Here is a 57,671-nt window from a genome sequence, read left to right as displayed (position 1 = left end):
ATGACGACAAGAAAAAAAATCGTAGTCGTCGCTCATGATGTGGGCGGCGGCGGCGGTATGGAGCGTCACCTTGAGGAAGTGATCATGCGCTTGAAGCGGGATGCGGACGTGACGGTGGTTGCCGCTTCTATGAAGCTGGCCGATCCTTCGGGCGTCCGGTTTATCCGGATTCCGGTCATGGCAAAGCCTGTACCGCTCAAGATGATCGTGTTCGCTATAATGGCTACTCTGCGTTTGTTGTTCATCAAACGCGATATTCTGCATACGACAGGAGCGATTGTGGCGAATCGGGCGGATGTCTCGACGGTGCACTTTTGCCACGCCGGCTATGTGGCGGCTACGGGGAATACCCGCTCCAAGCTGAACCGCTCCTTGCTTCGCAGGTGGAATAGCTCGTTTGCTTCATTCCTTGCCCTGAGCATGGAAAGACTGATTTACAAGCCGAAGCGCACCCGGCGGCTGATCGCGGTATCAAGCCGCGTGCGCCAAGAGCTGTTAACTTCGTTTCCTTATGACGGGGATGAGGTTGATGTAGTGCCCAATGGCGTCGATACGAATTGCTTCAGGCCGTTCGCCGAAGAAGAGAAGCGTGCGCTTCGAAGGAAGCACGGCTTGCCGGAGCAAGGCGACTTCGCATTGTTTATGGGCGGCGATTGGCCGCTGAAGGGATTGGATTTTGTCATCGATGCTTTTAACCGGACAGCGGCTGAGTTTCCCAATCTGCATCTGATCGTTGTCGGAAAGGGAGATAAGGAGGCGTACTTGCCCAAGATCGCAGAGTCGGCCCGGAAGCGTGTCGTCTTCGCCGGTAAACGGCCGAACCCCGAGGAATGGTTTGGCCTCAGCGATCTTTTTATTTTCCCTTCCAGCTACGAAACCTTCTCGCTTGTCGTGCATGAAGCGGCGGCGGCCGGGCTGGTCGTGCTGTCGACTCGCGTAGGCGGCGTTGAGGATCTGATCGAGGATGGGGTAAACGGGTATTGGATCGAACGCGATGGCGGGCTCATCGCAGAGCGAATCCGCAGCATATTGGCCGATCCGGCCAAGCAGCTCGCTATAAGGGAACAGGCGAGGCAGAGGGTATCCTCCTTAACCTGGGATCATACGTACAGCCTGATGAACGAGATTTATCGCAATATGCACGAACATCGACACGGAAGTAGGGGCTTCGAAATTGAGCGTACTCATCCATAGAATCCAAGATCACCGCGTGCTCAAATGGACGCTGGTGCTGTTGTCAGTCATCTTCGGCGGATATTTACTCGGGAAGTGGTCTCTGGAGCCCGGCAAAATCCGCTTGCTGATTTTTCTCGGGCTGCTGCTGCTTGCCCTTCCGCTTGCGGTTCGAAATCCAAGAGTGCTGATGTTTAGCTTACTGGTCTACTTGCCGTTTCTCGGATTTTTCCGCCGGATGCTGATTCCCGTATCGGGATGGAGTTCTTATGATCCGCTGGTTATTTTCGCTCCGGTCGTGATCTTGATGATGGGCTTCTTCTGGATGTACCGTACTTATATCGGTCGGCAAGGCATTCCAAAGGAAGACGATACGTACCTGTTCAAGCTCGTACGCTGGATGATCATCATCGACTTGATTCAGGTGGTCAACCCGCTGCAAGGCAGCATTCTTACCGGGTTCGGCGGCATTATGTTCTATGTGGTGCCTCTCTTCTGGATGGTGCTCAGCCGGCTGTATATGACAGAGGTTTGGCTGAAGCGCATCTATGGAACCATATGCGGGATTGCCGTCATCGCAAGCTTATACGGCTTGAAGCAGATTACATACGGGTTCGCTCAATTCGAGCGGATATGGATCGAAATTGCGGGATACGCAGCGCTAATTATCGGCGATGGATCAAGGGCGTTCTCGTTTTTCACCAATGCGGCCGAGTATACGTCGTTTCTGGTCGTTTCCGTGGTCATCCTATGGGTTTATCTGCTGCGGGGCCATGTGGTCCAGAGGCTCTGCGCGGTGCTGATCCTGCCCTTGCTCCTCTATAGCATCTTTATGCAATCCAGTCGTACGCCGGTGTTTCTGACAGCTCTGGCGCTCGCGGTCGTCACCGTTGTGCATGCCAAGACAACGGCAGGCCGGCTGCTGTCCCTGCTTATTATGGCTGGCGTGCTGATGGCTGCTTTTATGGGGATCAGCCGCATCGAAAGCAGCAACGAGCTGATTGCCCATCAGGTGAACGGTCTAGCGAATCCGCTGGATGAGGAGCATTCCACAGCCGGGATTCACGCGGCCATGTTTGTCAATGGCATGATTAAGGGGGTCATGAACCCCATCGGCCACGGTCTTGGCTCCACAACGCTGGCAGGGGCCAAGCTCTCCGACTCGGGAGACAGCTCCGAGGTAGATTTAAGCAATATGATGATCTCAACCGGCATTCTGGGCGGTTTGGTGTATGGGTTGATTTTGCTGGAGACACTGCGCAGAGCCTTCAAGATGGCACACAGCCAGACGACGGTCCTCATCATATTAGGTATTTTGATAGCAACGATCGGTGCTTGGTCGAATGGAGGGAACTATTCGGTGTGCGCTCTTATTTGGCTCAGTATCGGGTTTTTGGATAAATTGACGCTTACTCAGGGAGGAAATCGGCAGACATGAGAAAAAAACGGCAGAAACAGACGCATCTTACCCGTCATGGTATGACGGCAGTGGTCGCAGTCGGAGTCAGCTTCAGCCTGATTACGGGCTGCACGAATATGCTGGGGTCCACTGCAGCCACGGCTGTCAATGAACAACAAACGAAGGCCGTGAAGGTTGCCAAGCTGCAGAAAATCAAACTGGGCGAGCCTCCTGAGCTGACAGCGGAAATTATCTCCTCAGTACAAATCGAGCTATTCGCTAAAGCAAAGGGGGAAGTGACGGAAGTATTCAAAAAGCGCGGCGACTCGGTTCAGGAGGGCGAGGTGATTGCCAAGCTATTCTCCCAGGACGCAAGCTACGAGCGCAGCAAGGCGGCCATGAACGTCCAGAATGCGATCGAAGCGATTAACTCGGCCAAGAAGGAACGCGAGATTACCAAGACGGGCCTGCAGAACTCGATATTGAAAGCGGAGCAAGCCTTGGTTGATCTGACGCGCAATACCAATAAATTGAAAAATGACTACGATGCCGGACGCATCAATAAAACTCCTGTGCAGGAAGCCGAAGTGAAGCTGAAAAACGCCCAGCTGGATCTGGACCTGCTGAGACAGCAGTTAAAGTCCTTGAACAGTCAAGACAACTTGTCTGCGTTGAATCTCCAGCTGCAGGACGCCCAGATGGCTGTGGAAAAGCTGGATGCGGCCATGGGCAACATGGAAATCAAGGCCCCCACTTCGGGCATCTTAACCGAACAAACACTGGAGAAGGGCATGCTTGCGGATGGCAGCAAACGAATTGGCGTCATTCAAAAGATGGATCCGGTCAAAATCAAAGCCTTTATTCCGGAAGCCTACGTCAAAGCGGTAAGAGAGAAGACGGAGATGACCTTCAACGTTCCGGGAACAACGGATAAAGTGAAGGGACAAGTCACGTATCTATCTCCCGTTATCGACGCCCAATCCAAGGGGTATGAATTGAATCTGGAGGCGTCGAACGAAGCCTTGAAGCTGATGCCGGGCACGAAAACCCGGGTACAGCTGCTGGATGAACAGCAGCAAATCGCTCTTGCGATCCCGGTATCCAGCATTGTCCGGAAGGCGGAGGATACCTTCGTATTCGTGCTGAATGGAGATACGGTGGAGCGCCGCCGGGTTGAGCTGGGCCGCATGAGCCAGGATGAGCTGAACCAGGAAGTGCTCGTCGGAGTGAAGGAAGGCGAACAGCTCGTCATCTCCGGTCAAAATCATCTCAACGACAAGGATAAGGTACAACTGACCCCCTAAGCCCAGACAAACTACAAAGTGAGGTATCTATCTGTGAACAAGACTTGGAAGAGAAGCATGACTGTATGGATGTTGTCTGCCGCCCTATGTGTTCCGACTGCGACTATGGTATCCGCAGCCGAGGCTGAACCCGCTGCGCCTGCCGCACCGGTCGCTGCGCCTGTTGCTGTCTCTTATAACCTGACCGATGCGATCAAGGCCGAGATCAAGAGCGTGCTTAACGAAAACGCGGGAAGCGAGACGAGAATCGGCGTGGTGGTAAGGCTCCATAATACGTCGGACCGGATGCGGCGGGTGCCTGATTACGAACTGCGCATGCAGACGGCCGATGGCACGCACTATACGCTTCGTCCGAGTGCGGCGAATACAACCTCTATTCAGTCGCAGGAGAAAGTAGAGCTCAGCTACTTGATCACGATCGAGCGCAGCGACAATGTGGTATTGTCGTCGCTCAACTGGATCGAGATCGATGAATTCGAGTATCCGCAAAAGGAAAAGACGGTGCTGAGCATTCCGCTTGAAGGCTTGCAGTGGAAGGGAGAGGGCTCGGTTATCCCCGAAAGCGCGCTGATCAAGCCGTGGACCGAAGCCTTCACGCTGCCCGTATTCTCGTCTTCGATCGAATATACGCCGGTAAGCCTGTTCTACCAGAATCAGCCGGAGGGTCCGGTAGCGTTCGTCACGCTGCTTGCTGAAAACAAAGGCAAGAAAAAAGAAGCGATTCCGCTGCTCCAGCTGGATGGTCAAGCGGAGAGCGGCTGGTTCAAGGGTCAGAAGCAGGAGGCCTCGGCCGGCACGCTGGAGCCGGGCGCTAAGCAATATGTGTATTTCGCCATCCCGGTGGACAATGAGGTTGAGCTGAATCGGCTCGTCGTATTGACGCCGGAAAGCTTCGTCCATGCGGATAAAACAAGCATCGACTACACCATCGGCAGAATGGTCATCGACCTGCAGGACGTCAGCGGCAAGAAGCACGATATCCAGAAGGTACAGGCGTACCAGCCTGGCGCTGCGATTACGTTCGATCCGCTCAATAAACTGATCCGCCAAGGGATCGATATTTCGCTGGTCGAGCTGCACATGCACGGAGCGGAAGGCGACGGCTATCAGACTGTTGTCGCCAAGTTCAAGCTGCGCAATAAGCTGGAGGGTCCTGTCGCGCTTCCGGAATTCCAGGCGGAGCTGCGCACGAAGGACGGCTACAGCTATCTGGGAACACGCCAGGCGACGGTCGATCAGAATCTGATCTCCAACCTTGGATATGTGGTCAGCTATTCCTTCAACGTACCGAGCAAGGAGCAGGGCGATGACCTGGTCATGAATATCCTGGACAGCAAGACGGCCGCGCCTTACTATGTGCCGATCGCTTCCTTCCAGACGAAGACTCAGGAGCAGACGGACGATGATGTCATGCGCTTCTATCCGTTCAACGTGAAGCTGGCGGACTGGAGAGTCGCTCCGCTTTACAATGCGGGTACGTACAGCTACAAAATGAACATGACGCTGGATATTAGCCGCGAGGATAATATCGTAGTCAACCAGAACTTCTCCAAGATGAAGGTGGAGCTGGAGGATCAGCTCGGCCGTACGCTCGGGTCGGAGACGTTGTCCTTCACCGGAACGAAGCGTCTGGTCAGCGCGCAGCAAAGCTTTACGTTCAACGACCTGTATACCGATCAGATTGAGACCCCGCTCGTAGTCAAAATTTACGAATCGATCGACACGCCGCTGGGCGAAGCCAAACGGCTTGTGAAAACACTAAATCAAAGGTAGGCACGCATGAAGCGCTTATTTCTCTCAAGTCTTTCCATTAATGTACTGGTCATCGTGATCAATCTGGTAACGGGCATCATCAGCGCCCGTTATCTCGGTCCGGAAGGACGCGGAGAATTGGCCACCGCCACCCGCTGGAGTATGCTGCTGACGATGCTCTTTACGCTCGGTTTGCCCGGAGCCGTCATCTTTCTGGGCAAAAAGAATCCGGACCGGCAGCGCGAGTTTTTTGGAGTCTATCTCGTGCTGGGCGTCAGTATGGGGCTGATCGCCCTGGTCGTCGGTGAAACGATGCTGCCGGTGCTGCTTTCGGGGCATGCCGAGCATGTAGTCCGATTCGCCCAAATCTCGATGCTGGCTGTCCCGTTCGGCCTTCTGGCCGACGGGCTGATCGGGACTTTACAGACGCTCAATATGTTCAAGAGGGTACTGGCGCTCCGCATTTTGAATCCGGTCGGGGTGCTGCTCGTGATTACCGGGCTCCTGATCTTTGACCTTTATACGGTGCGGAATTTCATCATAGGCAGTCTGACCTGGTCTTTTCTGTTATTCCTGATGACCTTCACATGGGTATACACCAGTGTGCGGCCTAAGGTGACCCGGGTTTGGCAAACGGGCAAGGAGCTCTTTAACAAAGGCATTCAGATTTATTCGGTCGGGCTAGTCTCGGCCTTCGGGGGTAACCTGGACCAGCTGATCATCTCCCTGTTCCTAACGACCTATATGCTCGGGTTATACACGGTTTCATCGAGTATAGCCTCCATGCTGCCTTCCATCATCACCGGTGCTTTGGGCACCTTTTTATTTCCCAAGCTGATGGACCTGGCGCTGAACAACCGTCAGAAGCAGGTGGAACGCATGCATGGCACTTTGTTCTACGCCACGCTGCTGATGGCTGGAGCAGCTGCCTGCGTCATTCCGTTCGCCATTCCGCTTGTCTATGGGGCGGAGTTTAAGGAGTCCGTGCTTATGGGGCAAGTGCTTCTGATCTGCACGCCGATTAATATTGCTTACTCGGTACTGACCAACTATGTCTCTACGGAGGGCAAGTTCCATTATGTGTCATTGTCGGAAATCCTGGGCCTTGCTTCGGGGGTGGGGATGACACTGCTGCTGGTTCAGCCGCTTCAGGGCGTAGGAGCGGCGCTGGGGGTCGTGACCATGGCTCTTGTGAAATGGAGCTTCATGGTTCATAGATGCACCCGGATGGGGCTCTCCTTCCGCAGTCTCTTGTACGTGTATCCCGATTCGTTCCGGGCGTTGTTCCGTACGCTGCTCCAGGCTGGCCAGCGTATCGGCCGAAGAGCTTCCAAGCCGGTCCGCGTGGCGGGAGAGACGGAAGGAAAGGTGTAGGGGTATGAAAAAAGTACTGGTTTTGACCAAATATTATCATCCAATCCGCAACGGACTATCGGATCATACGGTTTTTATGGAGCAGCTGCTCCGAGAAGGCAGCTACAAGGTGTCCGTTATCTGCGAGGAAGCGGGAAGCGGCCGCCTGGAGGAAGAGGGCGGCGCAGACCGCGCTTCGGTGCATGTGTACCGGGGATATCCGGAGCTGTTCCGGGTATTCAACCGGGTATGCCGGGCGGAGAGGCCGGATGTCGTCTTGTTCCAGTATGTCCCGCATATGTGGGGACAAGGGGGAGTCGCTCCCGTCGCTTCGCTGCTTCCGTTATGGATAGGGCTGCGCTACCGGGTTCCCGTTATCGCCTACCTGCATGAGCTTTTCGTGGATTGGAGCCGAAAGCCCAAAGGATTCGTGCTTGCCTTATGCCACCGCTTGCAGCTCGCCATGATCGGCGCATCCAGCCGTTCCCTCATCATTACGAATAACAAGCGGGAGCGGCTTCTGAAGCGGGGGCCCTGGACGCATAAGGTGCACCGGATCCCGGCAGGCAATGTCAGCGGCCGGAAGGAAGACCATCTGCGCAAGCCTCACTATACTTACCCGTATATCACATGGTTCGGCACCATTTCGGAGCTGCAGCGGCTGGATCAGCTCGTACTGGCCTTCGCGAGGCTCGCGGCGGAACAGCCGGAGATCCGGCTCGTGCTGATCGGAGGCTTCGATACGGCTTCCCCTCGGATGGAGGCACTGCGCAAGCTCGCAGCAGCTCACGGGATCGAGGATCGGCTTGTAATCCGCGGCTTTGTAGACGATGACGAATTGAGCGATACGCTGCACGGAAGCTTGGCCAACGTGTATGTGGAAGCAAGCGGCCCGTCCGGAAGGCGGGGGATCGTAGCGGCCTATCTGCGAAGCGGCCGGCCGATTATCGCGATTAACGGCTCCGAGACGGATGCGGACTTCCGGCATCGGGAGAATGCTTATCTGGTCCCCGACCAGGATGTGTCTGCCTTATCGGAGGCCATGTCCCGCGTATGCGCGGACAACGGATTGCGCCGAAGTCTGGAGCAAGGCGCTAAACAGCTTTACATGGAGTCGTATTCCGACAAGGCTATTTTACATAAGCTTACACAGGTGATAGAAGGCGTGTAGAAATCCGGTGAGTACGGGCGCTGCGGCGACCATTTGCTGAAAATGGTCCCTCCGCGATGTATTCATCGGACTTCGAATCTCGGAAAAAGGAAGGAGAACGGTGGATCGTGAGCAACGTATGGCTAGGCTGCAGCGCCGGACTTGGCAGCGGCGGGCTCGGAGGTCATCTCGACTTTGTGTACCGGGCCGCACTGGAAGGCGGGGTTAACCCTCACGTGTATTGCCGGGAGGCGCCCGCCCGTGCAGGATTTACAAGCATTTCCTCTCCCGGGTGGCAGCGTTACATCAAGTATACGCCGCTGAGATGGAAGCCGTCGGCCCATGTGTATATGGGAGCCGTACAATTTGATAAGGCGGTCGCGGCTGCCATGCCGGGTACTCAGGCAGTCTACCATTCGTTTCCGGCGTTTGCCGAGGAAAGCTTCCAGCGCGTTCGACTCAACGGCGGAGTGAATGTGCTGGAGGCGGCTACGACGCATGTCAGTGAGTTGTATGAGTCGACGATGCAGGAGCATCGGAAATTCCGGATGAGCGGGGAGCCATTCTCCAAGCCCTGGGTGAACCGGGTATTGCGCGAATACGAGCTGGCCGACTATATCACGGTAGCCTCTAGGCTGCAGTGGGAAACCTTTGTCCGGCACGGCGTTTCGGAGAAAAAGCTGCTTTTCGCGCCCCTAGGCGTCGATACGACCCGCTTCTCGCCGGTAGAGCATCAACCGAGCAGGCGAATCCGGAAGGAGGGCGAGCCTTTCCGCATCATTGCGGTCGGGCAAGTATCGCTGCTCAAGGGCTTTCCCTATTTGCTGGAAGCGGTGAAGTCCCTGAACGATCCGGAGCTGGAGATTACCTTGTTCGGAGGCGTGGGCTGGAGAGGAATCCGCAAGCTTGTGGACGAGTACAGGCAGCGGGGGCTGAACATTAGGATCGGGGTCGGAGACCCCCTGCCTGCGCTTCGTGAGTCCCATTTGTGCGTCCATGCTTCCGTCTCCGACGGCTTCGGGCTGGCTCCGCTTGAGGCGATGGCGACCGGACTTCCCGTCATCGTGACCGAGGGCACGGGCATGAAGGATGTCATTGATAACGGGAGAAACGGATTTGTCGTGCCTAGAAGGGATGCCGTGCAGCTGGCCGGGAGGCTGGCCGAGCTGAAGGCGGATCAGTCCTTGCGTATCGCTATGGGGCAGGCAGCTCGCGAAACCGCCCTGGGCTATGAAGTAACGAATAAAGTGGCCGAGTACGCCAGCCTTCTGTCGCCTGTATGGGGACAGTCGAAATCATCATAGGGAGAGTGTCGTATATGGCGGCAGTTACTGTCGTTATGCCAACCTATAATCGGGCGCGCTACTTGCGTCTTGCGATCGAGAGCGTGCTTGCTCAGACGTATGGTGATTTTGAGCTGCTGGTGCTGGATGACGGAAGTACAGACCGCACCCAGAAGCTGGTTGAAAGGTATGAGGATCCGCGGATCCGGTATTTTCGCCACCGGGTGCGGCTAGGCATGGCATCGAACTGGAATTTCGGAGTTGAGCACAGTCGGGGGAGATATATCGCCTTTCTTCATGATGACGATGAATGGGAGCCCGGGTTTTTGAACGCAATGGTACAGGCGCTTGACTGCGAACCGGAAGCTTCCGTAGCCTTTACCGACCACTGGCTGATGGATAAGGACGGGAACGTGCTTGTCGAGGAAAGCCACGTCAACAGCAGGGTTTGGGGCAGGGAAAAACTGAAGCCCGGTTTGCATCAACCGTTCGGTGACTTGGCTCTTGTGGTCAGACCGATACATATTGTAGCGATGATGTTTCGGAAAAGCGTTCTGTCCTCGCTGCAGGGAGGCCTGGAGAGCGGCAGCGTCATCGATTATTGGATGGTGGTTCAGCTTGCTCTGGGGGGGCGGGGAGCTTATTACGTGCCTGAGCGATTAAGCCGCTACCGGATACACCCTGGCTCGGAAACGTCGACTGGGCGTCTTCGTACCTGCCCGGGCTACATCTGGATGTACCGACAGCTGCTGCAGGATCCGGCATATGCCTCGCATCGTCCGTTTTTGCACCGGAAGCTGGCCGGCAGCTATGTCAGCTACGGCTCGGCACTGCTGGAAGCGAAGCGGTACAAGGAATCCAGGAGGGCATTCGCTCAGGCCTGCTCGCTTGAGCGGACCAATAAGAAGGCAATCGGCGGCTTGCTGCTTACTTATTTTCCGGAATCCTTTTATTATATAGCCCGGCGATTGAAGCAAAGCCGGATGGGGGTTTCCTAATGCGTATTGCTCATTATTGCTACGGTTATTTCCGGGAGGGCGGCATTCAGACTTATGTCCGCACGATCTCCCGAGCACAGGCCGAGCAGGGACATGAAATCTTTTTATTCGATTATTTGACGCCGGAGATGCCGCGCAAACCCTATGAGGAGCCCTTTGGCGCCTATCATGGCTTTTCGGCTCCGCGCGACATCATCTCCTTATGCGAACGGCTGGGTATCGATGTGCTGCACCTGCATGATTATTTTCCCGTCTCGCTGTCCGACGTGCAGGCACTCGGCACCCTGGTGGTCCGAACGATTCATAATCACGGCCTGCATTGCCCAAGCGGCAGCAAGTTTTTCAAAAACGGGGAGAAGGTTTGCGAGCGCGGCTTCAGCTATATGGGCTGCCTTTGGGGCCATATGGTAAATCAATGCGGCAGCAGACGGCCCAATAAAATACTGGAAAACTTCCAGAGCTTGTTCACGGAGAAAAAAGTAATGGCGGATATTCCGATCCTGGCGGTTAGCGATTATTTGCGGAGCCAAGTGATCGACGCCGGCTTTGCCCCGGAGGCGGTCCGGACGCTGCATCTGCCGATGCAGGGCAAGAGCGATGCGCCTCCGCTGCCCTTACAGCAGGAAGGTCCGCCGCGGTTCGTATTTCTGGGACGGATTACTCGCTTAAAGGGATTGGAATGGCTGATACGCGCTATGGCGCTGACGGACACGGAGATTTGCCTCGATGTGGCAGGCGAAGGCTATGACCTTCCCCGACTTAAGACGCTGAGCGAGAGCCTGGGTTTATCAGGCCGGGTCGTTTTTCACGGCTGGCTCACCAGCGAAGAGTCGAGCCGCCTGATCCGTGGAAGCCGGGCGGTGATCGCCCCTTCCCTCTGGCCAGAGCCGGCCGGCTTTACGCCGTTTGAGGCGATGGCTCAAAGCCGAGCGGTGATCGCGAGCCGCATCGGCGGGCTGCAGGAGTCCGTCCAGCATGGAAGCAACGGGCTGCTCGTTGAAGTCAATGACACGGCTGCGCTGGCCGAAGCGATACAAGCCCTCGCGGCGGATGCGGCTTTGGCAGAGTCGATGGGGATGACGGGATATCGCTTGGTGAAGACCCGCCATAGTCTGGAGCAGCATGTCCAACAATTGCTGGAGTTTTATCAAGAGCATGCCGCCCGCCGGACTGGCATGAGAGTAAGTCGTGATAAAGGCGCTTAGCGGGCGGGACGATTAGTCGCGATAAGCCATCATATATAAGGAAGTTGAGGAGCCATGAATATCTTAGCAACGGGAATGGGTTGGATCGAGCATACGCCGGGCGGGTTGAACCGCTACTTTGCCGATTACTTGAAAGCGATGAGTGATTACGGTCATGAGGTGAAGGGCTTGATGACCGCCAGCGGAGAGAGCACGACGGCTCCGGGTTATATGGAGGATGTGATCCGCGAGCAAGCTCCGGTCGGCACACTCACCAGATCACGTGCCTTCAGACAGGCGTTTGCCGCAGAGATGAGGCGCAAGCGCCCCGATGTTTATAATCCGCATTTTGCTCTGTACGCCTCGCTGATCACCCGCAATCTGGTGCCGGACGGGGTCCCGATCGTGACGCATTTTCACGGTCCCTGGGCGCAGGAGGGCATGGTCGAGGATCGGGGCCAGAAGCTGGCTCAGAAGATCCGGTACCAGCTCAAGAAAAATGTCGAGCTGCTCTCTTACCGGCGCTCTGATCATTTCATCGTGCTGAGCCGCTATTTCCGCGATATTCTGGCTCATGATTACGGCATGGATGCCAGGCGTATCCACGTCATACCCGGAGCCGTGGACACAGGACGGTTTAAACCTGCAGCCGATCGTCGTCTGATCCGCGAGGAGCTCGGTCTGAGAGAGGACCAGCCGGTGCTGTTCTGCGCCCGGCGCCTGGTCCCGAGGATGGGGATCGACCATTTGATCCGGGCGATGGTACGAGTGAAGCGGGAAGTGCCCGATGCCGTGCTCTATATTGCAGGCAGCGGCGCGATGGGCAAGCAGCTGGAGCAGCTCGCTTCCGAGCTTCAACTGGAAGGGACGGTTCACTTTCTTGGGCGCGTCTCCAATGAAGACCTCGTACGCTGGTATCAAGCGGCCGATCTCAGTATCGTGCCCACTCTTACGCTGGAAGGATTCGGTCTCGTAACCGTGGAGGCCATGGCCTGCGGGACGCCGGTCATCGGCACCCCGTATGGCGGGACGAAGGAGATCCTGGACGGACTGTCTAAGGAGCTGCTGTTCGCCGACAGTACGCCGGAGGCTATGGCCGAGAAGCTCTGCTCCGTCCTGCAAGGACGCACCGCCATTCCTTCCCGGCTGGAATGCCTGGATTATGTTCAGCGTCATTATACATGGGACCGTGTGGCCAGTGCCGTAACGCAAGTGTTTGAGCAGGCAAGCGAATTAGGGAAGGGGCAAGCGATTCGATGAATATAGCGTTCTATAACCATACGAGCGTGGTCAGCGGAGCAGAGATCAGCTTGCTGTTGACGGCTGCGCATCTGAAGGACTCCCATGCGATTCTGTTCGCGCCCGAGGGAGAGCTGACCGAGCGTGCCGAGACGATGGGGATTCAGGTTGTCCGGATTCCCGGCTATCGGGCACGCTTGTCCAAGAACCCGCTGAGGCTGTTTAAGGATATGATCGGCATGCTGTGGGCCGGTCATGCCTTTGCAAGGGCGCTGAAGGCTCATCGGATCGATCTCGTCCACGCTAATTCGCTGCGTGCGGGCCTTATGGCGGCACTGTTCGTCTGGCTGCACCGGAAGCCTCTCGTCTGGCATGTCCGGGACAATCCGCCCCAAGGGATGTTCGGCCGGGCTATCGGGCTTGTGGCAAGGCGAACGACCGCAGCCTTGATCTGCATCTCCGAGGCGGTGAAGCAGGGCTTCCAGGGGAGCCGGCTGGCGGACCGTCTGCATCTCATTCATAACGGCGTAGCGTTGAAGGAGTTCGATGAAGCTGCCAAGAAAGAGCACCGCCGGCGTATCCGCGAAGAGCTGAACACGCCGCAGGAAGCTCCGGTACTGGCCATTATCGGGCAAATTGCTCCATGGAAGCGTCAGGAGGACGCGATCCATGCGCTGAAGCATTTGCGTAAAAGCGGACATCAGGCCCAGCTCTGGATTGTTGGCGAAGCGAAATTCCGCCAGGAGAACAAGGATTACTGGGACTACCTGCACAAGCTGGCAGACGAATTCGAGCTGGCGCCCTATATCAAGTTCACAGGCTTCCGCGAGGATGTCATGGAGATCTGCAGTGCGGCCGATCTGCTGCTGCTGTGCTCGGATCAAGAGCCCTTCGGCCGCGTGCTGATCGAAGCGATGTCCCAGTCGATCCCCGTGGTCGGAACGAATGCGGGAGGCGTGCCCGAGATCGTGGTGCATGATTCCTGCGGCCTGCTCTATCCGGTCGGTGACGTCAACGCCTTGACGCTGCATGTGAATAAGCTGCTGCAGTCGCCTGCTTTGCGGATTTCGATGGGGCGTCGCGCTGCGGCAAGGGTGAGGGAGAATTTCACGATACAGGATACGGCGCGGAAGGTAGAGGCGCTGTACGAGAAAATCGTTCCCGGCCGCCAAGGTCAAACCGCCGGCAGCGCCGAAGCCGCCTACGTTCTCGAGACAGGCGGGGGGAAGGAGTTTTCTCGATGAAGCCTTTGAAGGTAGCGATCGTACATGATTACTTGAATCAGATGGGGGGAGCGGAGCGGGTTGTGGCGGTCTTCCACAAGATGTTCCCCGATGCCCCTATCTATACGACCATTGCGGACCGGGGCATCCTGCTCAAAGAGCTGCAGGACGCGGATATCCGGACCACCTGGATGCAGCGCATCCCTGGTGTGCTGCAGAGGTTTAAACAGTTTTTCTGGCTATACCCCTTCGCTGTCCAATCGATGGATCTGAGGGAGTATGATCTGGTGCTCAGCTCAAGCAGCGCGTATGCCAAAGGCGTCCCCATCTCGGGAAAAACCGTACATATCTGCTACTGCCATACGCCGATGCGCTTTGCGTGGGATTTCGCCACTTACATGGAAGGCATGAAGGTGCCCGCTCCGGTCAAATGGCTGGCAAGCCATACCGTCAAGCTGCTGAAGCAATGGGACATTCGCTCGACCCGCCGCGTCCATCACCTGATTGCCAATTCCTCGGTCGTGCAGCAGCGGATCGAATCCTGCTACGACAGACAGGCGGTCAAAATTTATCCGCCGGTCGATATAGAGCGGTATGAGATGAACCCTGAGCCGGCGGGCGATTACTTCCTGGTCGTATCCCGGCTCGTTTCCTATAAAAAAATCGATCTCGCGGTTCAAGCCTGCAGCCGACTCGGCAAGAAGCTGGTAGTGATCGGAGGCGGACCCGATCTGGAACGGCTTCGGTCGCTGGCCGGCGACAGCGTTCAATTCACCGGACGTCTTCCCGACGAAGAGGTCGTCCGGTATATGAGAAACTGCCGGGCCTTTCTGTTCCCGGGGCTGGAGGATTTCGGCATTACGCCGCTTGAAGCCAATGCCTGCGGCCGTCCGGTTATCGCTTACCGCGGAGGCGGCGCGCTGGATACCGTTATACCAGGCGTCAATGGCTGCTATTTTGCAGAGCAGACCGTCGATTCGCTGGCAGCCGCTTTAGAAGAGTTCGAGCTGATGAGCTGGAATCCGCTGCGAATTCGGCAGCACGCCGAGAAGTTCAGCGAGCAGCGCTTCAAGGAAGAACTGCTGGCGCTGGTTGAACGACATATGCAAAGAGACTCCGATGCGTATCCTTACGTCGCTGTAACTAAAACCTAATTCTTAAATCCTATAGAGAGCGGAGTGTGAGCTTGGTATGAAATTGATCCTTTTGTCTGGCGGTTCAGGAAAAAGACTATGGCCCTTGTCCAACGATTCCCGTTCGAAGCAATTTCTCAAGGTGCTGAAAAACGACGAGCAGCAGCTTGAATCGATGGTGCAGCGGGTGTGGAGACAGCTGGATCGCGAAGGGCTGGCCGGGGATTCCTATATCGCTTCCGGCAAGTCCCAGATCGACATGATCCAGAGCCAGGTCGGCATCGAAGCTCCAGTCATTATCGAGCCGGAACGCCGTGATACTTTCCCGGCCATCGCCTTGGCGGCGACCTATCTTTACTCCATGGTTGGCGTCAGTCTGAATGAGGTCGTGGCTGTACTGCCTGTCGATCCCTTTGTGGAGGACCGTTTCTTCGCCAAGGTGAAGGAGCTGGAGCAGGTCATCGCCGAATCCGGGGCAGATCTGGCCTTGATGGGGGTCAAGCCGACCTATCCTTCGGAGAAATACGGATATATCGTACCTAAGGAAGGGGAGGGCGGGTCCTATGCAACCGTCAGCCACTTCACCGAAAAACCCCGTGAGGACAAAGCGAAAGAGCTGATCGAGCAGCAGGCGCTTTGGAACTGCGGGGTTTTTGCATTCCGACTGAATTACATCATTCAGCTTCTGATCGCCCAAGGGCTCCCCATCCAGTATGAGGAGATGCTGAAGCAGTACGGGAAGATGAAGAAGATCAGCTTCGATTACGAGGTCGTAGAGAAGGCCGAGCATATCGCGGTAGTCCCTTACGACGGGTACTGGAAGGACCTGGGGACCTGGAATACGCTGACCGAGGAAATCGAGACGACTATTATCGGTCGCGGCAGCGTATGCCCGGATTCGAAAAACACGCATCTGATCAATGAGCTGGATATACCGGTAGCCGTGCTCGGCTTGTCGAATATTATCGTATCCACAAGTCCGGACGGGATATTGGTAGCGGAGAAAGAAGCGAGTCCGCGAGTCAAGGATCTGATCCAGGCATTCGAGCAGCGGCCGATGTACGAAGAGCGCCGCTGGGGATCCTACCGGGTGCTGGACTATAAGAAGCAATCCGACGGCAGCGAAGTGCTGACCAAGCGGATTTTTGTAGCCGCCGGTAAAAATCTGAGCTATCAGATCCATTACAAGCGCAGTGAGGTATGGACGATTATAGCAGGAGAAGGCGAAGTGGTCGTGAATGGCGCGTTTGTTCCGGTCCAGGCTGGAGACGTGCTAAAAATACCGGCGGAAACGAAGCACAGCATCCGTGCGACAACCGATCTGGAGATCATCGAAGTACAACGGGGAAGCGAACTGGTAGAAGAGGATATTATCCGGCTTTGCATGTCCTGGGAAGAAATATGCGGTTATTGCGCTGTCGTAGGCTAATGCTCTCGGTCAGCAGACACAATGAAGCCCCCGACCTTGGGTCGGGGGCGTTTTGCCGTTAGAAGGAGCGTTCTGCCCGTACAAAGGCGATAAAACGTTTGGCTTCCTCGGGCGTTAATTCCTTGCCGTCAATCGTTAGCGCAAAGTTCTGCATTATACGTTCATCGGAAAGCTCCAGGCTGTCCACGAACAAGCGGACCTCTGAATCCAGCACCATATCCGGATCTTCCGTGCGGCCAAGTAAAAAATCAATGGAAACTTTGAAGAAATTCGCAATCTTTACCAGCGTGTCATAGTCTGGTTCTCTTCGATTCTTCTCGTAATGCGACAAGGATGCTCTGGAAATATCAAGCTTAATCGATAGTTCTTCTTGGGTCATGGCTTGTTTCTCGCGCAGAGCAGCGATTCTATTTCCTATTTGCCCCAACAGTGATCACCCCAATCGGTTGTTAAAATATACCTGATCGTAAGATAGAGGTTATGAGTTCCGTAGCACCTTTCCTATGCCTTTCGGATCATACGTCATGATTCAAGTGAGGCGCCGGGGGGGAATATACCTCGACAAACACCCCGAACGCCGAACCGCTGGCGTGATGTAAATGCTTTCTGAAATAATGACGTCAAAACGTTAGCCATTAAGAACAGGGGGGGATCTACAGATCATTATTGCTTGCGAATAAGTAAATTATACATTACGTATCGGCGTTTGTGAAGAATAGATCCACATTCCTACAAAGGAAATTTTAGAGTATAAAATTTCCATTAAGTGATACAATATGTATCTTATCTATGTTACAATAAGTATTGTATGCGGGCCTTCTTCTTTCTATACATCTTTTCCAGCTATCTTTACCTGATGGCCCGTTCTGCTCTTACAAAGGCAATAAAGCGTTTGGCTTCTTCGAAGGATAACTTGGTGCCGTCCACCATCAAAGCAAATTTATCCACCAAGAGTTCATCCGACAATTCGAGCTGATCGACAAACGACCGAATATTTGGGTCTAAAGTTTGGTGGGGGTCATTCGTCCTGCCCATGAGATAGTCGGCTGAAACTCTAAAGAGATCCGCAATCTTCATGAGGGTCTCATAGTCCGGTTCCCTGCGGCTTTTCTCGTAATGGCATAGTGAAGCACGGGAAATATCGATCTTCTTGGAAAGTTCCTCTTGCGTCATACCCATTTTCTCCCGAAGAAGAGCGATCCTTTCCCCGATCATATTCATTTTGTCTGTCCCTCCAAACTGCTATTGTACCTAAATATTGAAATTGTCGAATTGTGTTGGAGTCATTTACGTTTTGATTATACATTACGTAGCAAGGTTTGTGAAGAACTAGAAATGGAAATCAATAGGGACTTTGGTATTATTTTTGTTAAAATTTTTATGAATGATACAAATAGTATCTTTTTTATGATACAATGAGTATATGATTGTGAGGAAGACGTCTTGCCATTCCATATCTATTTAGGAGGAATCCTCGAATGATCGGTACACGTATTCAAAATCTTCGTCATCAGAAGCGTATGTCCATAACGGAACTTGCTGCGCGGGCAGGCGTCGCCAAATCGTACCTTAGCTCCATCGAGCGGGATCTTCAATCCAATCCATCCATCCAATTTTTGCGCAAGCTGGCGCCGGTGCTGGGCGTTACGGTGCAATCCCTCATACTGCATGAAACTTCGGATAATAAAACGGAGCCTATCGATCAGGAATGGGTTCAGATTATACAGGAGCTGAACGAGCTAGGCCTGAGCAAGGATACCCTTCGCCGGATGGTCAGACAGCTCAAATCCCGGGAAGCTCTCACTTACGAGCAAGCCCAGTAATGGCTTGCTGCTTTTTTGTGTGACAATACGTGACAAATGCTGAGGCTATCCAGGGAATTTTGATATTCTAAAAAAATCTTTATAACCAAGAAAATAGCTATTTTAGACTATCAAAAAAATGCGGATTACCCGATAAAATACGTAACAGGGATAAGGAGTATATTCAGTTTTGTGAATATGAACAGAGAGAGAGGTATATATGGAAACAGCCATATCTTTGGACATTAAGCACGCATTGCGGCAAATGGGAATAAATCCGATCAAAGCCATGGAATTATTAGCCTTTGAAACAGCGGTCCATGCGACTGCCGGAATGGAGTCCCCCCCTAAGACCGCTCTCCCTGAAAGTAACCATGCGTATCACGCAAGCGAGATGGAGCGCTAGTCCGCTACCTCACCATTCCCTCTACGTTTTTATTCTCTAGCGACCGGTCCCCCAAGACAAGTGGAAGCAAGTTCAGTCTATTAAAGAAACTAATACTTGAATCGACGCCTCAACCTTTGCTATCATAGCGATATCCTATGAAAAGCAAAGGTGTGAAGCTAGTGACAAAGCGCGCTTATAATTTCAACGCAGGCCCGGCAGCGCTGCCCCTGGAAGTTCTCCAGAAGGCGCAGGAACAATTTGTAGAATATCAGGGCATCGGCATGTCCATCATGGAAATTTCGCACCGCAGCTCCCAGTACGAACAGCTGAATGAAGAAACACAAAGCCTCTTGAAGGAACTGTACGCCATTCCTGATGGCTATAAAGTCATGTTCCTTCAAGGCGGCGCCAGCACCCAGTTCGCTATGATTCCGATGAATTTTTTGAGTGCCGGCCAAACCGCGTACTACGTACAGACCGGAGCTTGGGCCAACAAGGCGATCAAGGAAGCGAAGCTTTATGGAGAGACTGCGATCGCGGCTAGCTCCGAAGGCGACAAATTCTCAAAAATTCCGGATGTTAGCCAGCTTCGTCTCGGTGATAATGCGGCTTATTTGCACATCACCTCCAATGAGACGATCGAAGGCACACAGTATGCACAATACCCGGATACCGGAAACGTACCGCTGATCGGAGATATGTCCAGCGATATTTTGTGTCGGCCGGTCGATGTGTCGAAGTTTGGGATGATTTATGCCGGTGCACAGAAGAACCTGGGACCATCGGGCGTAACCGTAGTTATCGTACGCGACGAGCTCGTGCAGGAATCGCCGAAGAACATCGCAACGATGCTTCGCTATGATACCCATGCCAAAGGGAACTCTCTGTACAATACACCGCCGGTATATTCCGTTTATATGGTCAATCTGGTTCTGAAGTGGATCCGGGACAATGGCGGGGTTGCCGTTATGGAGAAGCGCAACAAGGAGAAAACAAGCCTGATCTATGAAACCATTGACCGCAGCGGCGGCTTCTACCGCGGCGTCGTCCAGCCGGACTATCGTTCGCTTATGAACATTACTTTCCGTATGGAGAGCGAAGAGCTGGAGAAGAAGTTCGTCAAAGAATCGGAACAGAACGGATTCGTCGGACTGAAGGGTCACCGCGATGTAGGGGGACTGCGCGCTTCGACTTACAATGCGGTTCCGCTGGAGGCTTGTCAGGCGCTGGCAGCCTTCATGAACGACTTCCAGCAGCGTAACGGTTAAGATACGGCCTCAGCCGAAAGCAGCTCCGCCAGGAACGCGTACGCGTTCCTGGCGGAGCTGCTTTTTAAGGTTGTTATCCTTATTATCAATCAACTAGGCAAGCGATTCCTTCACGCTCGGCTCTGCCAGCTTATAGCCGACGTTGCGGATGGTGACAATAAATTCGGGAGTGCGGGCATTCGTTTCAATCTTATCGCGAAGATGACTGATATGCACGTCTACAATCCGGGTATCGCCCAGGAAGTGGTAGTCCCAAACGCCATGAAGCAGCTGCTGACGGCTGAGTACCTTCCCGCGATGCTTACAGAGGAAGAGGAGGAGGTCAAACTCCTTTGGAGTAAGCTCTATAGGCTCCCCTTTGACCTTAACTTCTCTCTGATCCGGTTGAATGACGATGGGCCCGATCTCGACCGGGGTGTTTTCGGTAACGGAGGGCAAGATTTGGATCCGCCGCAAAATAGCTTGAATACGGGAGATTAGCTCTTGCGGACTGAAAGGCTTGGTCATATAATCGTCCGCTCCGTTATCGAGCCCGGCGATTTTGTCGGATAAGTCCTGCATGGCCGTAAGCATGACGATCGGTACCATGTTATTCTGACTGCGAAGCTTGCGGCATACTTGAATACCGTCCATCTTCGGAAGCATGAGATCCAATACGATGACATCGGGTCTGAAGTGGCGAATCGCGTTGAACACTTCTTCTCCATCATAGACGCAGTGGACTTCGAAGCCGACTAGTTTCAAATTGAATTCTATGAGCATCGAAATCGAGGGTTCATCGTCTACGACAAGAATTTTCTTCTTCATCATTTCCAAAGCTCTCCTTTACGGGTTACTGTGCAGAGGTCCTTGCCGATTTTGGCTGATGAAAGCTTGATAATCCTCTTGAATGTAATTATGATTTTATAGTCTGGTCTATGTCGCGTTCTACTCTGTTATTATCTCAAGCGACTATCAACCTTATATTAAGATGAAGTAAAACGAGTGTAAAAATTGAAAGGAATGTTACCGTATGGCGTTTCATATCGTGCTCGTCGAGCCGGAAATCCCGGCTAATACCGGAAATATATCCCGTACATGCGCAGCAACCGGTACGTGGCTGCATCTGGTGCGGCCGCTAGGCTTCCAGACGGATGATCGAACCCTCAAACGGGCAGGTCTTGATTACTGGGATTCGGTCAAGCTGGAGTATCACGATTCGTTCCAAGAGGTGAAGGAGCTCTATCCCGAAGGCCGATTTATTTTCGCTACGACGAAGGCGGAGAAGCTTTACACCGAATGGGAATTTCGTGACGGGGACTTTCTGGTCTTCGGAAAAGAGACGAAGGGGCTTGACCCCGAGCTGCTTGCCGCGCATCCTGACGCTTGGATGAGAATGCCGATGACGGACGCTGTCCGTTCCTTGAATCTATCCAACGCGGCGGCTGTTATTCTCTACGAAGGACTCAGGCAAACCGGATTTCCAGGCTTAAAGTAGCCAATATCCAGAAGAATTTTCGTCCGCTGTTTCGGATGGCTAGGAACCGGGTATACAAAATGAGGAAGATCGGTTGCATGCAGAAAGAAAGGAACAACGGGCGGAAGGAATTTTTACACGGATGTCGAATCCTTACGAAGTGGATTCTGTTTCACAGTGTGTAAAAAGTGAGGTGAATTAATGATGAAACCTGCAGGTGTCGTACGAAAGGTCGACCAGCTTGGCCGTATTGTGCTTCCAAAATCGCTGCGCAAGCGATATCAGATGAATGAAGGAGATCCGGTCGAAATTCTCGTAAGCGGCGACCATATCATTCTGGAACGATTCCGCCCGCGATGTGTTTTTTGCGGTTCAATGGAACAAGTTAGCGATTTTAAGGAGAGACATATTTGCTCCGAATGCCTGGGTGAAATGTATCACATGAGACCAAGCAATTCGCAAGCTTAAGTATTTCGATCCTAACAAACGGGCTTGCAGTACTCATATTGGCAAGCCCGTTTCCCTTATACGGATTTATCCCTCATCCGCTTCCACTTCCGCAATTCCTTTCCGTTTCCCGTGCGTCTGTAAATCTCGATCAGCCGGTCGTAGAACTGGAGTTCGTCCCCTGTACAGTACTGAAGCCCGCTGTGCAAGAACGATACGGCTTCCGCATACAAGCCCTGTCTGCAGGTGTAGTCTGCAGCCCAGAGAGACAAGATCTCCCATAAATGTTCGATTGTTTCTTTTTGCTGCAGCGAGAAGGGATCATAGCATCCCGGCAATATATTGCCCTGGAGCTTTTCCAGCAGCAGCTGGCACATAGAATGCCTGTAAGCGTTATCTCCCATATCCATAGCAAAATGGAGCTGTTTCAACAAACCGATCAGATCGCAATCAACCTCATAGTTCAGCTTGACGGTATCTCGTTCGATCGTCACACAAGGGATATCCGATTCTGCGGATTCGAGCAGCTTGGCAAAGTGGCTCAAGTAGACGCGGAGGTTGCTCATCGCTTTAGGGGAATCCTTCTCCGAGAACAGCGCGTCGCACAGCTGCTCGCGGGTGGCGCTACGGTGGAAGGCAAGGTAGATCAACAGACTCTTCGCATGTCTGGTGTTCCAGCCTTGTTGGATCATCCGATTGCCGACGCTTACCTCGAAGGTGCCAACGCAGCGAATACGGAGATGCTGGCGCTTGGTTACCTCATGGGGCTGTCTGTCCTCCCAGTATGAGCGGAACGTTGATCTGAGCTCCAGCTCTATCGGGTTCGCTTTCCGGATAGTCTCAGATGTCTGCCTCTGAATAAAGCGGTGAATGAAATCCGCCGTGTAGAGGGGTTGATCGGCAAAAACAAGATTGGAAGCATCGGGCAGGATAAGAACCGAGGCGGCCCCGACCAGTTGAGCGATCAAATGGGCGAGAACCGGAGGAAAGAAGGGGTCCAGTTCTCCCGCTATCAGCAGCAGCGGCCGCTGGAAAGATGCCGGCATCGGCATGCCAGTATCCGAGGCGGACAGTTCGACCAGACGGCGGTACAGGTCCTTGGCAACCCGGGCAATGGCCGCTTGTACGCCGCGGTAGACATCGCCTCCCGCCTCCGGGAGTACAGCGCTGAGCGAGGGAATCAGCAGAGTCGCATATTCTTTCATGGAGGCGGCACGCTCCAACTGATTAAGTTTCGCTAGGAGCTGCTGCTGAATAGACGCAAGCGGTATCGGCCATACAGGCGCGAGCATAACGACGCATTCAAGCTCCGCCGGATACAAAGCTGCATATCTTTCCGCTATGCAGGCACCGGTATCGTGCGCGACGAGGACAACACGCTGTTGCCCCAGCGATCTCACCAGCAAGTGCAGGTCCTTTGCCATTGCTTCAAAAGACAGCGGACGGGTATCATCGCCGCTTTGTCCGTGACCGGCCAAATCATAAGCCAGGATGGAATAGAGGCTGGTTAAGTACCGAGTGACCGGCTGCCAGATGGCAGAGGATAACCCTGCTCCGTGCAGGAGTACAATCGTCTTGGCCTCGGGATTTTCGTTAACGCTCCATTCATAGTACATAGGATAGCCATGTGATGAAAAAAACATAAGCCCAAAGTCCTCCTATAGCCAGCCAGTGCAAAGAATAAAATAGGATAAAAGGCTTATATGTTAAGCAAGTATATCAGAAAATTTGTCCAACTAATAATAAAGCTAACTTTTTGAGCGTAAATAAGAGTAAACTGTAACCTTTTTGTAACGGAGAATATGGTAATATTCACAATAAAGGGAAATGGAGTAAATCAACCGCTTTAAAAAAGGATGGGACTAACGTCAATGACAACGGGAAATCGGAAACTTGTTGAGCTGGATATCTATGTGTTGATCGAGCAATTGGGCTTGGACGCTGAACGATGGAGAAGCTTGAGTTCGAATGACATTGTCAGAGACAAGCCTGAGGATGAGATTAAGGTCGATAGTTGTGGAGATGCAACGTAGAGGAAATCCTTTAAAAGCGCCGGAGTGTGATACGAAATGTATCCATTAGGAGTGAGTTAGATCTGGCCATGAAGATCAGAGACGGGTTGGACGAAACGATCAGTTACGCTGAAGATCGTTCCGTCCAACCCGTCGTTTGATGCATCGGCTTACAGGCCCTTTGTTTTGTCTTCATTGTAGGAAGCTGTAAGCATCGCAGTGATGAACAACACGAATACAGTCAAGACTAACCAAAATGTAGCGGACATGTTCAGCACCTCCCACCCCGTATTATAACCAACCCGCCCTCAAAAGAAAACGTATAATTCAAAAGAAAACGAATAAATCTGTGAACACGGAACCGTTATTTAAAAAATAAAAAATGAGTAGAAAGTTTCCGCAGCTTGCCTTTGTCTGACGGCCGGTTGATGACCTGTCCGTCGAAGATCAGACTGGAGGACCCTCCGCCATCCAGATTGTACGCATCCTTGATCCCGAGAGCGGCCAGCTTGTCCTGCAGCTCGGCAAGGGTTGCCCCCGAGTTGCCGTTTTCGTCATATCCATCCGTAACAACAAACAACAGCTGATCGTTCTTAAAGCTGCCTACGACCGTACGGGGCGCACGTGCAGGAGAGTTCACCCACTGGGAGGGAATAATTTGTTTCTTGCCGCCTTGCAGCAGGATAGGTACGAACGTAGCTCCGAAGGCCGGCTTTAACTTGTCCAAATCCTCCTGCTTGTCAAATTTTCCGCCGATCAGCTTGCGGTCGGTGCTTAGCCCAATAAAGGTCAGGTTATCGAAGGTCGGTTCAAATCCATATACGTATTTGCCGCCGAGTACGGTCGTGCTCAGCGGATACCGTTTGCCTGTACGATTGTCATCGGCGAAGCCACCTGCATTGACGCCGGCAATGGCGCCGTAGCGGCTAACGGCTTGCATCGTGGTTTCACTGCCTCCGACCTTATCTTCCCCAAGCACCATCTTCATGCCTTTGTCTGACTTCAGGTTGACTTTCAACGCATAGCCCCGATAGCGTTCCTCGGAGAAGGTATACAGCTTCAGGTCAATGTTGCCGGAGCTGGCGGAACGGGTCACCTTGCCCCCAAGCTTGGCTGCTATGCGGGAGTCGAAGACCGCGGCAGGCCGCGCAGCCGCGCTATCTGCCAGCTTCGACATGCGGGCGGCTTCCTCCGCGCTCTTGGCGTACAGCTCGTAGTACTTCTGAATCGTGGAGCGCGTCAGGGTGGCATCGCTGGCCGCGAGGTCCAGCTTGGATAGCGCCTCCCTTACGAGTTCTTGCTGCTGCAGGCTAACGGCCGGGCGATCCTGCGGCTTATCGAGCTGTACGGAGGGCTGACTCCAGAGCAGAAGCCCCAGAGCCCCCAGAAAGGGAGCGAGGGCAAGCAGCATAAGCCGGTTAATACGCTGAATAGGATTGAGAGTCATCCTTATCCCCCCTACTGAAGCGCATCGAGCTGCTTTTTCAGCTCGTCCAATTTTTTGGTCACCTCGGCGAGCTGGGTATACAGCTGGTTGCTGTTATCCGTCTTGCTGCTGGCGCTGTCCTTCGTGAAGGAAAGCAGCTCATTGACCGCATCAATCTTCGTTTGGAGCTGCTTCATCTCCGAGCTTACCTGAGTTTGCAGATCGCCGATCTGATTCTGATATTGCTGGGAGATTTGGGCAAGCTGAGCCTCGGTTTGCGCCGAGATGTCCGCCTTCATCTGCTGCTGCAAGCGGTCGGTATACACCTTGGCCCCCCAGCCGCCCAGAACGACGAGAGCTCCCCAGATCACTAGCAGCAAGATATAGGTCCGCGCGCGCGAGGCTCGCGGCTTTCCCTTGCGGACGGGAAGCTCCCGCCCTCGGTCCATCGATGGTTCAATCGGAGTATTCAAGACTCTCTCCCCTTCCTGTATTCGTTCGGAGAGACGCCTTCCATTTTCTTGAACACTTTGCTGAAATATTTCTCATCGTCGTACCCCACCATAGCAGCAATCTGAGAAATGCGCAGATGGGGGTTAAGCAGTAGCAATTTAGCTTTCTCCATGCGAATGCCGCTCAAATAGTCAGATAAGTTTTCACCGAATTCCTGTTTGAATTTGCGGGAAATATATTCACGGCTCAAGTAAAAGTGGTTAGCGATCTCCTGCAGGGTTATATCCTGGTGATAATGATTGCGGATATAGGCAGCTATTTCAAAAATGACATTGCTTTCCTGCCGCTGGGATTGGAGCAGCTGCTTGGACAGCTCGGTCAGGCTTCGTACAAGCTGCTGCTCCCACAGCTCTAGCGCGAGCCTACCTTCGTCATCGGTTGGCACATGGAAGCGGGGCTCGTCCTCAGGACGCCCGGCGGGCAGGTTATCTCCAAACCATTCGTTCAACCAACGCTTTTTGTAGCCGTTGTATTCATGCCACCACTGTTCAAGCTGCTCGCTGTCAATGGTCTGCAGTCCGCGGACGGTCTGCATCCATTCCCCGACCGCCTTGCGGACCTGCTTCTCACTCCCGCTTCGAACGGCGAGGCGGATGCCCTCGGCATGCTCGTTCATCGACAGCAAGGCGGGAGCATGCGCGACGCTGTCCTTGTATTCATGTATCCGCTTATCCTTAACAAGCAGATTACGCCGCCGAAGGGCAAGCTTGGCCTCCGTATAAGCTTCGCGAAGCGCATCGGGGAAGGCCAGCTGACCGCTCACCCCCATATCCAGCGAGCTTTGGAACGTGGTACGGATGCAGGTCTGAATATGCTGCAGCAGGGCGTTCGATTGCTCCAGCCCGTCCCACAGCAGCAGCACGATTTCCTGGTCATTGTTCCAGTATCGGAAAGCGACGCCGATCCGCTCGTCACGGCTCTCCGTAAGCACTTCGTTGCATACGTTCATCAGAGAGAAGAAAACAAGATCCCACTGGGACCAGAAGCTGTTCTTCAGCTTGCCGCTAATGGTATCGAGACTGAGCACGGCCAGACGGCACGGCCTCGTCTGAGGCCCGAGTCCGTATTCTTCAGCGATTTCCTTGGCATATTTGTCAAAGGCTTTGGGCTCCGTCACCAGGTTGGACCAGATGGTGTCCCAGTAAACGGGCTTGATCTGGTTCATTTCGATCGTTTGATCCTGCTGCTGCTGCCGTTGGGCTTCCTCTTTGCGCAGCAGCTCGACGGCTCGGGATACCGTCTCCGTCAGCTGCTCGGCGTCTATCGGCTTCAAGATGTAGTCCACGCCGCCGTACTTGATCGCATGACGCAGCAGATCGAATTCTTCATGTCCGCTGATCACGATGGTTTTGGCCGCGGGTAGATGTTCATGAAGCCAAACCATCAGCTCCTTGCCGTCCATCAGCGGCATCATCATATCGGTAAACACCAGGTTCGGGCGATGAACCTGCATCAGCCTGACGGCTTCCTCGCCGTCCTGGGCTTCGTACACCTTGTTAATATTGAATTTGGACCATGGCACGAGCAGCTTGATGGCATCCCGCACATGCTTCTCATCGTCAACGATCATCGCGATCATGCATATCCTCTTCCTTTCGCTTGCCGGGGATTACGAGCGTAACCTGAAATCCGCCGAGCGGGCCTTTCCGTTCTAGACGCATATGAGCCTCGTTGTCGTAATAAAGCTTTAACCTGGCCAGCACATTTTGCAGTCCGATGCCGTCCATCTCTCCGACGGAGTCGGTCGGCTGCTTGAGATTGAGCCGCAGCGCAGCCAATTGCTCTTCATCGATGCTTCTCCCATTGTCCGACACATCCAGGATAAGCTGTCCGGAGTCGTCGCAGCTGGCCCGGATGGCGATGCGCCCCGTCTGAGTGCGGGGGTCAAAGCCATGCTTGAAATAATTTTCAACGAGCGGCTGCACGATCATCTTGGGCACCAGGATATGGGCGGCCTCCTCCTGGATGCTATAGTCCACGTCCAGCTCGCTTGCGAACCGCTGCTGCTGCAGCTGCAAGTAAGAGCGGACATAATCCAGTTCTTTTTTTAACGGAACGATCGATTCGTTCGTATTCATCCCGTACCGCATCATTTTGGCGAGCGAGGACAACAGCGAATAGACCTTCGGCGCCTCGTGCTGAAGAGCCAGCGTTCCGATGGATTGCAGGGCATTATACAGAAAGTGCGGGTTGATCTGGGCCTGAAGAGCTTTCAGTTGATTGGTCTTATTGGCGATCTCCAGCTTGTACTCCTTGGTGATCAATTGGTTAATCGTCTGCATCATGATCCGGAACCGATGCGCGAGGATGGCGAACTCGTCATTGCCTTTGACGTCGATATCGACCTCCATGTTGCCGGTCTGGATCTTGCCGATGTAGCCGAGCAGCTTCTTGATCGGAGCGGTGAACTTGAACGAAATAAACACGGTGCCCGCTATGACGATGACCATGAACAGCACCAATATCAAGGCGTTGGCGAAGGTGAGCTGCCGGGCATGCTGATAGAGCAGTTCATAGGGGATTCGTTTGACGATCGTCCAAGTCACAGAGGGGTCTTCGATGCGTTCGTAGATCTGAATGCCCTTGAAGGCCGAGTCGCTCCATTCATAGCTGCCGCTCGTGTCTTCTCGGGCAAGCAGCTCCCTTACCCAGGGCTCGTCCAGCTTTTTCCCGCGGAAGACGGGCCTAGACCCATAGACGACCGTCCCTTGGCCGTCCAGCACGTACAGCTCCTCGCCTTGGGAATAGAGCTGATCGCCGATCGAATTGATAAAGCCGATACTGACATCGAGCGAAATCGTGCCCAGCTCCTCCATCGTCAGAGAGTTCAGGATGGAGCGATGCAAAGTGAAGACGACGGAGCTTGGCAGCACATTGACGGGCTGAATGCCGTAAGTATGGCTCGGATGCGTCGGCTCGATACTAAGATCGCCCTTCCCGATGTCGGGGATGTACTTGGTCTCCCCTTCCACGCGGGCGTTCAGATTGCCTTTCGTATATAAATAGGATTTGTCGGTCTTCTTGATATATAGATAGGCTTGATGAATTTCCTTGATCGTGTTGGTGATGCTTTGAAGACCCCGCACAATCTCGCTCCGGCTGATATAGGAGACCGCACCTTCCTCCACTACCCCGTAAAGAGAGGTGTCGTTATAGATGAGCAGGGAGGCCTGCTTGATCCCTTCCAGGTAATTGACCAGATTGGTCTTGCCCTGATAGATCAGGTTGGAGTTCGTCTGAATGGTTTCCTTGATCACCTGACGCTCGGTTACGAGATAGGTCACGATGATAGAAGTGGAGAGCGGCAGCAGCGTAGCGGCCAGCAGGAACAAGATCAGCTTGTTGCGGATACTGTTGCGGATCAAGGGAAACCTCCTCCATGCTTTCCGAAGGAAAGCGGCGTCGTAAGCGCAGGGCCGGTGCATTTCCGAAGGAAGGCTCGTCCCAGGCATCAACATTCAAGCATTAATTGTATCAACAATAATCAATAAATTCCACCTGTTACGTCACGAGATTGCGTGTTCAAGGCACTCTAGGTTTTTTATACTTAAGGTATAGTTTATTAATGGAATGCAGAGTTTAATACAGAAGAAAAGGAGGAGGTTCCCATGAAGGCAAACCAGCGGTTTTCTACAGCGCTGCAGCAGCTCGTGTTCGTCGGGCCGGCTTTCGTTTTTTTTAGCATCATTGTGCTAGTGCCCTTCCTCATGAGCATGTACTACTCGTTCACCGAATGGAATGGGGTAACCTCTCATGTGAAATGGGTCGGTTTCGATAACTTTAAGCAGATTATGGTGAACGATAAGGATTTTCATAAATCGTTCTGGTTCACGACTAGATTTACCGTGACCGAAGTGGTGATCTCCAATGTGGTCGGCTTCGGGCTGGCCCTGCTGCTGACGCAGGCGCTGAAAACCAGAAACGCGCTCCGCACGGTATTTTTTATGCCGAACGTGATCGGGGGTCTGCTGCTCGGGTTTATCTGGCAATTTATTTTTGTCAAAGGCTTCGCGAACATCGGAGAGCTGACCGGACTTGGATTTTTCCAGCTTCCCTGGCTCGGAGATGCGCCGACGGCTTTCTGGGCGCTTATTATCGTCAGCGTCTGGCAGCACGCGGGCTACCTGATGGTCATCTATATCGCGGGCTTGGCCAACGTTCCGAAGGAGCTGCAGGAAGCGGCCTACATCGACGGTGCCACTCGCTGGCAGTCCCTGCGGAACATCACACTGCCTCTGATCATGCCATCGGTCACCGTCTGCTTGTTCCTCACGATTTCGTGGGCGTTCAAGATGTATGACCTGAACGTCTCGCTGACGCAAGGCGGACCGTTCAACTCGACCCAGTCGGTCGCGCTGAATATTTATGAAGAAGCGTTCCGTAACAACAGATACGGTCTTGGAACGGCCAAAGCATTTCTCTTCTTCATCGTGGTCGCAATCATTACTATGATTCAGGTGAGAGTTACGAAGAGCAAGGAGGTGGAAGCCTGATGGAGACGACCAAGAGCTACAATTTCCGCTTGTTCTCGCTGGAAGTGCTGGCCATCATCCTCGGTCTGCTGTTCCTGGTTCCTTTCTACTTCGTTATCGTGAACTCGATGAAAACGTTCGGGGAGCTGCTTGTCAACTCGTCTAACCTGCCACAATCCTTTAACCTGGCGAACTATAGCAAGGTGTGGACGATCATGAAATTTCCAAGGGTGTTCAGCAACTCCCTGCTCATCACCCTGATCAGCAACATCGGATTGGTCGTCATCAGCTCGATGGCAGCCTACCGCCTGGTTCGCTATCCGTCGCGTTTCAATAACCTGCTGTTTCTGGCCTTTGTCGCGGCGATGGTCATTCCGTTTCAGTCGATCATGATTCCGCTGGTTAAGGTAGCCAGCCAGGTCGGACTAATGGACAGCCGCCTCGGTCTGATCATCTGTTACTTCGGCTTCGGGGTGTCGCTTAACGTATTTCTGTATCACGGCTTCATCAAGTCGATTCCCAAAGAAATCGAGGAGTCGGCCCGGGTAGACGGCTGCTCGCCGTACGGGGTGTTCTGGCGGATCGTGTTCCCGCTGCTGAAGCCGATGTCGGTTACGATCGTACTGCTTAACAGCCTGTGGATCTGGAATGACTTCCTGCTGCCGCTGCTTGTCTTGAACAGCCCGGATCTGCGGACCATTCCGCTGGCGACGTATTCCTTCTTCGGTCAATATACGAAGCAATGGGATCTGGCACTAGCCGCCCTGGTCCTGGGCGTTATTCCGATCATTATCTTCTTCCTGTCGATGCAGAAATATATTATCGAAGGCATCACGGCAGGCTCGGTAAAAGGGTAAACCCAATGTCAAGATCTTCCACTATTTCGATCAATTTAATCGGTGTAGGGAAGACTGGGCATTGTATACAATAAAGTTGTATAAGAAAAAAACGTTTTCATAGAATAAGGGAGGTTATCTGAACATGAAAGCAAAGAAAATCGTAAGCTTGGGACTGGTTGCCGCACTCGCTATGACAGCTGCTGCAGGATGTGCGCAGAAAACGGAAAAGCCTGCTGAAGGCGGAGGCGCTACTGGCGGGGCTGCCGGCGGAGCCAAAAACGTTACCTTGAAAATGTTTCAGTTCAAAGTAGAAATCGCCGAGCCGCTTGCCAAGCTGGCGGCCGAATATGAGAAGGCGAATCCTGGCGTTAAGATCCAGATCGATACGGTCGGAGGCGGTGCCGACTACGGCGCGGCGCTGATGGCTAAGTTCAACTCCGGGGACAAGCCGGATATCTTCAACAATGGCGGCTTCTCCGACCTCGACAAATGGATCGAGCATCTGGAAGACTTATCTGCAGAGCCATGGGTCAAAGACTTGGTCGAGGTGGCCAAGGAGCCTATGACGAAGGATGGCAAGCTGTATGGCCAGCCGCTTAACCTGGAAGGCTACGGCTTCCTGTACAATAAGGATTTGTTCGCGCAAGCCGGTATTACCGAATTGCCGAAGACGCTCTCGCAGCTCGAGGATGCTGCGAAGAAGCTTCAAGCCAAGGGCGTTACTCCTTTCGTCAACGGCTACGGCGAGTGGTGGGTGCTGGGCAATCACTTTGTGAATCTGCCGTTCGCCTATCAGCCTGATCCGAACAAATTCATCGCGGGACTGAACGACGGCTCTGCCAAGATTCCCGGAAACGCTACATTCGACAACTGGGTGAAGCTGTTCGATCTTCAGCTGCAATACGGCAACAAGAACCCGCTGCAGACGGACTACAAGACGCAAGTCACGGACTTCGCAACAGGCAAGGCCGCTATGACCCAGCAAGGGAACTGGACGCAGCTGCAGCTGACGCAGACGAATCCGGATCTGAAAGTCGGGTTCCTGCCAATGCCGATCAGCGATGATCCTGCAGCGAACGACAAGCTGCCAGTAGGCGTACCGAATAACTGGGCGATCAACAAAAACTCGGCCAACAAGGAAGAGGCTAAAAAGTTCCTTAACTGGCTCGTCACTTCTGATATCGGCAAAAAGTACATGGTGGAAGAGTTCAAATTCATCCCGGCGTTCACTACGATCACGGCCGATGAAAAAATCCTCGGTACGCTGGCTGCCGATCTGATGAAATATAGCAAAGAGAACAAGACGCTCAGCTGGAACTGGTTCAAATTCCCTGGAGGCGAAGCTTCCAGCAAGAAGTTTGCCGCTACGATGCAAGCTTATGTAGCGAAGCAAAAAACGAAGGATCAAATGTTCGCCGAGTTCCAGGAAACCTGGGATAGCTTGAAGAAAAAATAAGAACGGCATAAGGAACGCCGCCCGGTTGAAGAGGGCGGCGTTTTTGCTTGCCTTCCGTTAGAAAATCAAGGAGATAATCACATTCTCCGGCGGAGATCGTGCTGAATGCCCGAATTTGGTCGGATACGTGTCAAAAGCGGGTTTTTACCGTTTCCCAAGCATGAGGGGCGTTGATACAATGAACCTAACTACAAGTATACAAGCAGCTTGAGCGACGAGAGAGGCGGAATGGTGGCGGATGGGTTCGAAATTCGGGGCAGGGCTCGCGGATTGGCTGGATTCAAGAAGGACGGTGATCCCTCCGGACAAGCGATTGTCCAGGGAGGCGAGCGTGTCGCTGTTTATTCATTTTTGCTTTCAATTCGGAGCTTCGATGTCCGGTGTGTTCCTTACGCTGTATTTGTGGAGATTGACGCAAAGTATGGCTATCAATGGCATCTACTATGCTGTGAACTACGTGGCGGTGGCAGGCGCCTTTGTGTTGGGCGGATGGCTGATCAAGCGCAAGGACCGGATGGTCGTCTACCGGATCGGGATCGCGATGAACGCCATCTTTTATCTGGCTGTCGTCTTCGCTGGCGAACGAGTCGTCACGTATTATTTGCTATTCGCGGTATGCAACGGAATTGCAAGCGCCTTCTATTGGGTCGGTTATTTGACCCTGATGTATGATGTTTCCACGGACCGCAACCGCATCCGTTATCTGGCAGTAAATACGATTACTTTTACGCTCGGAGGGCTGATCGGACCGGCGCTGGCCGGCTTTCTGATCCGCTCCAACGATGGACTTCAAGGCTACACGCTTGTATTTGGGACCGCTTGCTTCATGTTTTTGATTGCAAGTATCGGAAGTCTGCGGATTAGGACGAAGAACTCCCATCACAAAACCTATTATTTAAAGTTTACGAGTCTGCTGCTGCGCAAGCACCCGAGGTGGACCAAGTCGCTGCTATCCTTTTTTACCATGGGGCTGCAGCAGGGAATCATGCTGTTTCTGCCGAACATCCTGCTTTATCGGATCGTCGGCCGCGAGGATGTTGTCGGTTATTTGGGCGTGCTGTTTGCGGGACTCAGCATCGTGGCAGGCTTCTTTATTTCCCGCTTTGGCACAGAGGAGCGCTCCAAGTCTTTTATCGCGTACACAGCCGTCGGGTTTGTCATCGGGGCCCTATGCTTGCAAGCGGACATCTCTTTGACAACCGTGCTTATCTTTATGGTTATTTACTCGCTGTGCGCGCCGGTGCAGGGCAATACCGTCAGCTCGTATTTCTACCGGCTGATCGGGGATCTCCCGCTGCGAGGAGAGCTTCGGGTCGAATCGGTCGTGTTAAGGGAAATTTTCATGAACGCAGGGCGCGTGGTGTCGATATTTTCCTTTGTGCTCATATCGGAACGGTTTGGCTTCGAGATCCTGCCTTGGATCGTACTGGTTGGAGCGCTGCTGCAGTTTCTGATGGTGCGGTTGATCGAGCGGGACGCGAGCGTAGAAGCGGGAGCGAGGGCTAGCGCCAGCGCGGAAGGATAGGGACAACGAGGTATACGTGGGGAATAAAGAAGCATGCGGGAGAAGGTGAGAGAGCTCACCTTCTCTTTTTTTCTATATACATACGCTCTTTGCGGTGATGGCGCACATAGCTTTGGTTTTGCCAAGCGCCATCTTTCTTATAGAAGCTCTTCATCATACGATGATACAAAATCAGAATACATCGGAGCATGACAGCACCTCGGATTGAAATCGTATAAGTAAAGTATAACTAATATTTGGATATAGGTCAAATTTCCTACATATCTTTCGAAAATAGTAGGCATATATTCCTGGGTTTTTATTTTTGCTGGACAGGTATCTTTCCTTCTAAAGAAGGGGGACACTGGTAATAATCGTTTTCGCTTAGCTCTAACTGCTTCAAAAGGAGGCGTGTACATGTATGATTGTCTGATCGTCGGGGGCGGCTTTGCCGGTTTGCAGGCAGCGATTCAGCTAGGGCGTTACCGGTACTCGGTGCTGGTCGTGGATAAGGGCTATGGCCGTTCGACGCTCTGCGGCAGCTATCGTAATATCATTGGGTGGCCGCAGGGGGTGTCCGGTCAGGAGCTCAGGAGACTGGGGCGCATGCAGGCGGAGAGCTACGGGGTACATTTTCGACAGGACGAGGTGGTGGCCGCTGCGCGGCACGAGGAGGGCTTTGAGCTGGCCTTGCGATCGAGTGGAGGCAGCCTCCGGGGGAGGACGCTGTTGATCGCCACCGGGATCTCGGACCGTTATCCGTCGCTTCCCGGACTGGAGGATAAGCTCGGGTACAGCGTGTTTGTTTGCCCGGATTGCGACGGATATGAAACGGTTGGCAAACGGACGGCCGTGCTCGGCTCCGGGGTCCCGGGCGCGAGGATGGCGCTTACTCTTCGGCATTGGTGCGATGATCTCGTCTACATCAACCATGAACGGCATGCTGTCGGAAGCGACGAGCTGGAGAGGCTGCACAGAGAGGGAATCGACTATATCGAAATGGAAATTGTTCAGATTCTCGAGGGCACGGACCAAGGTCCGAACAAGGAAGAAAAGGGCGCGCCGCAGGGGGACGAAGAGAGGCCGGCACCTGCACCGTTTGGAGGCGTGCTGCTGAAGGACGGAAGAAGGATTCAGGCGGATAGAGGCTTTATCGCATTCGGAGGCAATGAGGTTCACTCCGAATGGGCACGGAAGCTCGGTATTGAGCGGATGGAGAACCGGCATATCGTGACCGATCCCCGGACGAAGATGACGCATGTGCCCGGCGTCTGGGCAGCGGGGGATATCGGGGTTCATGCCGAGCAATCGGTCATCGCGATGGGAGAGGGCGCGCAGGCTGCGATCTGGATGCATAAGGAGCTATCGAAACAAAGCAGATGAGCTGCGCGATTTACTGATAAGGAGTCACCTTGCCCCTGATGTCCGGAAGGAAGCGGGGCGGGCTCTTAGGTCCCGGGTGCCGCGCGATGATCATCGAGATCTGTTGCGTCCTCCGAAGAGTCTCCCGGGAGCCGGGAGCGCTGTGCCTCCACTACATGGGCATAGGTAATCAGCGCCTCCTCGCCTTGGGGCGTCAAGCGGTATATACCGCGCTCCACCCGCTGGAACCAGAGGTATACATTTCTCTGCAGCATCCCCGCGGCCCGGCTGTTGCCGCACAGCTCACGCAGCCTGCGCGGCGATAACGGGCCATGCTGCGCAAGCATAGCGGCAAGCTGAAGCGACTTCTCCCGGTAAGCCGTCACAAGCTTGCGTCTGGAGCTTCCCCCTACATTATAATCGCCCAGCCGCTCGCGGAACTCCTGCTCCAGCTTGCCGGCCGCATACTTGCTTCGCCGCGGCGTCCGCGCCGGCGATACGCCTGCCGCCACAGAGAGGTCGGGCGGATGGCACTCGACCTCTACGCGGGGCTTGCGCGTGCGGTAGAACTGCACGGTCATCATGCCGATCCCGAGCATGCCGCACAGCCGCCGAAGCTCAGGCCAGCTCGCGCCGTGCGGGGCGCGTCCTTTATTGGGGCGCTCGAAGGCGACGTAGACGGTCCGCGACAGGCGCAGTCGGTCAATCCCCTGCAGGAGGAGCGGGATCGAGAAGCCGCGCTTCAGCTCTACGATCAGCGGCGGCTCTTCCCCCCGTATGGCGACCAGATCGCAGTGTCTGACTTCCCCCCGTACTTCATACCCCTGCTGCTCCAGATAGGCCTTGACCGGGGCGTAGAGCTCCGTCTCGCTTTTGATCGGCACCTTCGTTTCCCCCCCTTACACGATCCTGTTAAGTACCAACATTATAGGTGATTTTCATCCATTTGTCATGGCGCGCTGACCTTTTTGAACCGGCCTTAAAATATCGGGCAACTTCGTACGAGTTCCAGCATAGGTATTTAATACACTTCAGATTTCAGATGAGCGAACGAATAAGCCAGGGATAACGCCAAGACCGCCCTTAGCTAGTGCCGACATTCTTGAAAGCTGGTTTTGCCTGCTGCGCAAAGCCCGGAGGAGGTAAGAAACATGAATATATTCAAGAAAATCGCCGATTATCGCACGGAGACGGAAAGGCTGGCCTGGGCCGGAACCTTTGCCGACTATATGCAGAAGCTTCGCGACCAGCCTCGCCTTGCCATGACGGCGCATGCGCGCGTATACGAAATGATCGCCTCTCACGGCATCATCGAAGAGGGCGGGCATCGGAAGTATCAGTTTTTCGAGAAGGAGATCTTCGGTCTGAACTCTGCCGTGGAGAAGCTGGTCGAGGAATATTTTCATTCGGCGGCAAGGCGGCTTGACGTGCGCAAGCGTATCCTGCTGCTGATGGGGCCGGTAAGCGGCGGCAAGTCGACGCTCGTCACGATGCTCAAGCGGGGGCTGGAGCAATTCTCTCGTACGGATGCAGGCGCCGTGTATGCGATCAAGGGATGCCCTATGCATGAAGAGCCGCTGCATCTGATCCCCCACGAGCTGCGTCCGGAGGTGGAAAAGGAGTTCAGCGTGAAGATCGAAGGAAATCTATGCCCTTCCTGCCAGATCCGGCTTCGCGAGGAATACGCCGGACGGATCGAGGATGTCCTGATCGAGCGCGTATTTATTTCCGAGGATAGCCGGACGGGCATCGGGACCTTCAGCCCATCGGATCCGAAGTCGCAGGATATCGCCGATTTGACCGGCAGCATCGACTTTTCGACCATTACGGAATACGGTTCGGAGTCCGATCCGCGCGCTTACCGCTTCGACGGAGAGCTGAACAAGGCCAACCGGGGACTTATGGAGTTTCAGGAAATGCTTAAATGCGACGAGAAATTCCTGTGGAATCTGCTGTCGCTGACCCAGGAGGGCAATTTTAAGGCCGGGCGGTTTGCCTTGATCAGCGCGGATGAGCTGATTATCGCCCATACGAACGAATCCGAGTATAAGTCCTTTATTGCCAACAAGAAAAATGAAGCGCTGCAGTCGCGTATGATTGTGATGCCGATTCCATATAACCTCAAGGTATCGGAGGAAGAACGGATCTATACCAAGCTCATCGGTCAAAGTGACATGAAGCATGTACATATCGCTCCCCATTCGCTCCGGGCGGCGGCCATCTTCTCCATACTCACCCGGTTGAAGGAGTCGAAGAAGCAAGGGATGGATCTGGTGAAGAAGATGCGCATGTATGACGGTCAGGAAGTGGAGGGCTACAAGGAAGCGGATCTGAAGGAAATGCAGAGCGAGTTTCTGGAGGAAGGCATGACCGGCATCGACCCGCGTTATGTCATCAACCGCATATCGAGCGCGCTGATTCGCCACGACCTGGAGTTCATCAATGCGCTTGATGTGCTACGGGCGTTGAAGGACGGTCTGGACCAGCATCCGTCGATTACGAAGGATGAGAGGGAGCGTTATCTCAATTTTATATCAATCGCGCGCAAGGAATATGACGAGCTGGCCAAGAAGGAGGTGCAGAAGGCATTCGTGTATTCATTCGATGAATCGGCCAAGACGCTGTTCAACAACTATCTGGACAATATCGAGGCTTACTGCAACTGGACGAAAATCAAAGACCCGCTGACCGGCGAGGAGATGGACCCGGACGAGAGGCTGATGCGCTCCATCGAAGAGCAGATCGGCATATCCGAAAATGCGAAGAAGGCCTTCCGCGAAGAAATTCTGATCCGCATGTCGTCCTATTCCCGCAAAGGCCGACGATTCGACTATAGCAGTCATGAGCGGCTGCGGGAAGCGATCGAAAAGAAGCTGTTTACCGATCTGAAGGATATCGTTAAAATTACGACGTCCACGAAGACGCCTGATGAGAATCAGCTGAAGCGGATCAATGAGGTGATCAAGCGGCTTGTGGAGGAGCACGGGTATACGACCGCATCCGCCAATGAGCTTCTGCGGTACGTGGGCAGTCTGCTGAACAGGTAAGGCCTGTCGGGCAGGCAGCCTTAGCTTATGTCCTGCATCCTCTAGCTATCCTAGGAGGTTAGGAGGCGGGAGAGCACCCGCCAACGCGCAAAGCGAAAGCCTGCGGAACCGTTCATGCGGCTCGGCAGGCTTTTTGCGCGCTTGCAGCTATATTCCTCAGTCGGCGGCGGGAGGCTTGACGGCCGGCATATAGATTTCTACCGTCGTGCCCTTCCCTAGCTCGCTCCGTATTTTCATCTCTCCGCCATGATTCTCGATAATCTTGAACGTCACCATCAGGCCAAGCCCCGTTCCTTTTTCCTTCGTTGTATAGAACGGTTCGCCGAGGCGGGGAAGCCGGTCCTGCGGGATGCCGCAGCCCTGATCCGTAAACCGCATCAGTACCCGGCCGTCCTCATGCAGCTTGAATTCCGTCGTGATCGTACCGCCGTCCTTCATCGAATCGACCGAGTTGTTCAAAATGTTAATGAACACCTGCTTGATTTGATTTTCGTCGCAATTGATGTACGGCAGGTCGGGTTCGGCATGAGTATCGATGTGAACGTTATGAATAATCGCCTGCGAGCCTGTCAGCAGGATTGTATTTTGCAAGATCGTAACGGGGTCCTTGGGCTGGAAGACCACTGACTGGGGCTTCGCGATAACCAGGAACTCGCTGACGATGAAATTGATCCGCTCGAGCTCCTCCAGCATGATGTTGAAATAATGATCGAAACCGTCCACCCGCGACTGCATGAGCTGGACGAAACCTTTGAGCGAGGTCAGCGGATTGCGAATTTCATGAGCGACCCCGGCAGCCATCTGGCCGACGATCGACAGCTTCTCGGAGCGGAGCAGCATTTCCTCGGCGCGCTTGCGTTCGCTGATGTCCTGGCCGATCATAAACACCCCGGCGATCTGCTTGCCCACAAGAATCGGGAAGCCATGCATGCTCAACTCGATCCGGTGGCCGTCCTTGTGACGTAAGGCGATCTCGCAATGAGACGGCGAGCCGTTCAGCGTGTTCAGAAAATTAGCCGACCAGACGGCATAATGCTCGGGAAACAGCAGGGCGTCGATCGTTTTGTTCAGCAGTTCCTGCTCCATGTACCCGGTAGCCGCGTACATCACCGGATTCATGCTGGTGATCTGTCCGTTCAGATTGAAGGAGCATATCGGGTCCGGATTGTGCTCGAACAGCGACTTATAGCGAAGCTCGCTTTCCTCCAGCAGGATTTCGGCTTTGCGCTTCTCGTAGAGCGCCTTAATCATGGCGTAGGAGCGGGCGAACCGGTGGTCCTCTTCCTGTGCAAGAATCGTCTCGAAAATATCGTCTTCTTCTTCGGGGATGCCATGATCGAGATCCTTCATCTTACGCAGCAGACTCATCACATTGATGATATGCTCACTGTGAATCCACGCTGCCGATGCGGTCTTATAAGTCGGTGCCGAACCGGTTTGCAGCTTGACCGTGCCCTTGCGCGCTTCGTATTCGGTCACGTGATTCATATTGACCACATTCATCTGATCGATGAGTCGGAAGCCCTCCTCGAACAGCCATTCCTCGAAAGCCTCAAGAGACGCCGCCCAGTAGTACTTATCGGTTACCGTATGAATGATATATTCTTTATCGCGAATACATTCGATTTTCACCACTTCATCCGATGGAATGATGAGGATGTCCGAGCTTTTCTTGTCTCGGATGACTGGTATTTTTTGCATGAAATGAAATCACCTGCCTGTTCCAATTCGATTCATTATATCACGGAAGATATCCAGTATCCTAGCTAAAATTGCAAGTATATGGAAAGCTGATCCGTGCTGGGATGAACGGATTTCGGAGGGCTTCCCAAGTACAGGGACGGAAGCCCGCGCCGCGCCGAATCGTCAGATGAAATCATTATAGCGCCTCGCCAAATCCGAAGTAAATGCGCGTTGACATTAACGGACAACTATTTTTTTCAGTGGCAAAGTTCACATAATCCGGTCATGACAAATCACATGCTATTCATTATAATTATAAGTAACAAGAGAACAATAGAGTTTGCTAAGTTTGCTAAGATAGGAGACGGAATATTGATAGACATACATACTCATATCCTTCCCGGGATCGACGACGGAGCTGTTGATGAGGAGCAGGCAGTCCGCATGGCTCAGGCCGCTGAACAGGAAGGCATAAGCACGCTGATCGCCACGCCGCATCATGCCAACGGCAAATACTCGAATCCGGGAGCTCATATCCGTCAAGATGTGGACACCTTGAACCATCTGCTAGAGGCACGCGGGGTGGGGGTGAAGGTGCTGGCCGGACAAGAGGTTCGTCTCAATCGGGAGCTGCTGGAAGATCTGCAGGCCGGCGGGACGATCGGGCTTCACGATACGCCTTATCTGCTGCTGGAGCTGCCGAGCTCGGACGTTCCCGCCTATGCGGAAGAGATGATTCACGAGCTGCGCCTGCTGAATCGCATACCGATCATCGCTCATCCTGAACGCAATGCCGTCCTCGCTGCCGATCCGGACAAGCTCGCTCGCCTGATTGAAGTCGGTGCGCTGTCCCAGCTGACCTCCCACTCGGTCAACGGCGCATTCGGCCGCAAGCTGCAGAAGCTGTGTCTGGACTGGTGCGCGCAGGGGCTTGCCCAGTTCATTTCCTCGGATGCGCATAATCTCGAGAACCGAGCCTTCGGACTCAAGCAGTCCTACTCCCTGATTGCTCAGGAATGCGGGGCGACGATGGCTGCTTACTTGAGCGACAATGCTCACCGGCTGCTTCATCAGGAGGAGATCAAGTTCCTCGCCGCGCCCCAAGGCCGACGTAAGCAGTGGTGGAAAATTTGGTAGGTCGCCTGGGGATATCTGGGAAAATAAAATATTCTTTATTTTGAATGAAAACGATTTAAATGAATTGACCATTTCTTGATCTTCATGTAAGATTTCTATCTGTATAGTTTTTGTATAGTTTTATAGATGTTGCTATACATAATGAGAGATTCCGCCGATAAAGAAGTGGAGGGAGCGCCCCCCTGTTCGCTATAACTTACAGCAAGCAGCAGAAGGCGTTTCTTCTACATATTTTCTTTATAAATTATTGCAGGACAAGGAGAGGAATGTAAATAGTGAAGAAAAAAATACTTGCCACAACTGTAGCTGCTAGCTTGGCTGTTGCATCCTTCGCTGGATTGCCGCTAAGCCAAAAGGGTCTGTTTGAGAAATTGGGCTTCAGCAACGCGGCGCATGCCGCTACGTTGGATGATGTTGCAGCTAAGCTTCAAAAGCTGCAATCGTACCTGGATTGGGAGCCGGGCGAGAAGGCCGCTGTAGAGGCTGCCGATGCAAAATTGAAAGGCTTGAGTGATGTAAGCCTGGTTTCCTTGCTGACTACCGAGCTAAACGAAAAGGAAGATAAGGAAGCCGTTCTGAAGCTGTTTACCCAGCTAGACCCGTTCTTTGGAACGAACAAGGATACGCTGATTGCTTATCTGAATAAGTCGGAAGTTCGTGCTACCTTGCAGAAGCTGCAGGAAGCTGCCGGCGTCGACCTGAAACAATCCGAGGTATCGACCAACGATGTGCTGAGCTATGCCTACTCTTTCCAATCCAAGCTGCTTGAGAAGCTGCAGGATGCAGATTTTATTAGCCTGGGTAAGCTGGCGGCTCAGGATAAAGCCGAGCTGAAGAAGATTGTCAAGGAAGCTGCAGAAGCGGTATTGAGTGAGTCCAACAAGTTCAACAAATTGCTAGCTGGGCTGGGCATCGGAGCGGAAGAAATCGCCGAAACTTCGTTGAAATTTATCGACGAAGTGGATCCGGAACATCAAGCAGTCTACAGCCTGGGGCTTGCGGCTCTTCGCTACAAAGTAGACAAGTCCATTTCTAACGTGGAAAGCTCTAGCGTAAACGGTACATACAAGTTTAACTTTAATGTAGCTGGTATCAAGGTGCCGGCTAAACTGCTGGAGGTAGGCTTTACCCCTGCAGATCGCGGCGTTACCGTCAGCTATGATGAATCACTTGGCAGAGTTACCGCAAGTGTTTACGGTGCAGGCGCTTCGGTAACCGGCGAAGTGTACGGACGACTTGCGCTTGGTATTGAGAACGAGAAGCTGAACAAGCTTGTGTTTAAGAAAACCATCACCGTATCCAAAGAGGAAGAGCAGAAATCTGGCAACGGCGGCGGTGGCGGCGGTGGCGGATCTGCGACGACAAACGACCCGGCTGTTGACGCCGTGAGCAAGGAGCTTGATCAAGCTGCAGCCGAGCTGGCCAAGCTGGAAGGCGCAGCTAAGCAGGAGTTCCTCGACAAGCTAGTTGATAAAGCTTTCGAAGCGATTGCCAAGGCAGCTACGCTCGATCTTTCCGGCAAAGTAAGCGTAACGGATGGCAAAGCCGAATTGAAGATTGACGCTGCTGACCTGGTTAAGCAGATCCAGAACGTGCTGGATCAAGCGAAGCTTCTCAGCGACAAGCTGGATAAGCTGGGCGTGAAAGCAAACCTGACGGAGAAGCTTGTGCTTAAGCTGAATCTGGGTAAAGTCGATGCCGGCTCCATCGCTATCCCACTGGCGAAGTCGGTCCTGGAAGCTGCGAAAACCGGCAAAATCGATCAAGTCGCGATTCTGGTGAACGGCGTTGGCGTAGCGCTGAACCCTGTTGCTTTCAACGGTGACACGAACTTGTCGATCCAAACTCGCGATGCTTCGGCGGCCAAAGACGTAACGGATCTTCCGCTTGCCTCCAAAGTATATGAATTCAATATTACCGTGGACGGTAAAACCGTAACGGTCTTCTCCCAACCGATCGTCTTGAGCCTGCCGGTTGAAGATGCAAGCAAGTTCGACAAGGAGAAGCTTACGCTGGTGAAGATCGTTGACGGCGCGCTGGAGAACTACGGCGGCATGTACGATCCGACAACAGGACAAGTGTCACAGAACCGCAGCTCGTTCTCGTCTTACACCGTTGTTGAGAACCATGTGACGTTCGACGATACGGCTTCCGTTCAGGCATGGGCCGGCCGTCAGATTGAAGTAGCAGCTGCCAAGGGTATCGTTGAAGGACGCGCCGAGAAGCAGTTCGTGCCGAACGAGACGGTTACCCGCGCCGAGTTCGCCAAAATGATCGTCAATACGTTCGGTCTTCAAGCACCGAATGCGTCGGAAAGCTTTGACGATGTCAATGACTCCGACTGGTTCCAGCCTTATGTAGCTGCAGCTGTGAAGCATGGCCTGGTCAACGGCCGTTCTGAAGGTCAGTTCGAGCCGAATGGCAAGATCACACGTGCCGAGATGGCTACGATCGCTGCAAGAGCCCTGACTTCCGTCAAGGATATTGCTGCCGTGAAGGATGCAGATGCTGCTCTGAAAGGCTTCGTAGACAGCGAGGATATCCATGCCTCCCTGAAAGCCGGAGTTGCCTTGTCCGCTTCCGCTGGTATCATCATCGGGGAAGAGGGCGACAAGTTCAATCCAAACGCTAACTCTACCCGTGCACAAGCTGCGGTAGTGATCTATCGTTTGTTGAACAAATAGTTAAGCTCAGGTTGGATACCTTCTCTCATAGTGAGAGAAGGTATCCAATTTCAATGCTTATTTGCGAAAAATGTGGAATTAACTCGATTTTTTTGTTTACGTGAGGATTTTTAAACGCTGTCTTTCTAGGGATGGGGGAACATAATGGAACTCGATTTGAAGGATTATATCAAGATCATTCGCAAGCGGATCTGGCTAATCCTTGCCTTTGTATTGTTGTGCACGCTGGCAACAGGTATTGTCAGTTATTTTTTCATGGAGCCGGTCTATGAGGCTTCTACGAAATTGATTGTGAACAAGTCCAATGAACAGCAAGGCCTGCAGCAGGTAGATATCAACTCGGTTAACTTGAATATCCGATTGATCGATACGTACAAGGAAGTTATCAAGACACCGCGGATTATGGATAAAGTAGCCAAGGATTATCCGCAATTTAATCTCAATTCGGATCAACTGATTAAGAAAGTTCGAGTTAGTTCTGTCAATAACACCCAGGTCATGACACTTATCGTACAAGACAACTCTTACAATAAAGCAGCGGATATCGTGAATGCGGTGTCCAAGGTATTCCAGGATGAGATTCCATCTATTATGAAAGTAGATAATGTTTCGCTTCTGAACGAGGCGACCTATCTGGACAATCCGTCTCCTGTTAAGCCTAACCCAAAGCTGAATATAGCCATCAGCCTGGTCGTTTCCCTGATGATCGCGATCGGACTGGCCTTCCTGATGGAATATCTTGACGACTCCATTAAGACGGAGGACGACATCAAGCAGTTCCTGGATCTTCCTACGGTTGCGATGATTGCGAGAATCAAGGAAGAGGATATGCTCGGTACAAAGGCGGCCCCCTCTACCCATAAACCCGGACAAGTAGGTGAAACGACCCGTGCTACCATCAACCAATAATCGCAGGCCGATCATCACACACGAAAATCCGAAGTCTCCGATCTCCGAGGCCTATCGTACGCTGCGCACGAATATTCAATTTTCCGCGATTGACGATGAGCTGCGGGTCATCATGGTGACCTCCGCAGGTCCAGGTGAAGGAAAATCAACGACGTTGACAAACCTTGCTGTCGCCTATGCGCAGGCCGATATGAAGGTCGTCGTGATCGACGCGGATCTGCGTAAGCCTACCATGCATCATACGTTTGCCGTCACGAACCGCTGGGGACTGACCTCCATACTTTCGGGACAGGCGCAGCTAAGCGAAGTTGTCCAGCATACGTATGTGAACAACCTGTCGCTAATCACCTCCGGACCGATCCCGCCCAATCCATCTGAAATGCTGGCATCCAAGCGGATGACGGCCTTGCTGGAAGAGCTTAAGAAGGTCTTCGATATCATTCTTGTAGATGCTCCTCCAACGCTCGCAGTAACGGACTCCCAGATTGTAGCAACGAAATGCGATGGGGTTCTCTTGGTAGTCGATTCGGGCAAAGTCAAGCGCGACATGGCGATTAAGGCCAAGGCCAATCTGGACCATGTCAAGGCCCGCATCCTTGGCGTCGTATTGAACAATATGGACCGAAAAAATGCGGAATCCTACTATTATTACTACTATGGGGCCGACGAGTCCAAAAAATAAGCATATAGGTACTGGAGGATGGAGATGAGTTACGAAAAACGGCTTTCGCTGCTGGTGTTTCTGGACATGGCGATCGTATGGTTCAGCATTTTAACCGCATATGCGCTACGTTTTGATGGCAGCATTCCATCCTCTTTTATCGTTCAGGCATTGATCTATGGAGCTGTCTCCTGTGTCATCTGTTTCCTCGTCATGCGGTACTTCAAGCTTTATAACCGGGTGTGGCAGTATGCCAGTATCGGGGAGATCATAGCGATCTTCAAATCAGTGACGCTCGGCGTGCTGCTCTCCTATACGGTGACCTACGTAGTTACTTTGGAGAGAGTGCCATTATCCATTCTGCTGAGGCACTACGAAACATTGCTTCTTTTCGTAGGCGGCTCGCGCTTTGCTTGGCGGGTTGTGCGGGATAAATTCCTCATCAAGAAGCCCGCTACGCAAAAAAATGCTTTGATCTTCGGTGCAGGGGATTGCGGTGCACTGATCGCTAAGGAAATGCTCAGTCAACTGGACGCTGATATCTACCCGGTGGCCTTTATCGATGACGACCGTTTGAAGCATAAGCAGCGCATTCATGATCTGCCTGTCGTCGGTTCGCGAAAACAGATTGTTTCCCTCACTGCTTCAATGAAAATTGATGAGATCATTATAGCCATTCCATCCCTATCCAAGAAAGCGACAGCCGAGATTATCGAGGTGTGCAAGGGGACAAAGGCCAAACTGAGAATCATTCCCAATCTGAATGATCTTATTAACGGGAAGGTAACCGTCAGGCAAATCCGGGACGTGGAAGTCGAAGACCTGCTTGGACGCGATCCGATCAATGTCGACTTGGAGGGTATTGCCAATTACGTTGAACATAAAACCGTACTCGTGACGGGTGCCGGAGGTTCTATAGGCTCCGAGCTGTGCCGTCAGATTGCCCCCTTCCGGCCCAAATGTCTAGTCTTACTCGGGCATGGGGAGAACAGCATCTACAATATCGAGATGGAGATGCGAAGGAAATACCCAGATCTCCTGATCGAGACTATAATCGCAGATATACAAGATAGAGAGAGAATCGATGAAGTGTTCCAGATGTACCGGCCGGAGGTTGTCTTTCACGCGGCTGCCCACAAGCATGTACCGCTGATGGAGCGCAACCCGGCTGAGGCGATCAAGAACAACGTGTTCGGTACGAAGAACGTCGCCGAAGCCGCCGACCGGTACAGCAGCGAGCGCTTCGTACTCATCTCGACCGACAAGGCCGTCAACCCGACCAGCATCATGGGGACGACGAAGCGTATCGCCGAGATGATCGTCCAGTCGCTGGGCAAAACCAGCAAGACTAAGTTCGTTGCGGTCCGCTTCGGTAATGTGCTTGGGAGCCGGGGCAGCGTCATCCCGCACTTCAAGCGGCAGATCGCATTGGGCGGCCCTGTCACTGTCACTCACCCGGATATGATCCGCTACTTTATGACCATCCCGGAAGCCGTGCAGCTGGTCATCCAGGCAGGAGCCTTCGCGAAGGGCGGAGAGATCTTCATCCTCGATATGGGGGAACCTGTACGGATCGTACAACTGGCCGAAGATTTGATCCGATTGTCCGGCTTTGAACCGTATGAGGAGATCGAGATCAAGTTCAGCGGGATTCGACCGGGGGAGAAGTTGTATGAGGAACTGCTCACCGATGAAGAGGGGATCGGCTCGACGACGCATGACCGGATTTTTATCGGAAAGCCGACATTGGTGAACCAAGGGCAGTTCGAGCTAGAGCTGAAGATGCTGGAGAAGAGCTTGTGTGGGGACCGGGCTAAGATTCGCGAGAGCTTGAAGAGTATGGTGCCTACGTTTTTGAATGTGAGTTGATTCTAGATAGTGATTGTTGAAAGTACATAGTAATAATACATACTTTCTGCTTGCAAATTGTTGGTCGTCGTGGGGAGAGTAGGATAAAGTCTCAGATAGAGTCTGTTCCTTTGGGGAAAGGCGGGTCGGGGACTTTGTTTTTTTGAGAATATGATTATTCATACAGGAAGGAAGTCCTCAAGTAATGAGAGAGCGAATATTTCTTTCATCGCCACATATGAGTGATGAGGGCTATGAGATGCAGTACATACAGGAAGCATTTGATACGAACTGGATTGCACCTCTTGGCGAGAATGTAAATCAATTTGAACATGAATTAGCGGCTAAGGTTGGTTCTAAAGCTGCTGCAGCCTTATCCTCAGGGACGGCCGCAATTCACCTTGCACTTAAAGCGGCAGGAGTGGGGGAAGGCGACATAGTGTTTTGCCCGACCTTAACCTTCTCAGCTACAGCCAATCCTATAATCTATCAGAATGCGATACCTGTTTTTATTGATAGCGATTATGAAACTTGGAATATGTGTCCGCAGGCTTTGGAGAGGGCATTTGACAAGTATCCAAATGTTAAGGCAGTGATTGTCGTACATCTTTACGGCATATCGGCACAAATCGATCAGATCGTAGACCTTTGCAGGAAACATAACGTTATATTAATAGAAGATGCCGCGGAAAGCCTAGGTACTTATTATAAAGGGAAACATACCGGAACCTTTGGAGACTATGGGATTTTCTCCTTTAATGGAAACAAAATTATTACCACTTCAGGCGGCGGGATGTTGGTTTCGGATAACGAAGAAGGCATTGCAAAGGCCAGGTTTTGGGCAACTCAGTCCAGAGATCAGGCAAGACACTATCAGCACAGCGAATTAGGCTTTAATTATCGAATGAGCAATGTCGTTGCGGGAATCGGAAGAGGGCAACTGAAAGTTTTAGATAGGCGAGTTGAAAAGAAGCGATATATCTTTGAGTTTTACAAGAAACAACTAAGTGCACTCAACGGAATTGAATTTATGCCCAGCAATACATGGGATGAGCCTAATTATTGGTTAAGCTCTGTGACTCTAAGCGGCAAGATCAGACCGATAGATATTATGGATGCCCTTGAAAAGGAAAATATCGAATCTAGACCGGTTTGGAAGCCGATGCATAGGCAGCCATTCTTTGAAAAGTACGATTTTGTTGGAACAGACGTGTCGGAAAAATTGTTTGAGAATGGCGTCTGTTTACCTTCCGATACGAAGATGACTGATGAGGATTTGGGGACGGTTGTAGATATTATTAAAAGATTGTGGTGGGAATGATGGTTCAATCCAAAGGTTGTTTATATAGAAAAGTAATAAAAAGACCAATGGATATTGTCTTATCATTGAGTGCTATTTTAGTACTTATTCCCGTGTTTCTGGTAGTTGGATTATTAGTAAGAATGAAGTTGGGTAGTCCTGTAATTTTTAAGCAACAAAGACCAGGTTTAAATGAGAAAATTTTTATGATGTATAAATTTAGGACCATGACGGATGTGCGGGACGGCAACGGAGAACTGCTGCCGGATGCGGTACGGCTGACCAGATTCGGCCGATTCTTGCGCTCTACATCACTGGATGAGCTTCCCGAGTTGTTTAATATTCTAAAGGGTGACATGTCCATTGTTGGGCCAAGACCATTGTTGGTGCAATATTTACCTCTCTATAACGAACAACAAAAGCGACGTCACGAAGTAAGACCTGGGCTGTCGGGTTTGGCACAGATTAGTGGTAGGAATGCTATTGGATGGGAAGATAAGTTTAACCTAGATGTACAGTATATAGACAATGTTAGTTTTATTGAAGATTGGAAGATTATTTTTCTGACGATTAAGAAAGTGTTTGTCAGAGAGGGTATCCATTCAGAGACTGCTGTGACGATGGAGTATTTTGAAGGTAGTAAGGCGGAGGGGAATAGATGAAAGAGATTAATGTTTTAATTCTAAGTGCGGGAAGACGCGTAGAACTAGTGCAGTGTTTTCAAAGAGCGGCAAAAAGGTTGGAAATTAAAAGTAATATTGTGGCTGCTGACTGTTCTGACACAGCACCAGCTTTATACTTTGCAGATAAAACGTGTATATTGCCGCGTATTGATGAGCCTAACTATGTTGATTCTATCATTGAAGCATGTAGCATAGAAAAAATTTCATTAGTCGTTCCAACAATCGATACTGATTTACTTTTGCTTGCAGAAAACAAAAAAAATATTGAAGAAAAAACTAATGCCAAGATTTTAATATCAGATGAGAAAGTTATAGAAATCTGTAGAGATAAAACAAGAACCCAAAAATTTTTAGAAGCAAATAATTTTGGAGTCCCTAAGATGTACACAGACGAAGAGATTGAGAATGGTGATCTTAAGTTTCCGCTGTTTATAAAACCTAAATCTGGAAGTTCAAGTATAAATACCTTTAAAGTTAATAATAAAGATGAGTTAAACATCTATAAAGGAATTGTTAATAACGCTATAATTCAAGATTTTATGGAAGGCGAAGAGTTTACCATTGATGTATTTTCAGATTTCGATGGTAATATCATTTCGATCGTTCCTAGATTAAGGATAGCCACCCGTAGTGGTGAGATATCTAAAGGGAAGATCATAAGAGACAGAGAGATCATTGATGATGTTATTAAATTAATTGATTTACTCAAGCCGATTGGGCATGTAACTGTTCAACTTATGAAAACTAACAGGGGCATTGAGTATATAGAAATTAATCCAAGATTTGGAGGGGGAGCACCAATGAGTATTATGAGTGGTGCAGACTCTTGTGAATATCTTTTTCTATTATTGATGGGAGAAAAATTAGAATATAACGAAAATTTTAAAGATAATCTTATATTTTTAAGATTCGACAGTAGTATTTGCATAGATCCTAACGTGGAGTTAGTAAAATGATAAAAGCAGTTATATTTGATTTAGATGATACGCTAATTTCTGAAAGAAAATACATTGAAAGTGGTTATCATTATATATCTAACCTATTAAGTTTGAAACTTCAAATAAGCGAAAAAGAACTTTATCGACTATTAGTAGAATTATTTAACCAAAGCTCTGTGAACGTATTTAACAGGCTATTTGACACTTTGCAAATTGCGTATACGAAAAATGAGATACTGGAACTTGTAGAACATTATCGGAATCATTTGCCGTCTATTGATTTTTTTGATGATGTAGTACCTTGCTTGATTAACTTAAAAAAGAGAGGATTAAAGGTAGGGATTATAACCGATGGTTATGCTAATTCTCAATATAAAAAATTGGATGCAGTAAAAGCATTTGATTATTTTGATGAAATTATCGTAACGGATGAATTGGGAAGAGAGTATTGGAAGCCACATCCTAAAGCATTTGAAATAATGAAAGAACGGATGAATTTTGAATTTGATGAGATGATTTATGTCGGTGATAATCCTAAAAAGGATTTTTATATCAATAGCATCTATCCAATAAGAACTGTGAGAATTGCTAGAGAGTACTCCATTTATAAATATGAATTATATTATGAAAATATTAGGGAATCATTAAAGGTTACTTCTTTGCTAGATCTGAATAAATTGATTCAAAATGATGTAGGAGAATAAAATGAATATATTGCAATTGTCAAAACATATGAACGATTCAGGTGTAAACTCGCACATTATTCAATTATCTCATACGTTATCTTTAGAGGGGAATTATGTCATTGTTGTGTCTTCTGGTGGACCACATAAAAGGAAATTAGAAAAGATAGGGATTGAGCATATTGAAATCCCACTTATGTCTAAAAACCCTTTTATACAATTAATGAATCTTATTTTTCTTATAAGACTAGTTCACAAGAATAACATTGATATAATACACACACATTGGCGTTCTACGGGAATCTATACTAAATTATTATCATTACTCACAGGGATTGAATTTATATGGACCAACCATTCTAATCATATTCCATCCAACCTGATTTATAAAACTTTCACTTTTTGCGGAAAAAAAACATTGACTGTTTCGAGTGATATGTTACCTATGTTGAATGAAAAGCTAGGTATACCTAAGAATAAATTAAAAGTCGTTTATAATGGTATTGAATCTGACAGTTATATTAAATACTCAGAGGAAAAAAAACAGAAATTAAGAGAACAGTTTAATGTGAAAAATGAAAAGGTAATTTGCTTATTAGGTCGACTAACTGAAATAAAAGGCCATCTATATCTTATGGACGCTCTGGGAGAAATGTTGAAAAATTTTAATCCCAAATTTGAATGTAAAGTATTATTGACTGGCAATGGTGCAGACGAGTATAAAAGCAAAATTATTCAAAGAGCTGAACTTCATGGTTTAAAGGATAATATTGATTTCACAGGATACGTGAATCCAGTGGACATGCTAAATATTTCCGATTTAATGGTTTTGCCAAGTAAGAACGAGGGATTCGGAATTGTTTGTATAGAAGCTTTTGCCATGCATGTACCCGTTATTCGTACGAAAACTGGGGGATATTCTGATATGAAGGATTATTGTATCGGAGTAGATTATGGTGATATTAAGGCGCTCAGTGTATCTATATATGATGTTTTAACTGATAATAGTAGGGCGACGGATATGGTAAATAAAGCTTACCATTTCTATAAAGATAATTTAACATCTAGGAAAATGGCAGAGGAAATAATTAATATATATAAAAGTTAATACCTTAAAACCTATTTATACTAGATTAATTGAGGGTCAAAAAAGAGTACTTTTACAAAAAGTCTGTGGATTAATGTTAAGAAGGAGAATTATATGGAACTATTTTATCTGATCTTATTTTATACAAGTGGTTTTATTATAATTTGGGCTATGATAGGGTATCCAGCATCTCTCAAGTTAATTGAACGCATATACAAAGGTAAAACTTTAGAAAAAGACTATTCTCATTGTCCTGAAGTAACAGTTTTGATAGTTGCACATAATGAAGAAAAAGTAATATTGGACAAACTTCATAATGTGTTAGAGTTAAATTATCCTCAAGATAAATTACAATATCTAGTAACCTCTGATAATAGTACAGATAATACAAATGATATTATTAAAAAGTTTATAAAAGAGTACCCCAATAGAAAGATTCGACTTTATCAAACAAAAGATCGAAAAGGAAAAACAAATGCTCAAAATGAAGCACAAAAAACAGTTACGACTGACTATTTGGTAATGACTGATGCTAATTCCATAATGCATAAAGATTCTATAAAAGAACTTATGGCTGCATTTACATCAGAAGATATTGCGTATGTTTCGGGAAGATTATCTATTATTAATCAGGAATCTAGTGAAATAAGTAGTGCAGAAGCTAGCTATTGGGATAGTGATTTGACTATTAGAGAAATAGAAGGAAGGATACAAACAATTACAGCAGGTAACGGAGCATTGTATGCTTGTAGAACAAAGGATTACTGGGAATTTGACCCGATCCAAAGTCATGATACAGCAATGCCACAATTGTATGCATTGCAAGGAAAAAGAGCAATTGCTAACCATGATGCCATAGCTTTTGAAAAGGCTGGAGAAGTTATTGAAGACGAGTTTAGTCGAAAGGTAAGGATGAATAGACTTATTCTCAAACATATCCTACCTGATCTGAGGATCCTTAATATATTTAGGTATAAGTGGTTTTCTTACTTTTATTTTGGCCATAGAACATGTAGATATTTATTGTGGATTTCACATCTTATTTTATTTGTATCAAATGCATTATTGGTGAACAATTCTTGGTTTTTTCTATTTACTTTTATTGGGCAATTAATGTTTTATTTATTGGCATTAGTTAGAGCAATATTTAAAATAAAAAATAAGTATATGACATTAATTTATTACTACAGCGTTACAATTATCGCACAGTGGGTCGGAGTCTATAATATTTTGACAGGTAAGGCAAGACCTTTTTGGGAAAAAGCAGAGAGTACTAGGTAGTCTTATAGCAATAAGATTAAAGAGGATCAGGAGTAGCATGTCATGATATTTTTAATGATTTTAATTCAATTATTTATTATAACATTTTTTTATAGTATTCATAAGACATTAGCCCATCCGACAATGTTTTTACAAACTTACTTCACAATACATATTGTAGCAGCATTGATGATATTTGGAGATTATGATTTTAGTTTGTATGGGGTTTTTTGGATGTTAATTGCAATGTTTTCATTTTCGTTAGGAGGACTATTACCCTATACTAAAAAGTATATAAAAGCGACTCAAGTAGTCAAGGAAAGTAGTTATACTGTTAATCCTAATGTAGCTCAAATAACACTTTTTTTATCTATTTTCTTAGGAAGTTGTTATTCATTTGATTACTTTTTTCAGCATGGAATATCTTTAAATCAATTACTGAACACCGCTTCACTTCTAGAATTAAATAATACTGCTGCAATTGAACGTTATTCCGGAAGTAGCGAAGGATCGAGTCAAATCAGTAGATTATTTCTAGTGTCAGTATACTTTTCTCCTCTCGTTGGAGGGTATAATTTTAATTTTTTTAAGGAGAAGAAATTAAGAATACTCTGTTTGTCTTCTATTTTCCCTGCACTTCTCGTCATTCTAACACAGAATACAAAAGCAATCCTAATTGGAAGTTTATTTTTATTTATTAGTGGCTATGTAACCTCTTATGTTAAGTTAAACCACAAGTTTGCGAAGTTTAAATTGAAGCCTGTTTTATATCTTTGTACAGTATTACTGCTTTTTTTGGGAATAAACTATTTATCTATGATGATGAGAGTTGGGGTATTTGATATAAAGTTAGTTAGAACGATAAATGAGAAGTTCGTTCTGTACGCACTAGGACATATACCTGCCTTTGATATTTGGTTTACTAATAGTATGGACTCTATTAATTATTATTTCGGCACGAGAACATTTTATGGAATTGCTGACTTTATTGGTATTTCCGAGAGGATGCAGGGGATATACGATGATCGTGTAAGTTGGGGGAATTGGAGTACAAATGTTTTTACAGCATTTAGACCTTTCATTGAAGATTTTGGACCATATCTTGGGGTATTTTTAATGTTTTTTATGGGAGTCGTCATGAGCTTTACTTTCAAGAAAATAGTTAGTATCAGCAAAGTTAGAGCCGCTAGTTTACTTGTACTGTCGAGTTTTTATTTTTACGTCTTATATGGATTTATTACAAGTGTATGGGCCTATATGAGTTATACACTTGCGTTTATTCTATTTTTTATCTATATTTATGTATCTATTTCTTATCAGAAGCAGAATGAAAACGAGATTGTTGTAAAGGAGGATTAAGAGGTTGAATCAATATAAAGTGAACTATGACTTAATCTTTGTGGTTCTAACTTACAGAAATATAGAAGATTTGAAAAACTTTATTATGGATACGAAGAAAGCGGTAGAATGTTTATATAAAATAATTGTTGTAAATAGTTATTTTGATGAGACAACACATTTGCAGATTCAGAAAATTGCTTTAGATAATGATTGTGATTTTATTAATATTGAGAATAAAGGATACGGATATGGTAATAATCGTGGGATTGAAATAGCAAAAGAAAGATATTCATTTAGGTATCTAATCACTAGTAATCCAGATGTACAAATACAAAGTTTCTCTCTAAAAAATTTAGAAGGAATGCAAAAATGTATAGTTGCTCCTACAATTAAAACATTAAGTGGAAAAGACCAAAATCCATATTACTATTCAAAAATAGAGTTTGTAGAATGGATTAGATATTTTTCATATATAAAAGAAAGAAAGTTACCAGCCTATATTGGTTTTGCGATTAATAAAATTTATAGAATAATAGGTCTCAGTCTAGACAGAGTTTTAAATATAAAAAGAAGAGAAATTTATGCATGTCATGGAAGCTTTGTGATATTTGGCTGTGAGGCCCTTGATATACTTGGGGAAGTTTATAATGAAAAAATGTTTCTATTTTCAGAAGAGAATCATCTGGCTAGACTAGCTTTAGAGAAAAAAATTAAAACGTATATGACACCTGAAATTAGGGTCCTTCATAAAGAAGATGGTAGCGTAGGACTAGAGAATGAAAAAATGGCTAGTTACAGTAGACAGTCCTTCATTTTATACTATGAAAATTGGAAAAAAGGAAATAATAGGTCATGATGGCTTGTTATATATTGTATAAAAATAGATATCGAGGTTGAAAATTTTGAATATTAAAGCAATTAGTTTTATGAAAAATTTTTCCTACACATTTTCATCAAATTTAGTAACCTTATTTGTTTCCACACTTATAGTACTTGTTGTTCCAAAGTTAATTGGTATAACGGAGTATGGTTATTTGCAATTGTATATATTTCTTTCTACCTATGTTGGATTTTTGCATTTTGGTTGGAATGATGGGATATACTTAAGATATGGGGGAGTAGAGTATAGTCAGCTCGATAAACGGTTATTCTATTCTCAATTTTGGATGCTATTTTTTTCACAAATAGTAATTGCAATACTAGTAATTATCACCACTAGTGTTTTAATTAATAATATTGATAAAATATTCATTTATAGGATGGTTGCACTTGCTTTAATATTAGTTAATACAAAATTTATGTTATTGTATATATTACAAGCTACTAATAAAATTAAAGATTTTTCTAAAATTGCAATACTTGAAAAAGTACTATACGTACTTGTAGTTACAGTTATATTGATGTTTAGCTTTAAAGACTATAAGTTAGTTATTATTTCTGATTTGATTGCGAAATTTATATCTTTAATATACGCTATGATATGTCTTAAAGATATTATTTTTCGTAAAATATCGGATTTTTATTATAGTCTGAGTGAAACTATAGAAAACATTAATGTTGGAATAAAATTAATGATAGCAAACCTTGCTAGCATGCTAATCATTGGCAGTGTCAGGTTCGGAATTGAAAATTCATGGGACGTTGCTACTTTTGGAAAAGTATCATTAGCTCTAAGTATATCAAACTTTATGATGATATTTATTAACGCATTAGGACTTATTATGTTCCCTATTTTAAGAAGGACTGATAAAAAGAACTTACCAGACATCTACATAACACTACGGGACTTCATTTTGTTTTTTTTACTTGGGATGTTGATTACATATTACCCACTTAAGGTTGGTTTAACAATTTGGTTACCGCAATATACAGATAGCTTTATGTATATGGCAATAGTATTTCCGATATTTGTTTATGAGGGAAAAATGGCTATTTTAGTAAATACATATCTTAAAACACTTAGAAAAGAAAAGTTAATGTTAAAAATTAATTTAATATCATTAGCTATTAGTTTACTCATTACAATAATTGTTACTCAATTATTCGTAAATTTGGATCTAGCTATTTTATCAATTGTTTTCCTTTTAGTATTACGTAGTATCATGGCAGAAATTTATTTATCTAAAGTTCTAAGAATACTTGTTTACAAAGATATTATATTAGAGTTCCTAGTCACATCAGTTTTTATAATTGTGGGATGGTGTTTTGACTCTTGGATAACTGTCATAATCTATATTTTAGCTTACCTGATATATTTATTAATTAAAAGAAAAGATATTACCAATTCTTTTGAAAGTATACTAACAATGATTAAAAGTAAGAGTGATTAAACAAATCGAAAAAGAAAAATGTGGAGATTACAGGAATTGGTTTGAAGACTACTGCGCAAAGAGGATGACAGCAAGTATAAGTCACATGCACCCATCTAGGCAAAACGTCTTCTCAGATATTCGGAAGAAAGAGCGGCGTGCGTATTTTCTCCTTGCGAAGAAGCATCGGCTTAGATTTCCGGGCTCTGCGTCGTGGAATGGGCAAGCAGCTCTCTTTACTTTGATGCGGCCATCGCATCATTGAACAATTGTCTGTCAGCATGTTGAAGGCTACGATTTCCAGGAATGTCGAAAATGGGACATCTTCAACGATGGAGTCCATCTGATCAAGTCGCCGGAGACGTACAGGACCCGTTTCAGCGGTTATCCGAAATACGTGTTGACCGGGTGTTTATTGCATAATAAAAGTGCCGAATATTGCAGCGTAAAAATGCTAAGTTAAATGCAAAAGAGACACTTGCCAGCATCCTATTAAACTCCTATCGTAAGGTTTGCGAGAACTGACGAAGGAGACT

Annotated in this window: 49 protein-coding genes (1 of these 49 running past the window's edge); 39 read left to right on the top strand and 10 right to left on the bottom strand. The window is 49.7% G+C overall.

Annotation, left to right across the window (positions count from 1 at the left end; genetic code table 11):
• Positions 1-4, top strand: the end of a protein-coding gene (locus tag GSF01_RS07720; protein ID WP_159882569.1) for a glycosyltransferase. It extends 1,154 nt beyond the left edge of the window; 4 of the gene's 1,158 nt are visible here — the last part of the coding sequence; the start codon falls outside the window, past its left edge; its stop codon occupies positions 2-4.
• Positions 1-1,194 (top strand): glycosyltransferase family 4 protein, encoded by a 1,194-nt coding sequence (locus tag GSF01_RS07715; protein ID WP_159882567.1) that lies wholly within the window; start codon positions 1-3, stop codon positions 1,192-1,194. The genes GSF01_RS07720 and GSF01_RS07715 overlap by 4 nt, the downstream gene beginning before the upstream one ends.
• Positions 1,175-2,611, top strand: a complete 1,437-nt coding sequence (locus tag GSF01_RS07710; RefSeq protein ID WP_159882565.1) for a hypothetical protein — start codon at positions 1,175-1,177, stop codon at positions 2,609-2,611. Before GSF01_RS07715 ends, GSF01_RS07710 begins: the two co-directional genes overlap by 20 nt.
• The gene (locus tag GSF01_RS07705) at positions 2,608-3,876 is read left to right on the top strand and encodes an efflux RND transporter periplasmic adaptor subunit (protein WP_159882563.1); all 1,269 of its coding nucleotides are present in this window, start codon (positions 2,608-2,610) and stop codon (positions 3,874-3,876) included. Before GSF01_RS07710 ends, GSF01_RS07705 begins: the two co-directional genes overlap by 4 nt.
• 57 nt (positions 3,877-3,933) lie before the next feature.
• Complete coding sequence (locus GSF01_RS07700; RefSeq protein ID WP_159882561.1) at positions 3,934-5,649, top strand: hypothetical protein; 1,716 nt, start codon at positions 3,934-3,936, stop codon at positions 5,647-5,649.
• 6 nt (positions 5,650-5,655) lie between these two features.
• Complete coding sequence (locus tag GSF01_RS07695; protein ID WP_159882559.1) at positions 5,656-7,002, top strand: oligosaccharide flippase family protein; 1,347 nt, start codon at positions 5,656-5,658, stop codon at positions 7,000-7,002.
• A 4-nt stretch (positions 7,003-7,006) separates the two neighbouring features.
• Positions 7,007-8,152 (top strand): glycosyltransferase, encoded by a 1,146-nt coding sequence (locus GSF01_RS07690; protein WP_159882557.1) that lies wholly within the window; start codon positions 7,007-7,009, stop codon positions 8,150-8,152.
• Between the two features lie 107 nt (positions 8,153-8,259).
• On the top strand, positions 8,260-9,435 hold the full coding sequence (locus GSF01_RS07685; RefSeq protein WP_159882555.1) for a glycosyltransferase family 4 protein: 1,176 nt from the start codon (positions 8,260-8,262) through the stop codon (positions 9,433-9,435).
• Between the two features lie 14 nt (positions 9,436-9,449).
• Positions 9,450-10,412, top strand: coding sequence for a glycosyltransferase family 2 protein (locus GSF01_RS07680; RefSeq protein ID WP_159882553.1), 963 nt, complete (start codon positions 9,450-9,452; stop codon positions 10,410-10,412).
• Positions 10,412-11,617: a glycosyltransferase family 4 protein gene (locus tag GSF01_RS07675; protein ID WP_159882551.1), complete on the top strand. Its 1,206-nt coding sequence runs from the start codon at positions 10,412-10,414 to the stop codon at positions 11,615-11,617. The genes GSF01_RS07680 and GSF01_RS07675 overlap by 1 nt, the downstream gene beginning before the upstream one ends.
• Before the next feature lie 54 nt (positions 11,618-11,671).
• Positions 11,672-12,856: a glycosyltransferase family 4 protein gene (locus GSF01_RS07670; protein ID WP_159882549.1), complete on the top strand. Its 1,185-nt coding sequence runs from the start codon at positions 11,672-11,674 to the stop codon at positions 12,854-12,856.
• Complete coding sequence (locus GSF01_RS07665; RefSeq protein ID WP_159882547.1) at positions 12,853-14,079, top strand: glycosyltransferase family 4 protein; 1,227 nt, start codon at positions 12,853-12,855, stop codon at positions 14,077-14,079. Before GSF01_RS07670 ends, GSF01_RS07665 begins: the two co-directional genes overlap by 4 nt.
• Positions 14,076-15,212: a glycosyltransferase gene (locus tag GSF01_RS07660; RefSeq protein WP_235941342.1), complete on the top strand. Its 1,137-nt coding sequence runs from the start codon at positions 14,076-14,078 to the stop codon at positions 15,210-15,212. The genes GSF01_RS07665 and GSF01_RS07660 overlap by 4 nt, the downstream gene beginning before the upstream one ends.
• A gap of 37 nt (positions 15,213-15,249) precedes the next feature.
• Positions 15,250-16,620: a sugar phosphate nucleotidyltransferase gene (locus GSF01_RS07655; RefSeq protein WP_159882545.1), complete on the top strand. Its 1,371-nt coding sequence runs from the start codon at positions 15,250-15,252 to the stop codon at positions 16,618-16,620.
• A gap of 58 nt (positions 16,621-16,678) precedes the next feature.
• On the opposite strand, the gene GSF01_RS07650 is transcribed toward GSF01_RS07655, so the two are convergent.
• Together GSF01_RS07650 and GSF01_RS07645 are read right to left on the bottom strand one after the other, a co-directional pair.
• Positions 16,679-17,047, bottom strand: coding sequence for a helix-turn-helix domain-containing protein (locus tag GSF01_RS07650; RefSeq protein ID WP_159882543.1), 369 nt, complete (start codon positions 17,045-17,047; stop codon positions 16,679-16,681).
• Between the two features lie 422 nt (positions 17,048-17,469).
• The gene (locus GSF01_RS07645) at positions 17,470-17,841 is read right to left on the bottom strand and encodes a helix-turn-helix domain-containing protein (protein WP_159882541.1); all 372 of its coding nucleotides are present in this window, start codon (positions 17,839-17,841) and stop codon (positions 17,470-17,472) included.
• Positions 17,842-18,098: 257 nt separating this feature from the next.
• Here GSF01_RS07645 and GSF01_RS07640 point away from each other — a divergent pair, with 257 nt between their 5' ends.
• Positions 18,099-18,443 carry a helix-turn-helix domain-containing protein gene (locus GSF01_RS07640; protein ID WP_159882539.1) on the top strand — a complete coding sequence of 115 codons (345 nt, stop codon included), beginning with the start codon at positions 18,099-18,101 and terminating at the stop codon, positions 18,441-18,443.
• A gap of 546 nt (positions 18,444-18,989) precedes the next feature.
• A complete protein-coding gene (serC, locus tag GSF01_RS07635; protein WP_159882537.1) occupies positions 18,990-20,078 on the top strand; it encodes a 3-phosphoserine/phosphohydroxythreonine transaminase in 1,089 nt (362 codons plus the stop codon).
• A 93-nt stretch (positions 20,079-20,171) separates the two neighbouring features.
• Here serC and GSF01_RS07630 read toward each other — a convergent pair whose 3' ends face one another.
• Positions 20,172-20,888 (bottom strand): response regulator, encoded by a 717-nt coding sequence (locus tag GSF01_RS07630; RefSeq protein ID WP_159882535.1) that lies wholly within the window; start codon positions 20,886-20,888, stop codon positions 20,172-20,174.
• A gap of 202 nt (positions 20,889-21,090) precedes the next feature.
• On the opposite strand from GSF01_RS07630, the gene GSF01_RS07625 reads away from it, so the two are divergent.
• Both GSF01_RS07625 and GSF01_RS07620 read left to right on the top strand, forming a co-directional pair.
• Positions 21,091-21,555 carry a tRNA (cytidine(34)-2'-O)-methyltransferase gene (locus GSF01_RS07625; RefSeq protein ID WP_159882533.1) on the top strand — a complete coding sequence of 155 codons (465 nt, stop codon included), beginning with the start codon at positions 21,091-21,093 and terminating at the stop codon, positions 21,553-21,555.
• A gap of 183 nt (positions 21,556-21,738) precedes the next feature.
• Positions 21,739-22,002, top strand: a complete 264-nt coding sequence (locus GSF01_RS07620) for an AbrB/MazE/SpoVT family DNA-binding domain-containing protein (protein WP_201305340.1) — start codon at positions 21,739-21,741, stop codon at positions 22,000-22,002.
• A 56-nt stretch (positions 22,003-22,058) separates the two neighbouring features.
• Here the strand turns inward: GSF01_RS07620 and GSF01_RS07615 are convergent, their stop codons facing one another.
• Positions 22,059-23,624, bottom strand: a complete 1,566-nt coding sequence (locus tag GSF01_RS07615; protein ID WP_159882529.1) for an alpha/beta hydrolase — start codon at positions 23,622-23,624, stop codon at positions 22,059-22,061.
• A gap of 228 nt (positions 23,625-23,852) precedes the next feature.
• Here GSF01_RS07615 and GSF01_RS07610 point away from each other — a divergent pair, with 228 nt between their 5' ends.
• A complete protein-coding gene (locus GSF01_RS07610) occupies positions 23,853-24,014 on the top strand; it encodes a hypothetical protein (RefSeq protein WP_159882527.1) in 162 nt (53 codons plus the stop codon).
• A 343-nt stretch (positions 24,015-24,357) separates the two neighbouring features.
• On the opposite strand, the gene GSF01_RS07605 is transcribed toward GSF01_RS07610, so the two are convergent.
• Genes GSF01_RS07605 through GSF01_RS07590 form a run of 4 tightly spaced genes read right to left on the bottom strand, consistent with a single transcriptional unit; the run spans position 24,358 to position 29,297 of the window.
• Positions 24,358-25,440: a phosphodiester glycosidase family protein gene (locus GSF01_RS07605; protein ID WP_159882525.1), complete on the bottom strand. Its 1,083-nt coding sequence runs from the start codon at positions 25,438-25,440 to the stop codon at positions 24,358-24,360.
• A gap of 11 nt (positions 25,441-25,451) precedes the next feature.
• A complete protein-coding gene (locus GSF01_RS07600) occupies positions 25,452-25,892 on the bottom strand; it encodes a hypothetical protein (RefSeq protein WP_159882523.1) in 441 nt (146 codons plus the stop codon).
• Entirely contained in the window at positions 25,889-27,511 is a 1,623-nt protein-coding gene (locus tag GSF01_RS07595) for a response regulator (RefSeq protein ID WP_159882521.1), read from the bottom strand. The genes GSF01_RS07600 and GSF01_RS07595 overlap by 4 nt, the downstream gene beginning before the upstream one ends.
• Positions 27,492-29,297, bottom strand: a complete 1,806-nt coding sequence (locus GSF01_RS07590) for a sensor histidine kinase (RefSeq protein WP_159882519.1) — start codon at positions 29,295-29,297, stop codon at positions 27,492-27,494. The genes GSF01_RS07595 and GSF01_RS07590 overlap by 20 nt, the downstream gene beginning before the upstream one ends.
• A gap of 243 nt (positions 29,298-29,540) precedes the next feature.
• Here GSF01_RS07590 and GSF01_RS07585 point away from each other — a divergent pair, with 243 nt between their 5' ends.
• The 5 genes from GSF01_RS07585 (at position 29,541) to GSF01_RS07565 (ending at position 35,586) form a co-directional block, all read left to right on the top strand.
• Positions 29,541-30,425 carry a carbohydrate ABC transporter permease gene (locus GSF01_RS07585; protein WP_159882517.1) on the top strand — a complete coding sequence of 295 codons (885 nt, stop codon included), beginning with the start codon at positions 29,541-29,543 and terminating at the stop codon, positions 30,423-30,425.
• A complete protein-coding gene (locus GSF01_RS07580) occupies positions 30,425-31,261 on the top strand; it encodes a carbohydrate ABC transporter permease (RefSeq protein ID WP_159882515.1) in 837 nt (278 codons plus the stop codon). The genes GSF01_RS07585 and GSF01_RS07580 overlap by 1 nt, the downstream gene beginning before the upstream one ends.
• A gap of 124 nt (positions 31,262-31,385) precedes the next feature.
• Positions 31,386-32,699, top strand: coding sequence for an ABC transporter substrate-binding protein (locus GSF01_RS07575; protein ID WP_159882513.1), 1,314 nt, complete (start codon positions 31,386-31,388; stop codon positions 32,697-32,699).
• A gap of 238 nt (positions 32,700-32,937) precedes the next feature.
• A complete protein-coding gene (locus GSF01_RS07570) occupies positions 32,938-34,224 on the top strand; it encodes an MFS transporter (RefSeq protein WP_159882511.1) in 1,287 nt (428 codons plus the stop codon).
• 396 nt (positions 34,225-34,620) lie between these two features.
• On the top strand, positions 34,621-35,586 hold the full coding sequence (locus GSF01_RS07565) for an NAD(P)/FAD-dependent oxidoreductase (protein ID WP_159882509.1): 966 nt from the start codon (positions 34,621-34,623) through the stop codon (positions 35,584-35,586).
• A 65-nt stretch (positions 35,587-35,651) separates the two neighbouring features.
• Here the strand turns inward: GSF01_RS07565 and GSF01_RS07560 are convergent, their stop codons facing one another.
• A complete protein-coding gene (locus tag GSF01_RS07560; protein WP_159882507.1) occupies positions 35,652-36,449 on the bottom strand; it encodes a DUF2161 domain-containing phosphodiesterase in 798 nt (265 codons plus the stop codon).
• 267 nt (positions 36,450-36,716) lie between these two features.
• On the opposite strand from GSF01_RS07560, the gene GSF01_RS07555 reads away from it, so the two are divergent.
• Positions 36,717-38,612 (top strand): PrkA family serine protein kinase, encoded by a 1,896-nt coding sequence (locus tag GSF01_RS07555; RefSeq protein WP_159882505.1) that lies wholly within the window; start codon positions 36,717-36,719, stop codon positions 38,610-38,612.
• Positions 38,613-38,768: 156 nt separating this feature from the next.
• Here GSF01_RS07555 and GSF01_RS07550 read toward each other — a convergent pair whose 3' ends face one another.
• A complete protein-coding gene (locus tag GSF01_RS07550) occupies positions 38,769-40,313 on the bottom strand; it encodes an ATP-binding protein (protein WP_159882503.1) in 1,545 nt (514 codons plus the stop codon).
• A 354-nt stretch (positions 40,314-40,667) separates the two neighbouring features.
• Between GSF01_RS07550 and GSF01_RS07545 the strand changes: the two genes are divergently transcribed.
• From GSF01_RS07545 to GSF01_RS07480, 14 genes are all read left to right on the top strand, one after another.
• Positions 40,668-41,432 (top strand): tyrosine-protein phosphatase, encoded by a 765-nt coding sequence (locus GSF01_RS07545; RefSeq protein WP_159882501.1) that lies wholly within the window; start codon positions 40,668-40,670, stop codon positions 41,430-41,432.
• A gap of 275 nt (positions 41,433-41,707) precedes the next feature.
• Complete coding sequence (locus GSF01_RS07540) at positions 41,708-44,116, top strand: S-layer homology domain-containing protein (RefSeq protein ID WP_159882499.1); 2,409 nt, start codon at positions 41,708-41,710, stop codon at positions 44,114-44,116.
• 144 nt (positions 44,117-44,260) lie between these two features.
• Positions 44,261-45,025: a YveK family protein gene (locus GSF01_RS07535; protein ID WP_159882497.1), complete on the top strand. Its 765-nt coding sequence runs from the start codon at positions 44,261-44,263 to the stop codon at positions 45,023-45,025.
• Positions 45,006-45,707 carry a CpsD/CapB family tyrosine-protein kinase gene (locus GSF01_RS07530; protein ID WP_159882495.1) on the top strand — a complete coding sequence of 234 codons (702 nt, stop codon included), beginning with the start codon at positions 45,006-45,008 and terminating at the stop codon, positions 45,705-45,707. Before GSF01_RS07535 ends, GSF01_RS07530 begins: the two co-directional genes overlap by 20 nt.
• Positions 45,708-45,731: 24 nt before the next feature.
• Entirely contained in the window at positions 45,732-47,555 is a 1,824-nt protein-coding gene (locus tag GSF01_RS07525) for a polysaccharide biosynthesis protein (protein ID WP_159882493.1), read from the top strand.
• Positions 47,556-47,739: 184 nt separating this feature from the next.
• On the top strand, positions 47,740-48,855 hold the full coding sequence (locus GSF01_RS07520; RefSeq protein ID WP_159882491.1) for a DegT/DnrJ/EryC1/StrS family aminotransferase: 1,116 nt from the start codon (positions 47,740-47,742) through the stop codon (positions 48,853-48,855).
• Positions 48,855-49,496 carry a sugar transferase gene (locus tag GSF01_RS07515; RefSeq protein ID WP_159882837.1) on the top strand — a complete coding sequence of 214 codons (642 nt, stop codon included), beginning with the start codon at positions 48,855-48,857 and terminating at the stop codon, positions 49,494-49,496. The genes GSF01_RS07520 and GSF01_RS07515 overlap by 1 nt, the downstream gene beginning before the upstream one ends.
• Positions 49,493-50,473 carry an ATP-grasp domain-containing protein gene (locus GSF01_RS07510; protein ID WP_159882489.1) on the top strand — a complete coding sequence of 327 codons (981 nt, stop codon included), beginning with the start codon at positions 49,493-49,495 and terminating at the stop codon, positions 50,471-50,473. Before GSF01_RS07515 ends, GSF01_RS07510 begins: the two co-directional genes overlap by 4 nt.
• A complete protein-coding gene (locus tag GSF01_RS07505) occupies positions 50,470-51,159 on the top strand; it encodes an HAD family hydrolase (RefSeq protein WP_159882487.1) in 690 nt (229 codons plus the stop codon). The genes GSF01_RS07510 and GSF01_RS07505 overlap by 4 nt, the downstream gene beginning before the upstream one ends.
• 1 nt (position 51,160) lies before the next feature.
• Positions 51,161-52,246: a glycosyltransferase family 4 protein gene (locus GSF01_RS07500; protein WP_159882485.1), complete on the top strand. Its 1,086-nt coding sequence runs from the start codon at positions 51,161-51,163 to the stop codon at positions 52,244-52,246.
• A gap of 93 nt (positions 52,247-52,339) precedes the next feature.
• A complete protein-coding gene (locus GSF01_RS07495) occupies positions 52,340-53,506 on the top strand; it encodes a glycosyltransferase (RefSeq protein ID WP_159882483.1) in 1,167 nt (388 codons plus the stop codon).
• Between the two features lie 42 nt (positions 53,507-53,548).
• Entirely contained in the window at positions 53,549-54,844 is a 1,296-nt protein-coding gene (locus GSF01_RS07490) for an O-antigen polymerase (RefSeq protein ID WP_159882481.1), read from the top strand.
• A 4-nt stretch (positions 54,845-54,848) separates the two neighbouring features.
• Positions 54,849-55,682, top strand: coding sequence for a glycosyltransferase family 2 protein (locus GSF01_RS07485; RefSeq protein ID WP_159882479.1), 834 nt, complete (start codon positions 54,849-54,851; stop codon positions 55,680-55,682).
• Between the two features lie 46 nt (positions 55,683-55,728).
• Entirely contained in the window at positions 55,729-57,156 is a 1,428-nt protein-coding gene (locus tag GSF01_RS07480; protein WP_159882477.1) for an MATE family efflux transporter, read from the top strand.
• Positions 57,157-57,671 lie beyond the last annotated feature (515 nt).

It is taken from the genome of Paenibacillus puerhi (assembly GCF_009846885.1).
Lineage (GTDB): Bacteria > Bacillota > Bacilli > Paenibacillales > NBRC-103111 > Paenibacillus_G > Paenibacillus_G puerhi.
The sequence above is the reverse complement of the archived record's forward strand: the minus strand, read 5'-3'. Positions and strand labels throughout refer to the sequence as shown.

Excerpts from the sequence above, each read along its gene's own strand:
- GSF01_RS07555 (WP_159882505.1), top strand. The coding sequence starts at position 36,717 with ATGAATATATTCAAGAAAATCGCCGATTATCGCACGGAGACGGAAAGG.
- GSF01_RS07500 (WP_159882485.1), top strand. The coding sequence starts at position 51,161 with ATGAATATATTGCAATTGTCAAAACATATGAACGATTCAGGTGTAAAC.
- GSF01_RS07610 (WP_159882527.1), top strand. The coding sequence starts at position 23,853 with ATGACAACGGGAAATCGGAAACTTGTTGAGCTGGATATCTATGTGTTG.
- GSF01_RS07525 (WP_159882493.1), top strand. The coding sequence starts at position 45,732 with ATGAGTTACGAAAAACGGCTTTCGCTGCTGGTGTTTCTGGACATGGCG.
- GSF01_RS07535 (WP_159882497.1), top strand. The coding sequence starts at position 44,261 with ATGGAACTCGATTTGAAGGATTATATCAAGATCATTCGCAAGCGGATC.
- GSF01_RS07615 (WP_159882529.1), bottom strand. The coding sequence starts at position 23,624 with ATGTTTTTTTCATCACATGGCTATCCTATGTACTATGAATGGAGCGTT.
- GSF01_RS07700 (WP_159882561.1), top strand. The coding sequence starts at position 3,934 with ATGACTGTATGGATGTTGTCTGCCGCCCTATGTGTTCCGACTGCGACT.
- GSF01_RS07670 (WP_159882549.1), top strand. The coding sequence starts at position 11,672 with ATGAATATCTTAGCAACGGGAATGGGTTGGATCGAGCATACGCCGGGC.
- GSF01_RS07515 (WP_159882837.1), top strand. The coding sequence starts at position 48,855 with ATGGTTCAATCCAAAGGTTGTTTATATAGAAAAGTAATAAAAAGACCA.
- GSF01_RS07675 (WP_159882551.1), top strand. The coding sequence starts at position 10,412 with ATGCGTATTGCTCATTATTGCTACGGTTATTTCCGGGAGGGCGGCATT.
- GSF01_RS07605 (WP_159882525.1), bottom strand. The coding sequence starts at position 25,440 with ATGACTCTCAATCCTATTCAGCGTATTAACCGGCTTATGCTGCTTGCC.
- GSF01_RS07680 (WP_159882553.1), top strand. The coding sequence starts at position 9,450 with ATGGCGGCAGTTACTGTCGTTATGCCAACCTATAATCGGGCGCGCTAC.
- GSF01_RS07575 (WP_159882513.1), top strand. The coding sequence starts at position 31,386 with ATGAAAGCAAAGAAAATCGTAAGCTTGGGACTGGTTGCCGCACTCGCT.
- GSF01_RS07695 (WP_159882559.1), top strand. The coding sequence starts at position 5,656 with ATGAAGCGCTTATTTCTCTCAAGTCTTTCCATTAATGTACTGGTCATC.
- GSF01_RS07620 (WP_201305340.1), top strand. The coding sequence starts at position 21,739 with ATGAAACCTGCAGGTGTCGTACGAAAGGTCGACCAGCTTGGCCGTATT.
- GSF01_RS07520 (WP_159882491.1), top strand. The coding sequence starts at position 47,740 with ATGAGAGAGCGAATATTTCTTTCATCGCCACATATGAGTGATGAGGGC.
- GSF01_RS07490 (WP_159882481.1), top strand. The coding sequence starts at position 53,549 with ATGATATTTTTAATGATTTTAATTCAATTATTTATTATAACATTTTTT.
- GSF01_RS07565 (WP_159882509.1), top strand. The coding sequence starts at position 34,621 with ATGTATGATTGTCTGATCGTCGGGGGCGGCTTTGCCGGTTTGCAGGCA.
- GSF01_RS07625 (WP_159882533.1), top strand. The coding sequence starts at position 21,091 with ATGGCGTTTCATATCGTGCTCGTCGAGCCGGAAATCCCGGCTAATACC.
- GSF01_RS07580 (WP_159882515.1), top strand. The coding sequence starts at position 30,425 with ATGGAGACGACCAAGAGCTACAATTTCCGCTTGTTCTCGCTGGAAGTG.
- GSF01_RS07690 (WP_159882557.1), top strand. The coding sequence starts at position 7,007 with ATGAAAAAAGTACTGGTTTTGACCAAATATTATCATCCAATCCGCAAC.
- GSF01_RS07495 (WP_159882483.1), top strand. The coding sequence starts at position 52,340 with ATGGAACTATTTTATCTGATCTTATTTTATACAAGTGGTTTTATTATA.
- GSF01_RS07510 (WP_159882489.1), top strand. The coding sequence starts at position 49,493 with ATGAAAGAGATTAATGTTTTAATTCTAAGTGCGGGAAGACGCGTAGAA.
- GSF01_RS07655 (WP_159882545.1), top strand. The coding sequence starts at position 15,250 with ATGAAATTGATCCTTTTGTCTGGCGGTTCAGGAAAAAGACTATGGCCC.
- GSF01_RS07665 (WP_159882547.1), top strand. The coding sequence starts at position 12,853 with ATGAATATAGCGTTCTATAACCATACGAGCGTGGTCAGCGGAGCAGAG.
- GSF01_RS07550 (WP_159882503.1), bottom strand. The coding sequence starts at position 40,313 with ATGCAAAAAATACCAGTCATCCGAGACAAGAAAAGCTCGGACATCCTC.
- GSF01_RS07595 (WP_159882521.1), bottom strand. The coding sequence starts at position 27,511 with ATGATCGCGATGATCGTTGACGATGAGAAGCATGTGCGGGATGCCATC.
- GSF01_RS07705 (WP_159882563.1), top strand. The coding sequence starts at position 2,608 with ATGAGAAAAAAACGGCAGAAACAGACGCATCTTACCCGTCATGGTATG.
- GSF01_RS07570 (WP_159882511.1), top strand. The coding sequence starts at position 32,938 with ATGGGTTCGAAATTCGGGGCAGGGCTCGCGGATTGGCTGGATTCAAGA.
- GSF01_RS07505 (WP_159882487.1), top strand. The coding sequence starts at position 50,470 with ATGATAAAAGCAGTTATATTTGATTTAGATGATACGCTAATTTCTGAA.
- GSF01_RS07585 (WP_159882517.1), top strand. The coding sequence starts at position 29,541 with ATGAAGGCAAACCAGCGGTTTTCTACAGCGCTGCAGCAGCTCGTGTTC.
- GSF01_RS07645 (WP_159882541.1), bottom strand. The coding sequence starts at position 17,841 with ATGAATATGATCGGGGAAAGGATCGCTCTTCTTCGGGAGAAAATGGGT.
- GSF01_RS07640 (WP_159882539.1), top strand. The coding sequence starts at position 18,099 with ATGATCGGTACACGTATTCAAAATCTTCGTCATCAGAAGCGTATGTCC.
- GSF01_RS07715 (WP_159882567.1), top strand. The coding sequence starts at position 1 with ATGACGACAAGAAAAAAAATCGTAGTCGTCGCTCATGATGTGGGCGGC.
- GSF01_RS07630 (WP_159882535.1), bottom strand. The coding sequence starts at position 20,888 with ATGATGAAGAAGAAAATTCTTGTCGTAGACGATGAACCCTCGATTTCG.
- GSF01_RS07660 (WP_235941342.1), top strand. The coding sequence starts at position 14,076 with ATGAAGCCTTTGAAGGTAGCGATCGTACATGATTACTTGAATCAGATG.